Origin of the sequence: Micromonospora sp. NPDC049497 (assembly GCF_044465805.1) — a bacterium.
Lineage (GTDB): Bacteria > Actinomycetota > Actinomycetes > Mycobacteriales > Micromonosporaceae > Micromonospora.
In genome coordinates this window covers 4,765-60,710 of the sequence record NZ_JBITMC010000003.1, presented here as the reverse complement: position 1 = coordinate 60,710, position 55,946 = coordinate 4,765, and the positions used below count along the sequence as shown (strand labels likewise).

General features: G+C 69.7%; 51 protein-coding genes, 4 tRNA genes and 1 pseudogene (1 of these 56 running past the window's edge). 25 read left to right on the top strand and 31 right to left on the bottom strand.

Annotated features, from left to right (window positions below; translation table 11 throughout):
• Window positions 1–55, top strand: the end of a protein-coding gene (locus tag ACIBR0_RS05830) for a hypothetical protein (RefSeq protein WP_396712896.1). The gene continues 533 nt to the left of window position 1, outside the view; the window shows 55 of its 588 coding nt (coding positions 534–588); its start codon lies off the left edge, out of view; the stop codon is at window positions 53–55.
• A gap of 62 nt (window positions 56–117) precedes the next feature.
• Here the strand turns inward: ACIBR0_RS05830 and ACIBR0_RS05825 are convergent, their stop codons facing one another.
• The gene (locus ACIBR0_RS05825) at window positions 118–1,713 is read right to left on the bottom strand and encodes a ricin-type beta-trefoil lectin domain protein (RefSeq protein WP_396712895.1); all 1,596 of its coding nucleotides are present in this window, start codon (window positions 1,711–1,713) and stop codon (window positions 118–120) included.
• A gap of 246 nt (window positions 1,714–1,959) precedes the next feature.
• Here ACIBR0_RS05825 and ACIBR0_RS05820 point away from each other — a divergent pair, with 246 nt between their 5' ends.
• Window positions 1,960–2,667: a glycosyltransferase family 2 protein gene (locus ACIBR0_RS05820; protein ID WP_396712894.1), complete on the top strand. Its 708-nt coding sequence runs from the start codon at window positions 1,960–1,962 to the stop codon at window positions 2,665–2,667.
• Between the two features lie 23 nt (window positions 2,668–2,690).
• On the opposite strand, the gene ACIBR0_RS05815 is transcribed toward ACIBR0_RS05820, so the two are convergent.
• Together ACIBR0_RS05815 and ACIBR0_RS05810 are read right to left on the bottom strand one after the other, a co-directional pair.
• A complete protein-coding gene (locus tag ACIBR0_RS05815; protein WP_396712893.1) occupies window positions 2,691–3,584 on the bottom strand; it encodes a transketolase family protein in 894 nt (297 codons plus the stop codon).
• 2 nt (window positions 3,585–3,586) lie between these two features.
• Window positions 3,587–4,324 carry a transketolase gene (locus tag ACIBR0_RS05810; RefSeq protein WP_396712892.1) on the bottom strand — a complete coding sequence of 246 codons (738 nt, stop codon included), beginning with the start codon at window positions 4,322–4,324 and terminating at the stop codon, window positions 3,587–3,589.
• A 46-nt stretch (window positions 4,325–4,370) separates the two neighbouring features.
• Between ACIBR0_RS05810 and soxR the strand changes: the two genes are divergently transcribed.
• Window positions 4,371–4,820 (top strand): redox-sensitive transcriptional activator SoxR, encoded by a 450-nt coding sequence (soxR, locus tag ACIBR0_RS05805; RefSeq protein ID WP_396712891.1) that lies wholly within the window; start codon window positions 4,371–4,373, stop codon window positions 4,818–4,820.
• A gap of 5 nt (window positions 4,821–4,825) precedes the next feature.
• Here soxR and ACIBR0_RS05800 read toward each other — a convergent pair whose 3' ends face one another.
• A complete protein-coding gene (locus ACIBR0_RS05800; protein ID WP_396712890.1) occupies window positions 4,826–5,803 on the bottom strand; it encodes an NAD(P)H-quinone oxidoreductase in 978 nt (325 codons plus the stop codon).
• Between the two features lie 155 nt (window positions 5,804–5,958).
• On the opposite strand from ACIBR0_RS05800, the gene ACIBR0_RS05795 reads away from it, so the two are divergent.
• Together ACIBR0_RS05795 and ACIBR0_RS05790 are read left to right on the top strand one after the other, a co-directional pair.
• A tRNA-Ser gene (locus tag ACIBR0_RS05795) sits at window positions 5,959–6,045 on the top strand.
• 240 nt (window positions 6,046–6,285) lie between these two features.
• Entirely contained in the window at window positions 6,286–6,885 is a 600-nt protein-coding gene (locus ACIBR0_RS05790; protein ID WP_396712889.1) for a hypothetical protein, read from the top strand.
• Window positions 6,886–7,013: 128 nt separating this feature from the next.
• On the opposite strand, the gene ACIBR0_RS05785 is transcribed toward ACIBR0_RS05790, so the two are convergent.
• The 11 genes from ACIBR0_RS05785 to ACIBR0_RS05735 form a co-directional block, all read right to left on the bottom strand.
• Entirely contained in the window at window positions 7,014–8,438 is a 1,425-nt protein-coding gene (locus tag ACIBR0_RS05785) for a tyrosine-type recombinase/integrase (protein ID WP_396712888.1), read from the bottom strand.
• Window positions 8,435–8,635, bottom strand: a complete 201-nt coding sequence (locus tag ACIBR0_RS05780) for a helix-turn-helix transcriptional regulator (protein ID WP_396712887.1) — start codon at window positions 8,633–8,635, stop codon at window positions 8,435–8,437. Before ACIBR0_RS05780 ends, ACIBR0_RS05785 begins: the two co-directional genes overlap by 4 nt.
• Before the next feature lie 520 nt (window positions 8,636–9,155).
• The gene (locus ACIBR0_RS05775) at window positions 9,156–10,754 is read right to left on the bottom strand and encodes a YfjI family protein (RefSeq protein WP_396712886.1); all 1,599 of its coding nucleotides are present in this window, start codon (window positions 10,752–10,754) and stop codon (window positions 9,156–9,158) included.
• Entirely contained in the window at window positions 10,751–11,665 is a 915-nt protein-coding gene (locus ACIBR0_RS05770; RefSeq protein ID WP_396713250.1) for a bifunctional DNA primase/polymerase, read from the bottom strand. Before ACIBR0_RS05770 ends, ACIBR0_RS05775 begins: the two co-directional genes overlap by 4 nt.
• Window positions 11,666–11,844: 179 nt before the next feature.
• Entirely contained in the window at window positions 11,845–12,141 is a 297-nt protein-coding gene (locus ACIBR0_RS05765; protein ID WP_396712885.1) for a hypothetical protein, read from the bottom strand.
• Window positions 12,138–12,386 carry a hypothetical protein gene (locus ACIBR0_RS05760; protein ID WP_396712884.1) on the bottom strand — a complete coding sequence of 83 codons (249 nt, stop codon included), beginning with the start codon at window positions 12,384–12,386 and terminating at the stop codon, window positions 12,138–12,140. Before ACIBR0_RS05760 ends, ACIBR0_RS05765 begins: the two co-directional genes overlap by 4 nt.
• A gap of 142 nt (window positions 12,387–12,528) precedes the next feature.
• On the bottom strand, window positions 12,529–14,760 hold the full coding sequence (locus ACIBR0_RS05755) for a cell division protein FtsK (protein ID WP_396712883.1): 2,232 nt from the start codon (window positions 14,758–14,760) through the stop codon (window positions 12,529–12,531).
• Window positions 14,757–15,086, bottom strand: a complete 330-nt coding sequence (locus ACIBR0_RS05750) for a hypothetical protein (protein ID WP_396712882.1) — start codon at window positions 15,084–15,086, stop codon at window positions 14,757–14,759. Before ACIBR0_RS05750 ends, ACIBR0_RS05755 begins: the two co-directional genes overlap by 4 nt.
• Window positions 15,087–15,175: 89 nt before the next feature.
• Window positions 15,176–15,937, bottom strand: coding sequence for an ABC transporter permease (locus ACIBR0_RS05745; protein ID WP_396712881.1), 762 nt, complete (start codon window positions 15,935–15,937; stop codon window positions 15,176–15,178).
• Window positions 15,934–16,308, bottom strand: coding sequence for an RRQRL motif-containing zinc-binding protein (locus tag ACIBR0_RS05740; RefSeq protein ID WP_396712880.1), 375 nt, complete (start codon window positions 16,306–16,308; stop codon window positions 15,934–15,936). Before ACIBR0_RS05740 ends, ACIBR0_RS05745 begins: the two co-directional genes overlap by 4 nt.
• Window positions 16,308–16,556, bottom strand: a complete 249-nt coding sequence (locus ACIBR0_RS05735; protein ID WP_396712879.1) for a DUF6284 family protein — start codon at window positions 16,554–16,556, stop codon at window positions 16,308–16,310. Before ACIBR0_RS05735 ends, ACIBR0_RS05740 begins: the two co-directional genes overlap by 1 nt.
• A 763-nt stretch (window positions 16,557–17,319) precedes the next feature.
• Between ACIBR0_RS05735 and ACIBR0_RS05730 the strand changes: the two genes are divergently transcribed.
• Window positions 17,320–18,528, top strand: a complete 1,209-nt coding sequence (locus ACIBR0_RS05730; RefSeq protein ID WP_396712878.1) for a helix-turn-helix domain-containing protein — start codon at window positions 17,320–17,322, stop codon at window positions 18,526–18,528.
• A 19-nt stretch (window positions 18,529–18,547) separates the two neighbouring features.
• Window positions 18,548–19,372, top strand: a complete 825-nt coding sequence (locus tag ACIBR0_RS05725) for a hypothetical protein (RefSeq protein ID WP_396712877.1) — start codon at window positions 18,548–18,550, stop codon at window positions 19,370–19,372.
• 70 nt (window positions 19,373–19,442) lie between these two features.
• Here the strand turns inward: ACIBR0_RS05725 and ACIBR0_RS05720 are convergent, their stop codons facing one another.
• The 3 genes and pseudogenes from ACIBR0_RS05720 to ACIBR0_RS05710 form a co-directional block, all read right to left on the bottom strand.
• On the bottom strand, window positions 19,443–21,647 hold the full coding sequence (locus ACIBR0_RS05720) for a hypothetical protein (RefSeq protein ID WP_396712876.1): 2,205 nt from the start codon (window positions 21,645–21,647) through the stop codon (window positions 19,443–19,445).
• Between the two features lie 667 nt (window positions 21,648–22,314).
• Entirely contained in the window at window positions 22,315–23,271 is a 957-nt protein-coding gene (locus ACIBR0_RS05715) for a hypothetical protein (RefSeq protein ID WP_396712875.1), read from the bottom strand.
• A 265-nt stretch (window positions 23,272–23,536) separates the two neighbouring features.
• Window positions 23,537–23,695 (bottom strand): annotated as a pseudogene (locus ACIBR0_RS05710) (integrase); the annotation flags it as partial.
• A gap of 192 nt (window positions 23,696–23,887) precedes the next feature.
• Between ACIBR0_RS05710 and ACIBR0_RS05705 the strand changes: the two are divergent.
• The gene (locus tag ACIBR0_RS05705) at window positions 23,888–25,000 is read left to right on the top strand and encodes a hypothetical protein (protein ID WP_396712874.1); all 1,113 of its coding nucleotides are present in this window, start codon (window positions 23,888–23,890) and stop codon (window positions 24,998–25,000) included.
• A 443-nt stretch (window positions 25,001–25,443) separates the two neighbouring features.
• Window positions 25,444–25,521: transfer RNA gene (locus tag ACIBR0_RS05700), tRNA-Ser, on the top strand.
• A 23-nt stretch (window positions 25,522–25,544) separates the two neighbouring features.
• Here ACIBR0_RS05700 and ACIBR0_RS05695 read toward each other — a convergent pair.
• Complete coding sequence (locus ACIBR0_RS05695) at window positions 25,545–26,087, bottom strand: DUF6036 family nucleotidyltransferase (RefSeq protein ID WP_396712873.1); 543 nt, start codon at window positions 26,085–26,087, stop codon at window positions 25,545–25,547.
• Window positions 26,084–26,590, bottom strand: a complete 507-nt coding sequence (locus tag ACIBR0_RS05690; RefSeq protein ID WP_396712872.1) for a helix-turn-helix domain-containing protein — start codon at window positions 26,588–26,590, stop codon at window positions 26,084–26,086. The genes ACIBR0_RS05695 and ACIBR0_RS05690 overlap by 4 nt, the downstream gene beginning before the upstream one ends.
• A 156-nt stretch (window positions 26,591–26,746) precedes the next feature.
• Between ACIBR0_RS05690 and ACIBR0_RS05685 the strand changes: the two genes are divergently transcribed.
• Window positions 26,747–27,280, top strand: coding sequence for a YbhB/YbcL family Raf kinase inhibitor-like protein (locus tag ACIBR0_RS05685; RefSeq protein ID WP_396712871.1), 534 nt, complete (start codon window positions 26,747–26,749; stop codon window positions 27,278–27,280).
• A 92-nt stretch (window positions 27,281–27,372) separates the two neighbouring features.
• Here ACIBR0_RS05685 and ACIBR0_RS05680 read toward each other — a convergent pair whose 3' ends face one another.
• Window positions 27,373–28,083, bottom strand: a complete 711-nt coding sequence (locus ACIBR0_RS05680) for a class I SAM-dependent methyltransferase (protein ID WP_396712870.1) — start codon at window positions 28,081–28,083, stop codon at window positions 27,373–27,375.
• Between the two features lie 211 nt (window positions 28,084–28,294).
• Here ACIBR0_RS05680 and ACIBR0_RS05675 point away from each other — a divergent pair, with 211 nt between their 5' ends.
• Window positions 28,295–30,112, top strand: coding sequence for a hypothetical protein (locus ACIBR0_RS05675; protein ID WP_396712869.1), 1,818 nt, complete (start codon window positions 28,295–28,297; stop codon window positions 30,110–30,112).
• A 6-nt stretch (window positions 30,113–30,118) separates the two neighbouring features.
• On the opposite strand, the gene ACIBR0_RS05670 is transcribed toward ACIBR0_RS05675, so the two are convergent.
• Window positions 30,119–30,895, bottom strand: a complete 777-nt coding sequence (locus ACIBR0_RS05670) for a hypothetical protein (RefSeq protein ID WP_396713248.1) — start codon at window positions 30,893–30,895, stop codon at window positions 30,119–30,121.
• Window positions 30,896–31,217: 322 nt separating this feature from the next.
• Between ACIBR0_RS05670 and ACIBR0_RS05665 the strand changes: the two genes are divergently transcribed.
• Window positions 31,218–32,735 (top strand): peptide deformylase, encoded by a 1,518-nt coding sequence (locus tag ACIBR0_RS05665; protein ID WP_396712868.1) that lies wholly within the window; start codon window positions 31,218–31,220, stop codon window positions 32,733–32,735.
• A gap of 108 nt (window positions 32,736–32,843) precedes the next feature.
• On the opposite strand, the gene ACIBR0_RS05660 is transcribed toward ACIBR0_RS05665, so the two are convergent.
• On the bottom strand, window positions 32,844–33,962 hold the full coding sequence (locus ACIBR0_RS05660) for a globin domain-containing protein (protein WP_396712867.1): 1,119 nt from the start codon (window positions 33,960–33,962) through the stop codon (window positions 32,844–32,846).
• A gap of 140 nt (window positions 33,963–34,102) precedes the next feature.
• On the opposite strand from ACIBR0_RS05660, the gene ACIBR0_RS05655 reads away from it, so the two are divergent.
• A complete protein-coding gene (locus ACIBR0_RS05655; protein WP_396712866.1) occupies window positions 34,103–34,873 on the top strand; it encodes a CPBP family intramembrane glutamic endopeptidase in 771 nt (256 codons plus the stop codon).
• A gap of 22 nt (window positions 34,874–34,895) precedes the next feature.
• Here the strand turns inward: ACIBR0_RS05655 and ACIBR0_RS05650 are convergent, their stop codons facing one another.
• Window positions 34,896–36,143, bottom strand: a complete 1,248-nt coding sequence (locus ACIBR0_RS05650; RefSeq protein ID WP_396712865.1) for a hypothetical protein — start codon at window positions 36,141–36,143, stop codon at window positions 34,896–34,898.
• A 292-nt stretch (window positions 36,144–36,435) separates the two neighbouring features.
• Here ACIBR0_RS05650 and ACIBR0_RS05645 point away from each other — a divergent pair.
• The 4 genes from ACIBR0_RS05645 to ACIBR0_RS05630 all read left to right on the top strand — a co-directional run bounded on the left by ACIBR0_RS05645 (window position 36,436) and on the right by ACIBR0_RS05630 (window position 42,249).
• Window positions 36,436–36,526 (top strand) — tRNA-Ser (locus ACIBR0_RS05645).
• A 36-nt stretch (window positions 36,527–36,562) separates the two neighbouring features.
• A tRNA-Arg gene (locus ACIBR0_RS05640) sits at window positions 36,563–36,635 on the top strand.
• A gap of 524 nt (window positions 36,636–37,159) precedes the next feature.
• Window positions 37,160–38,770, top strand: a complete 1,611-nt coding sequence (locus ACIBR0_RS05635) for a LamG domain-containing protein (protein ID WP_396712864.1) — start codon at window positions 37,160–37,162, stop codon at window positions 38,768–38,770.
• 479 nt (window positions 38,771–39,249) lie between these two features.
• Window positions 39,250–42,249, top strand: a complete 3,000-nt coding sequence (locus ACIBR0_RS05630; protein WP_396712863.1) for a glycosyl hydrolase family 65 protein — start codon at window positions 39,250–39,252, stop codon at window positions 42,247–42,249.
• A gap of 11 nt (window positions 42,250–42,260) precedes the next feature.
• Here ACIBR0_RS05630 and ACIBR0_RS05625 read toward each other — a convergent pair whose 3' ends face one another.
• Together ACIBR0_RS05625 and ACIBR0_RS05620 are read right to left on the bottom strand one after the other, a co-directional pair.
• Complete coding sequence (locus ACIBR0_RS05625) at window positions 42,261–42,515, bottom strand: SHOCT domain-containing protein (protein WP_396712862.1); 255 nt, start codon at window positions 42,513–42,515, stop codon at window positions 42,261–42,263.
• A 33-nt stretch (window positions 42,516–42,548) separates the two neighbouring features.
• Complete coding sequence (locus ACIBR0_RS05620) at window positions 42,549–42,770, bottom strand: SHOCT domain-containing protein (protein ID WP_396712861.1); 222 nt, start codon at window positions 42,768–42,770, stop codon at window positions 42,549–42,551.
• A 561-nt stretch (window positions 42,771–43,331) separates the two neighbouring features.
• Between ACIBR0_RS05620 and ACIBR0_RS05615 the strand changes: the two genes are divergently transcribed.
• The gene (locus ACIBR0_RS05615) at window positions 43,332–43,877 is read left to right on the top strand and encodes a C39 family peptidase (protein WP_396712860.1); all 546 of its coding nucleotides are present in this window, start codon (window positions 43,332–43,334) and stop codon (window positions 43,875–43,877) included.
• A gap of 60 nt (window positions 43,878–43,937) precedes the next feature.
• On the opposite strand, the gene ACIBR0_RS05610 is transcribed toward ACIBR0_RS05615, so the two are convergent.
• Genes ACIBR0_RS05610 through ACIBR0_RS05600 form a run of 3 tightly spaced genes read right to left on the bottom strand, consistent with a single transcriptional unit; the run spans window position 43,938 to window position 46,701 of the window.
• Window positions 43,938–45,047 (bottom strand): sensor histidine kinase, encoded by a 1,110-nt coding sequence (locus ACIBR0_RS05610; protein WP_396712859.1) that lies wholly within the window; start codon window positions 45,045–45,047, stop codon window positions 43,938–43,940.
• A complete protein-coding gene (locus tag ACIBR0_RS05605) occupies window positions 45,044–45,736 on the bottom strand; it encodes a response regulator (RefSeq protein ID WP_396712858.1) in 693 nt (230 codons plus the stop codon). Before ACIBR0_RS05605 ends, ACIBR0_RS05610 begins: the two co-directional genes overlap by 4 nt.
• A 26-nt stretch (window positions 45,737–45,762) precedes the next feature.
• Window positions 45,763–46,701 (bottom strand): F510_1955 family glycosylhydrolase, encoded by a 939-nt coding sequence (locus tag ACIBR0_RS05600; protein WP_396712857.1) that lies wholly within the window; start codon window positions 46,699–46,701, stop codon window positions 45,763–45,765.
• Window positions 46,702–46,913: 212 nt separating this feature from the next.
• Here ACIBR0_RS05600 and ACIBR0_RS05595 point away from each other — a divergent pair, with 212 nt between their 5' ends.
• Together ACIBR0_RS05595 and ACIBR0_RS05590 are read left to right on the top strand one after the other, a co-directional pair.
• Complete coding sequence (locus tag ACIBR0_RS05595) at window positions 46,914–48,440, top strand: multicopper oxidase family protein (RefSeq protein ID WP_396712856.1); 1,527 nt, start codon at window positions 46,914–46,916, stop codon at window positions 48,438–48,440.
• A 268-nt stretch (window positions 48,441–48,708) separates the two neighbouring features.
• Window positions 48,709–49,623, top strand: coding sequence for a LysR family transcriptional regulator (locus tag ACIBR0_RS05590; protein WP_396712855.1), 915 nt, complete (start codon window positions 48,709–48,711; stop codon window positions 49,621–49,623).
• 15 nt (window positions 49,624–49,638) lie between these two features.
• On the opposite strand, the gene ACIBR0_RS05585 is transcribed toward ACIBR0_RS05590, so the two are convergent.
• Together ACIBR0_RS05585 and ACIBR0_RS05580 are read right to left on the bottom strand one after the other, a co-directional pair.
• Complete coding sequence (locus tag ACIBR0_RS05585) at window positions 49,639–49,983, bottom strand: STAS domain-containing protein (protein WP_396712854.1); 345 nt, start codon at window positions 49,981–49,983, stop codon at window positions 49,639–49,641.
• Between the two features lie 99 nt (window positions 49,984–50,082).
• Window positions 50,083–50,562 (bottom strand): STAS domain-containing protein, encoded by a 480-nt coding sequence (locus ACIBR0_RS05580; RefSeq protein ID WP_396712853.1) that lies wholly within the window; start codon window positions 50,560–50,562, stop codon window positions 50,083–50,085.
• Between the two features lie 371 nt (window positions 50,563–50,933).
• Here ACIBR0_RS05580 and ACIBR0_RS05575 point away from each other — a divergent pair, with 371 nt between their 5' ends.
• The 5 genes from ACIBR0_RS05575 (at window position 50,934) to ACIBR0_RS05555 (ending at window position 55,843) form a co-directional block, all read left to right on the top strand.
• Entirely contained in the window at window positions 50,934–51,467 is a 534-nt protein-coding gene (locus tag ACIBR0_RS05575) for an HPP family protein (RefSeq protein WP_396712852.1), read from the top strand.
• Window positions 51,460–53,895, top strand: coding sequence for a molybdopterin oxidoreductase family protein (locus tag ACIBR0_RS05570; protein ID WP_396712851.1), 2,436 nt, complete (start codon window positions 51,460–51,462; stop codon window positions 53,893–53,895). Before ACIBR0_RS05575 ends, ACIBR0_RS05570 begins: the two co-directional genes overlap by 8 nt.
• Before the next feature lie 3 nt (window positions 53,896–53,898).
• A complete protein-coding gene (locus ACIBR0_RS05565; RefSeq protein WP_396712850.1) occupies window positions 53,899–54,357 on the top strand; it encodes a hypothetical protein in 459 nt (152 codons plus the stop codon).
• A gap of 262 nt (window positions 54,358–54,619) precedes the next feature.
• Complete coding sequence (locus ACIBR0_RS05560) at window positions 54,620–55,333, top strand: GAF and ANTAR domain-containing protein (RefSeq protein ID WP_396712849.1); 714 nt, start codon at window positions 54,620–54,622, stop codon at window positions 55,331–55,333.
• Between the two features lie 102 nt (window positions 55,334–55,435).
• Window positions 55,436–55,843, top strand: coding sequence for a four-helix bundle copper-binding protein (locus tag ACIBR0_RS05555; protein WP_396712848.1), 408 nt, complete (start codon window positions 55,436–55,438; stop codon window positions 55,841–55,843).
• Window positions 55,844–55,946 lie beyond the last annotated feature (103 nt).

Sequence of the window (55,946 nt, the reverse complement as noted above, 5' to 3'; positions counted from 1 at the left end):
CGCGGGCGTGAAGGACGGCGAGAACGGCGTGGCCCGTCTGATCGTTGTGAAGTAAGGAAGGGCCCCCCGTTAACGCCTCGCGTTGTACGGGGGGCCCCTCTTAACGCAGCCGACGGCTCAGTAGACGCGGGAGCCGATCCAGTCGTCGTGGCCGTAGCCGACCGGGTTCGGGAAGGTACGGGACTCGAAGGACCACTGCTGGCGGCCGCTGGTCGAGCAGGTGGCCAGCCGCAACCGGGGAGTGCCGAACCACGGGTTGTCGAACGCGAGGCAGAGGTTCGTGTTGCCGGCGGTCCGGATCTGGGAGCCGGTGAGCACGAACTTCTGGTTCGCCCCGCCGTGGCAGTCGTAGATGTTGACCGCCGTGCCGGAGGTCAACGATCCGCCGGAGACGTCCAGGCAGCGGTCGTGGGACAGCTCGGAGTGCAGCGACCGGCGGGTCGGGTCGTACCAGAAGCCCTGGTTACGGCCCCCGTGGCAGGCGTACGACTGCTGGACCGTGCCGTTGCGCGAGTCGTACCCCCGGCCGTCCACGCAGGTGCCGGTGGCCGTGTTGCGCAGCTGCCGGAACTCGAAGAGCCCCGGGTAGAGCACACCGGAGCCGGTGCTGGCCGGGTCGACGCAGGTCGCCCGATCCTGCCCGGAGGCGTAGAACTGGGTGATGCACTGGGCGAACATGCCGTGGCCACGCGCGTTCGGGTGGAACGACTGCCGCGCCGCGTTCTCGTCCCAGATGCCGACCTCGATGTAGAGACCGCGTACGGAGGTGTTGTCGGTGCACACCTCGTGGCCGTGGAACAGCCGGCTGGCGTCGAGGTACCGGGTGCCGGTGTTGGCCGCCGCCGCCCGCAGCGCCGACTCGAACAGCGGCACCGCCTTGTTCCGGGCGAACGCCGCGTCGGCCAGGTAGAGCAGGCAGCCGCCCGCGTACCAGCCGGGAAAGTTCGGGTTGTCCTCGACATCCGGGCTGCCCGGGCTCGGGTACGACATCAGCACCAGCTCGTAGTCCGACCGCAGGTAACCGGCGGAGGTCATGGTCTGGCGGATGGAGGTGAGCGCCTCCTCCACCGCGCGCCGGCTGCCGTCGGTGCGGATCGTCCACTGGTCGGTGTAGCGCGGGTAGCACGGGCCCTGGAAGAACACCCGGCTGACGGCGCAGTCGGTGGCGACCGGGCCGAACTGGATGGTGCCGTCGCCGTTCGCGCCGACGACCACCCAGATCAGCCTGACGTGCGTGTTGCGCGCCTTGATCGCGAGCTGGTCGCCCTGGTTCAGTTCGTTGTGCTGGGTGGGCCCGCCCGCGATCAGGTTCCACGGGGTGGCGCCGGAGCAGGCGACGTTGTACTTCTCGTCGGCGGTGATGCCGGTGCGGAACACCGCCTGGTCGTACGAGCGGTCGCACCAGTTGCCGGGTTGGTGGGTGCCCGGGACGTAGTTGCCCACGCCCTCTCCGGAGATCTCGCTGTCGCCCATGGTGACCAGCGCGGTACGCCGTTGCTCCAGCGGGCGGATGTCGGGGGCGCCGTAGAGCGCGGTGGCCTCGGCGGCGCGGATCGCCTCGAGGTTCGTCGGGAGTGGTTGGACGGCCGGGCGGTCGGCGGCGGCGGCGGGCGAGGCCGGCCCGGTGAGCATCGGCAGGACGAGAGCGGTGGCGAGGACGGCGGTGACGGTCCGTCGGATCGTCCGTTCGCGCCTGGCGCGGGTACCAAGCATCGACGCACTCCTTTCGGCTCGATCGTGGGGTTTCGATCGAGTTACCGGACGGTAACGCGCGTGTCGACATATGTGAATACGTCTCGGAAAGCTTGCGCGCGGAGTGCAGAACCGGGCGATCCCGAAATTTCGTCAGTCTGGCCACCGTCTGCCGGGGTCGGTCCCGGCCGACCGACGGGTCCTGTCGCCCTGCTGGCAGGCAAGGTAGGCTATGGCGTCGTGTCGTCCGCTACCCAGGGGAATCTCGTGAAGCTCTCGATCCTCATGCCGGTCTACAACGAGGAAGAACGCATCGCGGATGCCTTGAAGCAGGCCCTCGCGGTGGACTACCCGTGCGAGATCGAGCTGCTCATCGTCGACGACGGCAGCCGCGACGGCACCGGCGAGATCCTCGGCCGGGCGGACGACGCGCGCCTCCGGGTCATCACCCACCAGCGCAACGCCGGCAAGGGCGCGGCCATCAAGACCGCGGTGGACAACGCCGAGGGCGACTACATGGTCATCCTCGACGCCGACCTGGAGTACGACCCGCAGGACATCCCGAGGCTGCTGGACCCGGTGCTCGACGGGCGGGCCGAGGTGGTCTACGGCAACCGCACCTTCGGCAGCCACAGCGCCTACAGCTTCTGGTACGTGATGGGCAACAAGGGCGTCACCATGGCGGCGAACGTCCTGTTCAACTCCTACATCGGCGACCTGGAGACCTGCTTCAAGCTGATGCCGGTGGCCCTCTACCGCTCGCTGGACATCCGCTCCCGCGGCTTCGGCATGGAGGCCGAGGTGACCGGCAAGCTGCTGCGTCGCCGCATCCGGCCGTACGAGGTGCCGATCAGCTACCGCGCCCGGGGTCGCGAGGAGGGCAAGAAGATCACCTGGAAGGACGGGGTCGAGGCGATCTGGATCCTGGGCCGCGAGCGTGCTCGCCGTCGCCCCCGCGTCGCCCCGACCCGCTGACCCACTGACCCTTCCGTCCGCGCTCAGCCCACCGGGGCGGGCCGCAGGAACGTGACGACCGACCGGCGCAGGCCGGCCGCGTCCAGCCCGTGCCAGCGGGTGTGGTCGTCGGCCGTACCGTACCGCCGGAGCTCCTCCCGGCCCACGCCCCGGGCCAGCAGGCGGTGCGGCCGGTCAGCCAGCGCCGCCGACACCACCCGGGCGGACGTCCCGGCAAGGTAGGGCTCGACCAGGATCACCGCGTCACCGGCCAGCGCACGCAGGCCGGTCACGTCGAACGGCCGCGGTCGGTTCGTGTACGCCACCGTCACCGGCAGGTCGGTCACCGCGGCCACTGCCGCGTCGAGCACCGGACCGACCGCCACCAGCAGCGGCGCGCCGGGCCCCGCGTCCCGCACCACCACGAGCGCGCCGTCCCCGCCGCGCGGCTCGTCGTTGCGCAGCGCGGAGAGCCGCAGGTACGCGGACCCGTCGCCGCCGACCGCCGTACGCAGCAGCGCCGGCACCTCGGCCGGATGGCCGGGGACGTGCACGGTCCAGCCGTGCAGGGTGTCGATCAGTGAGACGTCGGCCGGGGAGAGGTGCGTGCGCCCGGCCGACGCCCGGTCGTACGAGGCGCCGACGCTGACCAGCACCGCCCCCACGCCCTGGTGGTCCAGGTCGAGCTTGAGCTGCTCGTACGCCCGCTCGACGAGGAACGGCGCGTAGCTGTGCACGATCGGGCGCAGCCCGGTCAGCGCCAGTCCGCCGGCCACCCCGACCATCAACTGCTCGCGGATGCCCACGTTGAGTACCCGGTCCGGGTGCCGGCGGGCGGCCGGGACGAACGCCGCGGCGGAGATGTCGGCCAGCACCAGGGCGGTACGGGGATCCTCCGCGAGCAGCGCGGTGGTGGTCTCGATGAAGGTGTCGCGCACGGTCACTCCCCGCTGTCGACGGCCGCGACGACGACGTGCGGCCGGTGGTCGTCCTGCCCGGTGAGGGCGGTGTACAGGGCGTCGTGGTCGCGCCCGTCGACGGTGGCGGCGGTCCAGCCGTTCACGGTGAACCGGGCCGCCGCCCCGCCCGGCCAGCCGTGCGTGGCCGAGGAGTTGTCGACCACGATGGCGGTCAGGCTGGCCAGGCCGGTGGCACCCGCGTACGCGATCGCCTCGTGGTTGGAGCCCTCGTCCAGTTCGGCGTCGCCGAGCAGGACGTACACCCTCGGGCGCAGCAGGCCCTGGGCCCGCAGCCCGAGGGCGGTGCCCACGCCCAGTCCCAGGCCGTGGCCGAGCGAGCCGGAGCCGATCTCCACGCCGGGGACCAGCAGCCGGTCCGGGTGGTCGCCGAGCCGGCTCGCCGGGCCGCCCTGGTCGTCCAGCCAGTCTGCGGGGATGAAACCACGAGCGGCGAGCACCGCGTAGTACCCGGCGACCGCATGCCCCTTGGAGAGCAGGAACCGGTCCCGCTCCGGGTCGTCGACGGTGGCCGGGGTGATCCGCAGGATCCGGTCGTAGAGGACCTGGAGCACGTCGAGCGTCGAGTAGACGTTCGGGCCGAACTCCCGCCCACCGCGGACCCGTTCGAGCAGCGCGGCGAGTGTGGGGGGTGGCGGCGTGGGCGCGGCCGGCGGTGGGGCCGGCGTGGCGCCGCCCGTGGTGGCGGTCGTCGTCGTCATGCGGCTAGCCTGCAAGTTCAAGCGAACTTCAACTCAAGGCGACGTGATGCACGAAGCACTCACCATCGGGCAGCTCGCCCAGCGCAGCGGCGTGGCCCCCTCGGCCCTGCGCTACTACGAGCGGCTCGGGCTGATCCGCGCCGAACGCACCGGTGGCAACCAGCGCCGGTACGCCCGGATCGAGCTGCGCCGGGTCGCGTTCATCCGGATCTCCCAGCAGGTCGGCGTCTCCCTGGAGGAGATCCGGGCCGCGCTGGAGTCGCTGCCCGCTTCGCGTACGCCGACCGCCGAGGACTGGGCGCGGCTCTCCCGCGCCTGGCGCGACCGGCTGGACGAGAGGATCCGGCTGCTCGGCAAGCTCCGCGACGACCTGGACGGGTGCATCGGGTGCGGCTGCCTGTCGTTGCAGCGCTGCGCCCTCTACAACCCCGGCGACTCCCTCGCCGGCGAGGGCTCCGGTGCCCGACTGGTCCTGCCCACCTCGACCGACGGGTGAGGTGATCAGTCGAGGGTGAGCAGGACCTTGCCGACATGGTCGTTCGACTCGACCAGGCGGTGCGCCTCCGCCGCCTCGGTCATCGGCAGCCGCCGGTCCACGATCGGCGTGATCGTCCCCGCCCCGACCAGCGGCCACACCTGCTCGCGTACGCCCCGGACGATCTCCGCCTTCTGGTTGAGCGGCCGGGACCGCAGCGCGGTCGCCGCCACCGTGCCCCGCTTGGCCAGCAGCGCACCCAGGTCCAGCTCGGCCTTGCGCCCGCCCTGCATGCCGATCACGACCAGCCGGCCGCCGTCGGCCAGGGCAGCCACGTTGCGGGACAGGTAGGACGCCCCCATGATGTCCAGGATCACGTCCGCGCCCCGGCCGTCGGTGACCGCACGGACCTCCTCGACGAAGTCCTGCTCCCGGTAGTCGATCGTGTGCGCGGCACCCAGCCCGCGCAGCCGCTCGTGCTTCACCGACCGGGCGGTCACCACGACCGTCGCGCCGAGCGCCGTGCCGAGCTGCACCGCGAACGTGCCGATGCCGCTGCCGCCACCGTGCACGAGCAGCGTCTCACCGGCCGTCAGCCGGGCCAGCTGCACGACGTTCGACCAGACCGTACAGGCCACCTCCGGCAGCGCCGCGGCGTCCACCAAGGCGACGCCGGCCGGCACCGGCAGCAGCTGCGCGGCCGGCACCGCCACCCGCTCCGCGTACCCGCCGCCGGCCAGCAGCGCGCAGACCTCCTGGCCGACCTGCCACCCGGTCACGTCGGGGGCGGTCGCGCTGACCACCCCCGAGCACTCCAGTCCCGGGTACGCGGGCGCGCCCGGCGGCGGTGGGTAGAACCCCTGCCGTTGCAGCAGGTCCGCCCGGTTGACGGCGCTGGCCCGCACGTCGACGACCACCTCACCGGGGCCGGGCTCCGGATCGGGCACCTCGGCCCACACCAGTGCGTCGGGTCCGCCGGGCTCCGGGATCGTGATCGCGCGCATGCCTCCTGTCTACCCCACCGGTCGACCCTTCCGTGCCCGGCCCGGGACTCCCACTGTGGATGGTGTCCCGGTCCCGACGGGTGCCGTGCCCGCTCGGGCGGGTCGCCGACGTGGCAGACTAGGCACGGCGGCGTACCCCTCGGGGTCGTGGGCCGGGAGGGTTCGCCTAGTGGCCGATGGCGCTGGTCTTGAAAACCGGTAAGGCAGCGATGTCTTCGTGGGTTCGAATCCCACACCCTCCGCTCACCTGGACAGCAAAAACGCCCCCTGACCAGCGCGAACGCTGGTCAGGGGGCGTGCTATTGGCTAGTGAGTCGGTCTCAACTCGTCTCGTCGGGGGTAGCCGCGTCTCACTCGTCGCGGCAAATGGGCGGCAAAGTTCGCCGCCGTGCCGTAGGGGTTGATCCGGAATCGTGGCCGTCGTCGCCGGCTACGCGGGCGGCTTTACCGGCTCGGTTGCGTTGTCCACCTAACCTGGGCCGGTGAATTCGTTCTGGGTGTCCGCGCTGGTGTGGCTGACGCTGCTGGAACCGGGTGATGCGGCGACGTGGATCGGGGCCCTGGCCAATATCGCCACCGTCGTCCTGGCCACCGTCGCGTCGGCCGTCGGCTTCCGGGTCTACAAGATCGAGTCTGGTCGTGACGCCCGCGCCGAGCAGGAGCGCCGGGAGCGGACCGAGGACGAAAGGCGCAGCCAGGCTTCCCGAGTATCAGTCTGGTATGCCTTCGGCGACCGGGGCGTGCGAGCCCCAAGGGTCGGTACAGTCCAACTTCTCGACGCCGGCCCTGCGTGGGGCGGCCGCATACTCAACGCGTCGGATCTTCCGATATATGACGTGTTCATCTCCTTCTATGAGTTCGTGGCTCGGGGCGATGATCAGCCCACGTGGACCAGGTATCTCTCAGTGGTGCCGCCGGCGCAGGGTGTGATCTACGCCGACCCGCAGGAGGGCCAAAATCCGCGGCGACGGAATGCGGATCTGCAAAACCTCAGCGTGAGCCTGGACTTTCGCGATGCGGCCGGACGGCATTGGAGGCGCGACAGAAACGGCCACCTCATTGAGCTGTCCTGGTCTGAGTAGTCCTTGTGAAACGGCGAGGCCTCGCCGGATGGGATCACCTGCGGGCCTCGCGGACAAACATGCGCCTCGGGCTGAGCCTTCGGCACGCGGCCGAGGTCGCGTGCCGATAAGCGGTCACTCTCGCCCGCTCAGGTGCTCAAGCCGTCCCCGGTCGGGCGCTCTTCCGGCGTATCCTCGGCACCTGCCGGGGGTGTACCTAGTGCGCTGTCGATCCGTTTCCGGGCTGTCTCGTCCTGGCCGTCAATGCATGAGGCGTAGACCTTGAGCAGCACGTGCACGCTATGCCCTGCCCACTCGGCGACCTGGGTGGCCGGCACGCCAGCGTTCAGCCAGAGCGACACGGCGGCGTGCCGAAGGTGGTAAGGCACCCTTGCCAGCGCGGACCGTTGCTGAGCAGGTGTTAGCGCCTTTCCCCGTGCCTGTCGCCAGGCCCTCAGGTAGGTGCTTTTCGAAACCGGGCCGGGCCGAGCACTTGGCGCATTGAACATCCGCCCGTCTGGTTTCCCGTGGTGCTGCCGGTGGTGCCGCAGGATGCGGACGAGCTCCGGGCAGGCCGGAACATCGCGGGTCGCTTTTTTCGCCCGGTGCTTCAGCTCGCGGTCCTCGCGCATCTCGCCGTTGTCGCTCCATTCCTCGCCGACGTGTTGCGTCGAGCCGCTGAGGTGAAGCCACCCCCAACCCGACTCGGGAAGGTCACACTCATCGTCCCTTAGGTGCATCACCTCGGAGGGGCGAAGCGCCGCGAAGTACATGCACGCAAAGAATCCCTCTAGGGCCGGGTCGCGCTCCCTGACGGCGGTTAGCAGTGCGCGCGCTTGCTGCGGGTTCGGCACGACCTTTCGGTCAATCCTCTCTTCGTTCTTCGGTGCCCGCCAATGGACGAAGTCCATCGGGTGCGCGTCGAGGTATCGCAGCTCCACCGCGTATTTGAGCGCGCTGTATAAAACGGCACGTTTGCGGGCGACCGTGTTGGCGGCAGCCGGTCCGCCGTCGATCCGGCTGGCCAGCAAATCCAGCGCCTTTCGAATCGTGGCTGCGCTCGCCACCTCGACGAGGGGTAGTGAATTGGTCTTTAGCCACTTGATTGCGGGTGCCAGGTCGGAGGGCGGGTCGCCCTCCCTCATCGACTTGTTGAACGTCCAGGTGTAAAGCGCTCGCCGCATTTCGGCGTCAGGCGGTGCCCCTCGTGTGCTCAGGAAAGCCGGCGTCACAGTGGTAAGTGCGTCAGCGATGCTCTTTCGCTGCGTAGCGGCGGCACGCGCCCATTTCATGTCTACGAACGCCACTGCGAGGTCATACCATGTCCGGCTGTTCAGCTCTCGCGCCATCGGCTCGGGCAAGCCACTCGGCTTGTCGAATGCGACGCCCTCACGCTGCGCCACAACAAGGCGAGATCGGAAGCTCTCGGCCATCGCCCGCGTCTGGAAAGTCTTGCCGAATTCGCGGCCGGCTACCTCCCATCGCACGCGGTAGGTCTTCCGATCCTTGCCCGTCTTCCGGTCGCGTCCCTGGTATTCGCGGATTGTCCAGATTCGTACGTCGTAGGTGCTCATGCTGCCTCTTCGTGGTCGTTGAGCCAGTTGTCCAGGTCGCGGCGGCGGACGTACAGGCTGCCGTTGGGGTACTTGATGGTTCGGGGGGCGCGGCCGGTGGCCTTCCAGCGGAAGAAGGTGGAGCGGGGTACGCGGAGTTCGTCCAGGACTTCGGCGAGGGTGAGCAGGTTCCCGGTTGGGGTGCGGCGGGGGGTCATGGGCGGGTGTCCTCCCTCGGGGTGGCGTCGAGGTAGATGCGCTGTAACACCGGGGATCGGCGGTCGGGGCGCGGCCGGGAGACGGAGCGGATGTGCAGTACTCGGGCGATGGCGTCGAGCGCTGCGGCTGTTTCAGCGGGGGTGCCGTGCAGCCTGATTCGCACGGTGAGCGCCTTTCGGTCGGGTCGGGTCGCGTGTGGAGGGCGGGGTGGGCGGTGCGGCAGAACGGCGTAGAACGGCCCGCTGAGAGCGCCATAGACGCGAGATCGCGGCCGGGCGGGTGTAAGGCATAGGGCCGATCTGTCTCCGTGGCTCTCAACGGGCCGTTTCCGGGGTGTCCGTGGTCGGCGAGCGTCGGGAAGGGGCCGGGAGGCGTTGACACGTTGACACTCGACGGCCGGGCGGGCGTTTCCGCAGGTGGTGGCCGGTATCGGGGTGTCAACGGGGGGCGTTGACAGGCGTTGACACCCGTTGACACCGGGCGGGCCGGCGGCGGATTGTCAACGCCTGTCAACGGCTGTCAACGGGGGGCGTTGACACTTTCGGACGGGTCGTGAGCTGCGGAAACGCCGCTGTCGGGGGCTGGTGTCAGCGTGTCAACGCTTCCGGGGTCCTCCGCTACGGCGCGGGGGTGCAGCTCGTACCGGCCGTCCGTGCCGTGGCGGACCCACCCGAGGGCGACCAGCTCGGCGAGCACCGCCGACACCTCATCCGACTTGGGGAGCCGGCGGGAGACGCGGCGGTGCAGCTCTCGCCGGGTGAAGGTGGTCATGCCCTTGGTGGTGAGCACGCCGAGCACGTAGCGGGCGCTCTCCATCGCGCTATCGGTGCCGATGGTGGTGAGCGCGGCCCGGTAGTGCGCGGCGAAGAACTCGGCGAGGCGGACGGCGTCGGCCATGCGGTCGGCGTCGATGGGGCGTCGCCAGGCGTCGGCGGGGTGGTGGGCGACGTGCAGCAACCCGGCCAGGCGCAGCGTCGCGCCGGAGAGCTTGTTGCCCCATTCCCGCATGTCGTACAGGCTGCCGCCGGGCCGTAGCTCCGTCTCGACCTGCTCGGCGGCGGCCCGCCGGACCTTTCCGGCGTCCTCGCTGAGGACGACGACGGCGGGGTCGTCCCATTCGGCGAGGGTGGCGGCCAGGTCGTGCACCCGGTGCCGGTAGCCGGCGGTCACCTGCTCGGCGATTGGCGGCGTGTCCACCGCCCGATATCCGGCCAGCGAGCGCGGGAGCGCGAACAGGAACCGGGCGGGGAGTCCTCGGCCGGCGAGGTCGGCGTTTCCGCCGAACTTGCGCAGCACGGAGGGTTGCGCCATCACGCACACGGTCAGCGCGGGCTTGTCGACCGAGGCACCTTCGCGCGTCTGCCGTTCGTTGCTCATCGGCTGCCCCGCGTGCCCTTTGAGGTAGGGGTCGAGGTTGGGTGCGCCGGAGTAGCGGCCGGCGAGGGTGTCGAAGATGCCGCCTTCATCGCTGATGATCGCCATGCGTCCGCCGTTGGCGGCCATCAGGCCGATCAACGCTTCGGGGGTGGCGTCGTCCACGATCAGGCGGGGCAGGCCGGGAACGGTGATCGCCTCGGCGGCGATGGCGGCGGCTACCGCCTCGGCGGCGGCTTCGTCGCGCTTGCCGGGGTCGGTGGCCTTGGCCGCTTGGGCTTTGGCTTGTTCGGCGTGCCGGTCGGCGATGTCGCGCAGCGCGGCGGCCTCCGCGATGCGAGGTCGCATCGCCTCGCCGAGCGTTGATTGCGCGGCGAACAGAGGCGCGGTCATCGCCCGGTGAACCGGGCTCTTGCGCTCGCCGGGACCGGCGATGACGGCGGCGAAGATGTTCACCGGCTCTCGCCACCCGGCCACCGGCTCGACTTCCAACCGCCCGCCCGCGCACGCGGACAGCACGGCGACGGCGAGGGTGCCGGCCATGGCCAGATCGGTTTGGGTGAACCGGGCGACGCCGGTCACCATGTCGCCGAGCCAGCGTGGGAACACGTCCACCGGGAACGGCGGCGGCGCGGCGTGCGGGCCGGTCAGGGGCACTGGAACATCCCATAGCGGGCCGCCCGCGGTCGCCTCGCCGGTGGCGTCCGCGTGGTCGGTGACGAGGTGGAGACGGGCGGCGCTCATGCGGCGACCTTTCGGGGTCGGTGGGAGCCGGCGGCGAGGCCGGATCGGACGGTGCGGTACGCCTCGGCGGTGCGCAGCCCGGCGGTCACGCCGGCCTGTTCCAGCACGCTTTGGGCGTCGTCGGTGGCCAGCGCGCCACCGGCGACGAGTTGGCCGAGGGCCACGGCGGCGATGTAGAGCGCCCGGTTTCGCTCGCCCGGTGCGGCGGTGGTCACCCGGTCGACCTCGCGGGTGACGGCGGCTCGTACGTACGCCCCGGTGCGGTCGGTGGGCAGGTCGACCACGACCGGCCGTTGCGGCGGCAGCGGTGCCGGGGCCAGCAGCATGGCCAGCCATTCGGGTAGCGGGGCCGGGTCGGTGTCCAGGTCGACGGTGTACGGCCGACTGTTGACGGTGCTGCCGGCGGCGACCACGTAGCCGCCGTGGGCGCGGGTGTCGACCATCGGGCCGAGCGTGCCGGCAGTGTTGCGCAGCCCCGGACCGTCGTCGGGGTGTCGGTAGTAGAGGTGGGTGCCGCCTCGGCCGGTGGTCACGGTGTACGTCGGGGCGATGGTTGCGGTGTGCGCGGCGGCCAGCTCGGCGAGCACGGCCAGGCCGTCATGCTCACCCGTCTCGCCGTCGCCCTTGGGCCGGTCGAGGTCGACCACCACGAGCCGCGACGGACCGCACGCCAAGCCGATCCCGTAGGGCCGGGCCGACCACGCCCGGCGGATGCGGTCGGGGTCGCAGGTGGCGCGGGGCTCCCATCCGAGGTGGTGGCCGGCGGCGCGGCAGCGCGGGTCGCGGCCGGTGCAGTCGTCGGCGGTGTGGTCGGGGAAGGCGGGTCGCTTGTCGTCGGGGCGGAGCGGGAAGACGTGCCAGCCGCGTGCGGCGTGCGCGAGGGCGGCGGTGAGCAGGTCAGCGGTAGGCATGGTGCTCCCTTCCGGTGGGGTCGGGGCGTAGATCGGTGTCGACGGGGGCTCGGGCCGCCCGGCCAGCGCCGAGGGGGTGTGGGCGGGGCAGCGCAGCCCTTGCAGGTAGGGCCGCAGGTTGTGCGGGGTGTGGCAGTAGCGGCCGGCGGTGCCGATCCAGTGGCCGCACCGCCGGGCGGTCACCGGGCGGCCCGCCTCGGTCGGGGCCGGGCGGCGATGGCGGCGGCGGTGACGGCCTGGCGCAGGTCGCCGAGCAGCCCGACCAACTGGCGGCGGGCTCGCAGCTCGCCGGGGGCGAGCGCGACCCTGACGCGGACCTCGGCGTGTTCGCCGCCGGCGGCGGTGCGCACGCGAACGACGACGGCGCGGCCGTGGCCGGGTAGGTCGACCACGATCTCTGGTGAGCGGTGTTCGCCGAGGTTGCAGCGGTGGTCGCGTCCGCACCAGTCGGTGTGCCCGGCGGCGCGGCGGTTCATCGGGTTGCCTCGGCGCGGAGGCGGTGGAAGTAGTTGAAGATCCGCCGTCCGGCGCGGAGCCGGTGGCCACGGTCGCAGCGGCGGCAGGCACGCGGTCGGCGCAGGACGCGGGTGGTGGTTCGGCCGGTTCCGGCGCAGCGTCGGCAGGTGGTGACGGGCTTGACCCAGCACAGCCCGGCGTAACCGAGCGTGACTAGTGCGGCGGGCGTGGCGGCGGCGATAGCGAGGGTGAGCAGGGGGTCCACACGTGCCTCCTGAGCCAGTTTTTGGGTGCAAGGGGCCGTGAGCTGCTAGCTACTAGCGCGCAGCTCATGATTCGGATGGGGTGCTAGCGGGGGTGCTAGCGCTAGCAGGTCGGGCCGCTAGCGCTAGCACCCTCAGAGGCGGTTAGCCGGCGGACCGCTTGCGGTCACGCTCCGCGATCGCGGCCAGGAGGTCGGTGTGCTTGATGCCGCGTCGGGTGGTGGCCTTGCCGTCGATACGCCGACCCACGTCGGCGACCTTCACCGCCGGGTGGGGCTTGAGCGCGGTGGTGAGCTGCGCGGCCTCCCACCCGCCGTAGACGTCGGGTCGCAGCTCGGCCAGCAGCGTGCACAGCGTCTCGTTCCAGACGGCCTTGTCGTCACCCGGCCACACCCGCGCCAGGTCGCCGAGCACGTCCGCCACCGGGGCTACGTCGCGGGTCTGCTCGTCGGCGTTGGGCAGCGTCCCGGCGGTGGTGCGCAGGGCGACGGCGCGGGCGACGATGCGGGCGGCGGCGGTGGTGTCGACGTAGAACGACCGCACCGCCGACGCCTTCGGCCCGAACCCGCGCAGGATGCCCCACCCCGCCTCGATAACCGGTTGGAAGACCGTCGCCCGGTAGCCGTTCTTGTACGCCGACGTCCCGAGGATCATGTCGTTAGCCGTCTGATCGGCCACCGACAGGCAGAACCGGGAGTTGACGTTGCGGGTGATGCCGGTCGGCAAGCTGTCCTTGTCCGGGATCTGCGTACCGATCAGGATGATCACACCCAGCGCCCGACCGAGCTTGATGACCTTCTCCAGGATCTCCCCGGCATCTTTGCCGTACTTGCTGGTCATCAGCTCTTGCAGCTCATCGAACCACGCCACCAGCGGGTGAAGCCCCGACCCCTTGAGCGACGCCAACTCGGGCGTCACCTTGTTCTCGGGAGCCTTGCCCAACCTCGCGTAGTGCTCGATGCGCTTCGAGCGGCGGCGGCACTCCTCGTACAGCCACTCGATGAACGCGAAGCACCGGGCCAAGGTCTCGTCATCGAAGCCGTTGCCGTACTCGGCCATGACCGGCTCCAGCACGGCGAAGTCACCGACGCCCTTCAACTCGTAGCCTCGGATCTCGGTGCGGGCGTCCAGGGCGGCGGCCAGGATCAGATCCCGCAACGCGAACGTCTTCCCGCTACCCGGCTGGCCGCCGAACAGGTAGTTGCGGAACATCAGATCCACCGCCACGACGTCCAGGCGCGGGGTGGTGGCGAACGGGAACGCCTTGAACACGTCCACCCTGGCCGACTCGGACAGCAGCGGCCAGGCGGGTTGCTTCATCTGCGACGCCGGCTCATACCCGACCCACAACGCGAGGCGGCCGGTGTGACCGGGGGCGGGCTCGGGCCACACCTGATCCAACGGCAGCCGCATCGCCGAGGCGAGCTTGCCCCGGCGGGCGACGACCTCGGCGGCCTCCACCCCATACGGAAGGTCGACCACGGCCAGGTGGCCGGGACCGTCCCGGTGAATGTCCACCGGGAAGCTGATCGCCTTCGGATCCTTGGCAACGGCCGAGTTGATGGCGGCCAGTTGCAGCGAGGTCAGCGCGCGGCGGACCAGCTCGGCAGTGAGCTTGCGATAGCGGGTGCCCTCGGTCACCCGGTCCGTCAGCGGCTTGTCCGCCGGTCGGCCGAGGGTGGCCAGCAGCGGTACCACCACGGCGAGGGCTACCCACCGCCACCACGCGGGGCCGAGGGCCAGGACGATCGCCCCGGCCACGGTCGCCCCGGCCGAGGCGGCGAGCACCCACCACCGCCACACGCTTTGGCGCTGCCGGCGGGCGTCCAGCTTGAGCCACACGTCGGCCTCACCACGGGTCGCGGCGGCCTGCCGCAGGTGCCAGTTGCCCTCTTCCGCGCTGGCCCAGTGCAGCGCCCGGCCGAGTCCGCGGAACAGGCCAACCGGTGCCCACACGGCCGTCTTGGCGGCGTACTTGGGCAGCCGCACCGCGTGGTAGGCGGCGACGTAGCCGGCATCCTTGCTCTGGTGCCGCACCGCCGCGCGGAAGCCGCGCCACGAGCGTGCCCACTCGGCCAGGATCGGCCGTCGCTCCCGCTGCCGGGCCAGCACCTCCGGAGGGATGTCCTCGGCCGTGTCGACCAGACCACCGAGGCGCTCCGGGCCGTCCTCGACCGTCTCGGCGTCCTCGCTGTCGTCGTCGGGGTCGGTGCCGTCCGTCTCGGCCGGCGGGCGGGGCTTGGGTACCCGGCGGGCGCGGGCGTCGTCCAGGTCCACCACCTCGGCGTCCGGACCGGTGGCGGTCGGGTCGGTCAGGTCTGCTTCGGCGGCCTGCCAGTCGAAACGGTCGCCCGGGTCGTTGATGGGGGCGCTCATCGGGACTCCTTCCCGGTGCGGATGACAGCGACGGGGGCGCACAGGCGGCCGTAGGCGTCGATCTGCCAGGCCGTGGTGCGGATCAGGCCACGCGCGGCGAGGGCGGCGGCAACGGCGGTGAACTCCCGCTCATCGGGCCGGTCGTACTCCTGCATGCGGGTCGGCAGGTCGACCCATTCGGTGCCCTGGTTGTAGTCGATGCGCAGGGTGTAGCCGCCGCACGCGGCGGGGGCGATCGTGGCCCGCAAGGGTGTGCCGAGCCAGATCGGGCGGCGGGGCCGCAGGCGGGCCGCCGCGTTGAGCAGCGCTTGCAGGGGTGACAACATCAGAGGTCTCTCCTGAGGTGTAGTGCCGGATGGGGAGACCGGCGGCACGGCATCGGTTTGCAGGCCAGGGGCCGTGCCGCCGGGCGGCGCTAGTCGTGGGTGCGGACGAGGTGCGCGAGGGCGGCGCCCATGCCGAGCACCGCGACCGGGAGACAGGCGACGGCGGTGGTGATCCACCACGGGGCCGAGGTGACTCCGGCCGCGACGAGCAGGTGGTAGGCGACCTGGCCGAGCGCGCCTACGACCAGCGAGCCGATGGCGGACCACTTGGCGAAGCGGCGTGCCCGCTCGGGCACTCGGCCGGACAGCCACACGTACAGCGCGTACGCGCCGTAGGTCTCGACCCCGATCGGGAGGGTGATCGCGGAGTTGATGGAGAAGCTGTCCCAGATGCCCGGTAGCGGGTGCACGATGCCGAACCCGGTGAGTCCGCCGAGGCCGACCCACCCGGACCAGATCGCCACGAACGCCGGCAGCGCCAGCAGCACCACCGGCCACACCACCGCCCGCCGGGCCGGGCCGGTCGGGGTGGGCGTGTCCGGGCGACTGACCGGCGGGACCTCAGTGACCGGCTCGGGCGGCGTGATCTCCGGCGCGGGCGTCGGGTCCGGCTCGGCCGGTGGCGCGGGCTCGGGTGCGGCCGGCGCGGGGGCCGAGTCCAGCGCGGCCGGCTCGGCCTTGAGCAGGGCGAGCAGTTCCCCGGCCTTGGGTGCGCCGATGCGGAACTCCCGCATGAGCCGGTTCCGTGATGGGAACGCCTCTCCGTCGGGCAGGTCGAGCGCGCGGGCGGCGGGCAACAGGTCCTGGATGGGCTGGGGGTAGCGGGTGCCGTTGATGGTGGGGGCGGTCATGCTGCGTCCTCCTCCGGGAAGGCGCACGCGAGGCATTCGCCCAGCGAGCGCGGGATGCAGTAGGGCCGCACCGTGTGGCAGACGCGGCAGGTGCGGCGGGCGGTCAGCGCGGCGGCGATGGCGCGCCGTTTGGCGGGGGTGGCAGTGCGCTTCGGGGCGGCTAGGTCGACCCGGTACAGGTAGGCGACGCGAGTGCCGCCGACGCCGCGCCACATGACTTGAGCGGAGATCGGCTGACCGCCGGGCCGTAGGCCGGCAGCGGTCAGTTGGCGGCGGGTGGCGTAGCCGGGCGGGGCACCCCGCCACCAGAAGGTGGGGATGCCGTACCGCGCCCCGTCCGGATCGAAGTAGGCGGCGCGGATGCGCGACATCAGGCCGCGCAGCGCGGGCCGGTGGTGCGGGTGCTCACCTCGGCGGCGGCGCGGGTGACGCGGGCCTCGGCCCGGCGCAACCGCCGCCAGTCCAGCGCGGTCGGGCCGCCGTGGTCCTCGGCGTAGAGCATCGTGATCTCGGCGTCGAGCACGTCCAGCTCGGCCGCGATCAGCGGCCACTCCACCTCGATCGCGGCCACGTCGGCGGCGGTCGGTTCGGCGATGACGGTTGCGAGGTGATTCCTCACGGGAACCTCCGGAACAGCTTGAAGGATCGGGATGGTGTTGGTACAGCGCGCGCAACCCGCCTCACTCGCTCCGCTCGCCCGGGACCTACCGGGGTCGGCCACCATGCGGCTCAAGGCGAAGTTCCTGCTCAGCGAGCTACGCGCGCTCATTCCTGTCGCTGTGGAGTTCTCAATGAACGACCTGATCCGGCGTCTCATGGGCGTGCGGCAACGGGTGCCGCTGTTCCCCGAGCCATCCGGCCGGTTGGTGTTGCGAAACTCTGTTGCGCAACAAGGTAGCGATACGTGGGTCTGTTGCGCAAGGGAGTAGCGGTAATCTGGTTTGCGTGACTGACGCCCGCGAAGAACTTTCAGCAGCTACGCGGCGGTATCGCCGTACCGAAGCGGCTCACGATGCCGCACGAGATGCGGTGGTCGCGGCGGTTGTTGCCGCCTTGCGAGCCGGGCTCGGCCCGACTGAGGTTGAGCGGCTTTCGCCATTCAGTGGGGCCTACGTTCGGAAGCTTGCTCGGGAGCACGAGGTCCCGCCGGCGCCGCCGGGGCCGAAGCGCTCCGCGCGCTAGCCGGTAACACGATCACGCTGGCTACCTCCCATTCGCTCGATCGGCTTTCATGGGACTAGTCAACGCCGAAAATCGGCAACCCTCCATGTACCGAGGTAGAACTGATCTAGCACCGGCATGGCACTCGGCACTCGTCCTGCGTGGACGGTTCGCCGCTACACTCCCCGCAAGGAGTCGGTTACGGGGAGGAGGCTCGCCGCATGCAGGTCGTCGCGACGTGGACGGGCCAGACCGCAAAGGCGCTCCGGCTGGCCCTGCGCATGACGTTCGATGACTTCGCCACGCACCTGGGCATGTCGACCCGGGGCGTGACGAAATGGGAAGCACAGCCAGACGTTGAGCTAGCGATGCGCACGCAGCAGCTCCTGGACGTTGCGTTGAAGCGCGCGGACGACGACGCCAAGGCCAGGTTCAGCCAGTTCTTGCAGGAGCCTGCCGCACCCCCAGCCGCCGGGGCGGAATCGGTGCTCCCGGCGGCTGTCCTGCCAGGTGCTAGCCCTCCCCGGCGCGTGACGCCTGACCTGCTCCGCTTCCTGCGTCGCTCTCTACGGGATCACTACACCGCCGATAACCTGCTCGGTCCGCGTGCTCTACTTCCCGCCATCACTGCCCATGCCGACACCATCGAACACCTGGCCCGCGACGCCTCCGGGCAGTCGCTGGACGACCTTCTACAGGTTGGCGCTGGGTACGCCGAGTTCGCCGGCTGGCTCCATCAGGATGCGGGCGACGCGGAAGCCGCCACGGCTTGGTACCGGCGTGCTTTGGAGTGGGCGGAAGCCAGCCAGGACGACCGGATGGCAGCTTTCGTGCTGACCCGGCGAGCGGTCCAGGCGATCAGCGCGCGGAACGGCGCGCACGCGGCCCGGTTGGCGAATGCAGCTCAGCGGGATCGAGGCGTCGAGACAGTTCGAATACGCGCCATTGCCGCTCAGACCGAGGCACTTGGGCACGCCGCGCACGGGGCAGGAGGCGACGCTGATCGCGCCCTGGACGTGGCTGAGATGCTGCTCGACGGCGGCGGCGCCGCCTTGCCAGCGGAAGGCGACCCGTCTGACGGTCGGTACTGCGACCTGCGGTTGTACCTAAAGATCTCACGGGCTAAATGCCACCTTGAACTCGGCCGGGCATCGGCGGCAGTTTCCGCCTTCACAACCGTGCTCGACACTCTCCCGCCGGACTACCATCGCGATCGTGGCCAGTACCTCTCTCGACTCGCTCAGGCGTACGTGCTCGCCGGGAGCCCGGAAGAGGCGTGCGCGTGCGCGGAAGAGTCATTCGCCATCGCGGTCACGACCGGCTCGTCCCGCACCCTCAACGACCTGCGGGACCTGCTCGGCCAACTGCGGCCCTGGGCATCGTCTCCGGCCGTAATGAAGCTCCGTGGCCTACTAACCGCCGCCGCCTGATCAAGAGAGGCAGTCGCCGTTGTTCTCGCTCGCAACTGATGCCGCCCCCGGACGTCCCAACGAGGATTTTGTGATTGCCTCCGCTGACTTGGCGGTGGTCGTGGACGGGGCAGGCATCCCGTTTGGCGGCTGTCACCACGGTGTGGCGTGGTACGCCCGGCAGCTCGGCGTTCGTACTGTCGCTGCGCTGGCGGCCTCAGCGGGTATCCCTCTGACGGAGGGTCTGGCGGAGGGCATTGCATCCGTGGCTGCGCTGCACGCTGACACGTGCGACCTGACGAACCCCGGCACGCCATGCGCAGCGATCGGCATTCTGAGAATCGGATCGGCGCGGGTCGACGCCTTGACGCTGTCCGACGTGAGCATAGTGGTTGACCTCGACACCGGGCCGGAGGTTACCTGCGATCTGTCGATTGAAGAGATCAGCGGCACCGAGCCAGCCGCCGTGGCAGGGATGCGGTTCGGGACACCTGACCACACGGCCGCGCTCGCCGAGTTGGTTGCGCGACAGACCGCCACCCGGAATCGTCCGGGCGGATGGTGGGTAGCTGCGGCTGACCCGAATGCGGCTCAGTACGGCCGAGTTGCCAGCTACCCGGCCGACGCGATGCGACGGGCCGCTGCGTTCTCGGACGGAGTTACGCGACCGGTCGACCAGATGGAGATCTTCGGCTGGCCGGAGTACCTCGATCTGCTCGACAAATTGGGACCGGCGGGACTGATCGCACAGGTTCGCTCAATCGAGTCGGACGACCCGCACGGGGATCGCTACCCCAGAACCAAGCGCCACGATGACGCCTCGCTGGCGTATTTTAGGCCGTCTAGCGACTACCGGTCACTATAAGCGTGCCCAAAGCCTCATCTTCTGCGCGGCCGAAACATACAAACTCCCGCGATGCCTTGAGCTGTAAGTCCTACCGCCCTGTCTCCCATAAGCCGGGGTCGTCAGGAAGCCCAAAGCCTTCGCGTCGTACCAATGCAGCGAGATTCTCGTAGCCATTTTCCGATAACGCGAGCAAAAAGGAGTGAACTTCACTTCCATCCGTAGCGGACAGTGCGGACCTTTTGTACATCGTCATCGCTTCCTTGATGCGTCCATGACGTATCAGTGCACGACCTAGATCGTCCGAGCATATAATCCTTCCCGTCTCGGCGAATGCTTCCGTTATCGCAACAGCGACATCCAAGTAATCGCGTCTGGCTAAGTGGTCGACAAGACCGGCAAATCCCCAATTCGAGCCGAGCCGTTCGGCGGTCTTGACCCGGAGGGTAAAAGCGTCGTCGAACCTGCCTTGCTTCTCCAGCAGCTCGGTTGCCTCTAGCTGGCCCCAAATGTTCCCGAGTCGATCTGCCTCAAGGAACATCTTCAGTGCCCCGGCCAAATCGCCGGAGTGCTTGAAGCAATACCCTATGTGCAGTTCGACCTCGCCCGGCGGGCCGCCTAGTTTGCGCGCGTCCTCGTGCCGGCCGTGTTTCACGAGTAGGCGAGACCACCATCTCCTGGAGTTTTCAGCATCCCCTCGGGCTGATGCCTCTTGATATAGGGCCTCTGCTTCTTGGATTCGTCCCCGCTCTGCCTGTCTGCCCGCCGACACTTCATAGTAGGTGTGGCTACCAGCACGAGCGGCAAGCAGGAATTGCGTGTCTGCCTCGTCGGACCGGCCGAGTCGCTCTAGAAAGTGTGCATAAGCTGCATGCGCACCACGCCGTCCCTCAGAAATTGACCGCTGGAACTCTTCTTCTGCAGCATCAGCGTCCCCAGACTTGTAGAGCAGCCAGGCTAGGCTCGTCCTAGCATCATGGTGCGGGAGTTGAGTCCCCGCATCAGCTACTTTCCGCAACTCCAGTAAGGCTTCCGCTGGTGCAAGTTCTTCCATATACTCAAGGAGTATCGCCACACACTCGGGATGACCTGTGGCCGCCGAGCTTTTAAACACGTCAAGCGCTTCTGCGGTTCTCTCTTGTTCAACAAGCATCATCCCGAGCAGCTTGCCAGCAAGAGGATTCCCCCGTGCGAGCGACCGGCGAAGAGAGCCCTCTGCATATTTGAAGAACCCTCGCATTTGTGCGGCATCGCCCAGGGCCTCCAAATCCCTCGCCCCATGTACATGGTTGGCGGCTATGTCCCAGAGCGGTTCGGGAATGACGATGGATGCTCTAGCCCTCTCGCCGTGTTGGGTCAAGTAGTCGGCAAGGAGATAGCCGTCGACAGCACCGACGGACCTAGCGACCGGGATGAGCGCCGAAGTGGCACCTTTAAGCGGTGCTACAGCATAGGCGATAGCAGATTCATACCAATCCGCTGGTGCGCGGCCCATCTCTTCCTCGCTCATGTATATCTGTGCGGCAACTCGTAATAGTGAATCCGTGATAGGGCTAGAAACGCCCAATCGTCGAATGTCGACCGCTGCTGTAATCACCGATCTGTTGCGCGGACTTGCGTGTGTCCATCTATCAACCAGGTCCGGTGCCCCTGCAAGGACCTGGGTCACCCCATAATGCTGATCCTGCAGTGCAACTTCGATTCTCTGATCTCTTTGCGCCAACTCCCGCGCTGCCGCCAATTCGGTAGGAGTAAGCTCGTCTTCGACATACATCACCTGCGCCATGCTCAGGAGTTGCCTGGCCCGGTCAGACTTGTCGGCCAGGCTGTCAGTCACCTTAGAGTTGACGATGGACTGGTATCTGTCGGGCCACATCGTGCCTACAACAATGACCGGCTTGTTGAGCGACCACAACGCTAACAGGTCGCCCCTGTCAAGGCTGGACCCGTCGCCGTCGGCCAAGTAGCGCTGCAACTCGTCCAACCAAACAACTGTCGGCCGCTTTAACTTCTGACCAAGCAGCCAGAGAATTTCCTGGGTGTTTGTAGGAAGCAGCACGTCATAACCAGGCAGCGTTGTTCGCACCCCTTCGTATGCCGCTCTTGTCTTGCCTGCGGAAGAACTGCCAAGGAGAAGCAAGAACTTCTTGTCCTCAGAGGCCAACAGTAAGCTCCGCAACTTAACGTCGATTCCCCGAGGTATGTAGGCCGGCATAGTCTCTGATGCCCCTGCATCGATCTCAATCGAGGGGTGAACTCCTGCGAGTTTAGGGTCAAACGACTGCATGCCCAGCAAGGCGGGAGGATGCTCGGCTAGAGCCGATGGCGGCGCGTCCGGTCGGCGGCGCAGCCCAAGGAGCCCGAGGAGACACGCCAGTGGAGTACCAACGAGGGTTGCTATCCAACTGCCTGGCTCAAGCCAGGCCCAGTCCATCTTGATCGCGCGAAGCAGCCAAACCAACCCCGCTGCACAGACGAGCGAAGTTGCCCCGGCGAAGGCCGTCCTCGGCGACAGGCGGTGTCTCATGCAGACAATGGTCGCGCCCGTGGCAAGCCCAGCGGAGGAGGCAAGGTGCCCGGCAAGCCATCCGGGCAGGCAGCCTACCGGCAGAAGGGGACACCCTGCGGGTGCGTAATCGTGTCGCCAGGCGGGCGATGGCTTGCGTAGCAGCAGGTCAAAGCCGTGAGCTGCGTGGTCTTGAGAACCGGTAAGGCAGCGATGTCTTCGTGGGTTCGAATCCCACACCCTCCGGTCCCTGGGCCAGCCGAAATCGCCCTTGGCCAGCACGAACGCTGGCCAGGGGGAGTTGTTTTGGTTAGCGAGTAGGTCTCACTTCGTCTCGGCAGTGACCGCCCCGTCTCACTGGTTGCGGCAAATGAGCGGCAACGGCTCTCGGGGTAGACAGGCACCCGCCGATGGACAGGGAGGCACCGCAGCGCGTGTCCGCGGCAACCGCTCGTCCTCACGAGACGTCGCGTGGTGCCACTTGCTGAGGCAACTCAGCGGCGACCTGCCCAGGGTCCTCGGCGCGGTGCCTCAAGATGGACACGGGCACCAGTCTTCTAGCCCTACTGTAAACTGTAACAAGCATGAGAATCGTGAACAGTGTGCCCATAACCGCGAATCCCCACTCGAAGATCGAGTCGGAATCGGAGGACCCGGTAGGGCCGACTTCTCTGGCGAACTCCTCTTGGCCCTTGCGGGTCGTCAGATCGTACTTCGATGAGTCTACGACCTTCTGGGGAGAGCGGAAGAAGTTGATGATGGGGTCGAGAAAAAATCCGAACGCTGCCATGGGTGGTATAAGTAGGGGCGGAAACAAAGAAGGTCCGCCTTCCCGTCGGGCGATACGCTTCCGAAAAGACTTCGTCTTTGTATGACTTAGCGTCGATTCGGTAAGGTCGCTCGACCCTTTGTTTTTGATCGTGCAGCCACGGATGGTGCCTGTCAGGGTCGGCTTACCGCGCTCATGCACGACTTGGATAACCGCCCCGTCGCCTGCGTCGAGGAAGTCGAAATTGATGTACGCAACGGACTGGTCGTCCGAGCTTCGGATCACAGTAAGGCGATTTTGTTTGCGGCTGTACCAGACGATGCTTACATCAACGACTGTATCGAGGTCTTCGAGCTGAACTCGAAGGGGGTCTTCGGATAGCGTATCTGACCCCTTTATCGTGTCGCCTCTGTGGTTCCAGAAGGCAATGTAGGTGCGGCTCACCTGGCGCAGGGTATGGTTCGCGAACGTGATCGACAATCCTCTGTCGATCAGCTCAGCCTTCGGCTCCACTAGGACGTCGTGGTCTTCCACGTAGCGGATTTCAGGTCTTAGTCTCGTCCTGCGCGCCACCACGAAGGTGATCGGTATAGCAATAAGCGACAAAAAGAAACCGGCAACGCCGAAAAAATCGCTTTCGAACATACCGCGACCTTACGTTAGTGGGTATTGACCGTCGGCATGGTAGCTCATCAGTCCGTGCCATACGTCAGCCGCGTCGGCGAGCCCTCAGCCCGGATTGCATTCTGTGTGCAAACGCGCAAACGCCCCACACTCGGAACATCCGAGCGTGGGGCGGTTGGCGCGGCCCTTGAAGGGAGAGCGATTCGGGGTCCCCCGAGTCGCGCGACGGCTACACGAGGGGCCGACCGGCTACGCGCTCACCATCGTGGTGCAGCCTTTCGATGGGTTACTCAGGTTGGCCCAATGCGTCCTCGATCCGACTACGCGCCGCCTGGTCTTGGCCGTCGATACATGAGGCGTAGACCCTGAGCAGCACATGCACACTGTGGCCGGCCCACTCCGCAACCTGCGTTGCCGGTACGCCTGCGTTCAGCCAGAGCGGCACCCATGTGGCAAGCGGCCCGCCTGCCGCTAATCCGATGCCACCATATCGGGCGAAGCTGTCATTTGCGCTCGTTGGCGAGTAAAGGATAAAGGTTTCATTCTACGCGGAAACCATCCTTTCCGGATTGCCAGAAGCGTCGTCGCGTGGCGAGCCACCCAATGAAACACGCCCAAAGTCTCCTAGACTGCCGGCATGCAGGGACTGGCGGTTGGGATTGGTTCATTTCACTTCGAGTTGCACTCGGCGGAAGCGCCGCCGATCGTACAGGTTTGGCCGGAGAGAGTTCGGCGGGCGCTCGAAGCTATACCAAGTGTGCGTGATGTTGAGATCGAAGTGCCGCGTACCTATGATCCGGCGAGTCCAAAGGATGTCCCCGGCATTCGTTATAGTCCGCATCCCACGTCTGGGCAAATTCGCTTCCGGCTCAACATTCCATCGCGAATTCAAAAAGAGGTATTCCGCCATTGGCGAGGCACTCAGTGGGAAAACTATACCGTGCTAATGTTCTACACCCCTGGGGACCCAGTGGCGTTCGTTTTTGTCGACGATGCTGGAGCTGAAACGAGCGCAGCGTTTGCTGTCGCATTGGTGCGGAACTTTATCGAGCGGGAAATGAAGAGGTTGGGCGAAGCCTCGGAGGGTGTCCATTTCGTCTGCCGAGGCCCTAGCCCGTTCCATGTCGATCTTAGCTTCCAGCCTGAACACGGAACTTGGGATGGAGATAAGGCGTTCGAGCGGGTAGGAATGGTCGTTGAGAAGCGCCAGTCGCCAGGATACCCAGAGATGACCGTGCGTTTTGACGCTACTCGGTTCGGCGGCGCCAACAAGGCTGCCGTTACCTTCGCGTCTCTGACCCTTGAGCAGATTGGGCTCTTCTATCGACTAGTGGCGCAAGGGGGGCGACGCGCGGACCAAGCGAGGGAGGTTCGGCAGCAAGTAGACAGATTGATTTCGGTTCACCAGAGAGCAGGGGTTAAGGCATGGTTTCTTAGAGTCTTTAGGTCAGGGGCTTGGGCACGCGAATTGGGACTTCAGGTGCTCATTCTGACGTACACGTTCTCAGAGGAGCGGCGGGGTGCCAAAGAGGCGGTGGCGCGCCTCTGTGACGACGCCGATCTTCCTGCCTTCCGTTCATGGCTGGAGGAGGAACTTGCCGTTGATCATAACGATGACCTTGAGAACTGCCGCGAAATTGCGGAGATGCTGGAACCGCGCCGACTTAGGGAGACAAACGCAGTGCTGGTGATCTCCGTTGCTATTGTCTCAGCTGTTCTGGGTGCTCTACTCAAGGGGCTGGCAGGCTGACTTCTTGCTACGGAGGGTGCTCGCGTCGCGCCGAACCGGCGTTGCAGCGCTGATTCGTGGCGTAGGCCAGACCTCAGCTTATGGCGCATCCAGACGTCGTGGTGAGTCGCCCGCGAGCGTTCGTACGCTTGTACGATCTAGTGCGTGCTAGAGCAGGTGTCGCGGTGGTGGAACGGCTCGTGGGGGCGGCTGACGCGCCGCGACATTTGGCTATCCCGTGAGGTGCGGTGGCATGTAGTGGCACGGACTGGCGACGCCGAGACAGGCAGGGTGCTGCGGTGGGAGTTCGTGACCGAGGGCGAAGCGCGGGCGATGGTTGAGCGGCTCGTACGTGCGGACGGTGGCCAGTGGCGCGAGCGGGCGGCGAGCGACTCCGAGACGCGCCCACATGACGGGCGGCGGTAAATGGCTGGCAAGGAGCCCCTGCCGTTCCACGTTCAGCCAGCTCACCGGGCGTGCGGTGGTCGGTCTTGAAAACCGGTAAGGCAGCGATGTCTTCGTGGGTTCGAATCCCACACCCTCCGCCCAACAGCTCCGAGGGCCGTCAGGTCGCCGGCAGGTATGTCGCGATCCAGTCCCTGAGTCGTCCCTGCACCCGAGGATGGACCTCGACCATCTCGATCCGCTCGGCGACCACAGCGGGATCGATGAGCCCGGCCCGGATCAGCGCGTCGGCGAAGGCATGGTCTTTCTCCCTACCGGCTACGAGCTTGGACACCACGCAGTCGTGCGGTTCGAGCGTGTAACCGCGCCCTGGTCGGGTGCTCTGAGATTCCACCAGAACCAACCGATCCCGCCATCCATCGGGCAGTGTTGCGGTCGACATGCTCACGCCTTGGGCGTAGTAGCCGTTCATCTCGTGGAACGGCGAGAACTCGCCTATCGCGCCGTCGACCTGGTCAGCCTTGTGGTCGTCCGGGTCATCGAAGAACGCCACGTCGACCTCCATCGAGGCGGTGGCTTCCAGTGGAAGTCTGCTTTCAGGGATCGCGCCCAGCAGGGACTGACTGCCGATGACGAGCACGTCCGGGTCTCCGGCGATCTGGCACGCGGACCGCAGGACATGCTCCAGTTGCTCACGCCTCACGCCACTCGTCTCCAGCCGCTGCGTGTGAAGGACTCAAGCACCTTCTTACGCTGAGGCTGTGACAGGACCCCCGCGAAGGGTGAGTTCTGTCGTAGCTCCACAGCTTCCGGATCTTCCGAGGTCAGCGCCTTGAGGACGTTGCCGATCCCCCCGTTGATCTTGTCTTGCCAGCGTCGCAGCCAGACCTCCGTCATGGTTCCTCGGTGCTGCCGGAGGAGTCGATCGAGATTCTCCCTGGCCTTGCCCAGTACCTCTTCCGGGTCCGTGACCAGATTGCCCGCCACCGCCTGGTGCAGCCACAGCGACTTGAGTTGGTCACGGGTCAGCTCTGGCCTGGGGGTCAGCAGCGCCTTGACGTGGGCCCGCTCTATTCTCCGGTGCCTACCGACCTTCACGAACGGCAGTTCCCCGCGCTCGCACAGGTTGACCACCTGTTGGCGGGACGACCCCAACAGCTTGGCGACCTGACCGGTGGTCAGAAGGTCTCCACTCGTTGTCGCCATGGATCTAGCATGCGCCGTAAACGCTAAAAACACAACTCGCTCTGCATAGTCCCGCTGGTTCGCAGGACGACCGGCTCGTGTTTCGGTTCGGTCGTGGGGTCGGGCGGGGTAAGAAGGGGCGCAGGACAATCGCGCACACCGGAAGGACCCGTCCCGATGACCCTGGAACGACCGATCGCCCCGGACCCGTACGAGCTGCTGCCGACCGTCTCGGCCTTCACCCTGGCCAGCGACGACGTGCGGAACGGCGAGCCGATGGACGAGGCGTACGCCCACACCAGCGCCGGTGGCGACAACGTCTCGCCGGAGCTGCACTGGTCGGACTTCCCGGCGGACACCAAGGGCTTCGTGGTGACCTGCTTCGACCCGGACGCCCCGACCGGTAGCGGCTTCTGGCACTGGGTGCTGGTGAACCTGCCGGTGACCGTGACGCGGCTGCCGCGGGGGGCCTCCGGCGAGGACCTGGCCGGGGCCTTCACGGTTCGCAATGACTACGGCAGCGACGGGTACGGCGGTGCAGCCCCGCCGCCCGGGGACCGCCCGCACCGCTACGTCTTCGCGGTGCACGCCCTGGACGTGGAGCGCCTCGACGTGACCCCCGACGCGACTCCCGCGTACGTCGGCTTCAACCTGGCCTTCCACACCCTGGCCCGGGCGGTCATCCGCCCGACCTACCAGATCAAGGAGTAGCCCCACCGCCTCCGTCGATCATGAGGTTGGCGGGTGGATCCGAGATCAGGTCACCCCGTCAACCTCATGATCGACGAGGTAGGGCCAACCGGTTAGGCGGGGACGCGGGCCACCGCGAAGACGGACTGGCCGAACGGGGGGCGGGCCACCTGTTCCGCCGCCTTCGTGGCGGGCAGCACGAGGGTGTCGTAGACCTTCACCATCGGGCCCTCCTTCGGCATCAGCCGGAAGACCTTGGTCGCCATGAAGTAGCCGATCAGGCCGAGCGCGTTGGCGTAGTGGATCTTCTCCACCGTCAGGCCGGCCTCGGTCATGGCGGCGGCCAGGGTCTTCTTCGTGTAGCGGCGGACGTGCCCGGTGGCGACGTCGGCCGGGCTCATCGCGAACTGGAACGCCGGCACGATGATGATCACCGCACCGCCCGGCCGGACCAGGTCGCGCATGCTGCTCAGCGCGCCCACGTGGTCCTCGATGTGCTCCAGCACGTTGTACGACACGGCCGCGCTGTAGGTGCCGCGCTCCGAGTGCGGCAGCAGCATCTGGCGTACCTCGATCGAGGGCTTCTCGGACAGTCGCTCCTTCAGCGACACCAGCCGGTCCGGGTCCGCCTCCGTGGCGGTGAAGCGCGGCAGATGCTCGGCCCACTCCAGGGCGTAGTCGCCGAGGCCGCTGCCGATCTCGATCGGGTCGTCCCCGAGGTACGGCAGGGCGAGCTCGACGAACCAGCGACGGTGGTTCACCGCGGTAGCGAGGCCCTCCAGGACCTCGGACTGCACGCGCTGATCCCCAGTGATTTCTGCCATGCGTCGATTCCTCACGGTGTGACTCGACCCGCGCCTGGACCGACAGAGTCAACCATCCGCGTGTTACACGGAAAAATCGGGGCACCGTGGGTGGCCGAATTGCGGTCGGGTCTGGGGCACGTGATCGTCGGTCGGCGAACCCGGCACATAGTACTCAGTACCCCGAAACATGTCACGGCGACACCAGAGGCTGACTACTCTACGAACCGTTATGACTACTCCCGAACCGGACCGCCCCGCCGGCTCCCCGGGGGCGGTCGCGGAGAGTGGGCCTGAGCGGGGGAAACGTTCCCGACGGGAGTGGTGGCCGGACGCGCTCGCCGTGCTGAGCTTCGTCCTTCCCGCCTTCTGGATCACCGCGCGCCTGTGGCTGGACCCGGCCCGGGGTGTCCGGGACAACCGCACCGACCAGTCGCAGTTCGAGTGGATGATGGCCCACGGTGCGCGGGTGATGACCGAATTCGTCCACCCGTTCACGTCGGATCGAATGAACGTGCCGGACGGCGTCAATTTGATGGCCAACACGTCCGTATTATCCGTGTCTCTGCCAATGACGCCGGTCACGCTGCTGCTCGGGCCCCGGGCGTCGTTCCTGCTCTTCCTCACTCTCGGAATGATCGCCACGGCCACCGCGTGGTACTTCGTCCTCTCCCGGGTGATCATCGGGAGCCGGGGCCCGGCCTGGCTCGGAGCCGCCTTCTGCGCGTACGCCCCGGCCATGGTCTCGCACGCCAACGCCCATCCGAACATCGTCTCCCAGTACGTGGTGCCCTTGATCATCTGGCGCACCCTGCGGCTGGCCGAGCCCGGACGATGGCTGCGCAACGGTGTGCTGCTCGCGCTGGTGATCGTCTGGCAGGCGTTCCTGAACCTGGAGATCCTGTTCATGACCGCGATCGGCCTCGGCATCGTGATCGGGGTGCTCGCCCTCGGCCGACCGGAGCTGCGCGCCCGGGCCCGGACCTTCCTCGCCGGGCTGGGAGTGGCCGCCGGGGTGGCGCTGGTGCTGCTCGCGTACCCGCTCTACGTCCAGTTCGCCGGCCCCGGCGCGTACCAGGGGCTGTCCCCGCTGATCCGGGGCTACTCGACCGACCTGGCGTCGTTCGTGGCGTACTCCCGGGAGTCGCTCGCCGGCGACGAGCGCAGCGCGAAGGGCCTCGCGAAGAACCCCACCGAGGAGAACGCCTTCTTCGGGTGGCCGCTGGTGGTGCTCGTGGTCGCGCTGGTCTGGTGGTTGCGGCGGGACGTGGTGGTACGCGGCCTGGCCGCCGCCGGGCTGCTGTTCGGGGTGCTCTCGCTCGGCCGCGAGATCCAGGTCAACGGCCGGGGCACCGGCGTCGCCGCACCGTGGGCCCTGCTGGAGAACCTGCCGGTCCTGCACTCCGTGGTGCCGACCCGGTGGGCGCTGGCGATCACCCCCGTCGTCGGCCTGCTCCTCGCGTACGCGGCGGAGCGGGTCCGGCGACTCGCCGTCCGGCACCCGCGCGCCCGCCCGCAGATCCGCTTCGCCACGGTGACCGTGCTGGCCATGGCGCTGGTGCCCCTGCTTCCCACGCCGCTGCCCGCCGTGCGCCTCGACCCCACACCCGCGTTCGTCACCTCGGGCGCCTGGCGCCCCTACGTGGCCGGCGGGCGCAGCATCGTGACCCTCCCCCTGCCGGACACGAACTACGCCGACCCGCTGCGCTGGTCGGCCGAGACCGGGTTGGAGATGCCGATCGCCCGTGGCTACTTCCTCGGCCCGGACACCCGGCCCGGCCGGCACCGGGTCGCGCTCTTCACCGCCCCGCCGCGTCCGACCAGCGACTTCTTCACCGAGATCCGCCGTACGGGCGCGGTGCCGCCGATCACCCCGCAGTCCCGGGTCGACGCGGTCGCCGATCTCCGGTACTGGCGGGCCGGCGCGGTGGTGCTCGGCGTGCACCCGTACGCCGACGCGCTGCGCCGGGGCATGACGGAGCTGACCGGGATCCGCCCCCGGTACACCGGGGGCGTCTGGCTCTGGGACGTCCGCGCGCTCACCGACTGAGGGTGGCTAGCGGACGCAGCAGCCCTGGCAGATCTTGGGGCTGGGGAGGGTGAACGCGAGGCAGCAGGTCCGTCGCTGCACCGTCGGTTCACCGGTCGGGCCCGGCACCAGCTCGACCAGGTCGGCCAGGTCGAGGGCACCGAGCAGCGTGTCGATGGTGTCGACCGAGGAGCCGGGCAGGCCGTCGGCGGCCCGCAGGATGCCGTGCGCGATGCCGGAGGCCACCGAGCCGAGCAGCGTACGCGCGCCGATCCGTACCTCGGCCTGGATCGCGGCGATCATCGGGGCCAGGTGGGCGTCGAGCAGGGAGGCCCGGAGTACGGCCAGCAGCTCAGCCTCGTCGGCGACGACCCGGACCTCGGGCAGGCCGGAGAGCGCGAGCGGGTCGTTCGGCAGCACCGCGACGGTGGTCGAGCGGCGCAGGCCCATGGTGAGCAGCTGACGGTGGTCCTCGAAGTGGACCAGGACGTCGGCCGGGTCGAGCAGCGGCACCCGCCGCGCGGAGGCCCAGCCGAGCACGACCGGCAGTGCCGTCCAGTAGCTGTACGACTTCCAGGCCAGCGCCGCGCAGGCGTGCGGGGTGCCGCGCCAGCGGACGGCGGCCGCGCGGAGGAAGTCGGGCAGTCGGGTGCCGTCGACCAGCGTGGTGGCCGGGGACCAGCCGAACTCGTCGGTCACCACCAGGCCCGGCGCGAGGCCGGGCAGGACGTCGGTGCCGAACATGTGCCGTAGGGCGGCAGTCACGGGAGCCAGCGGTGCGGCGGCGACCTCGCGCCCCGGCATGACCGCTGTCACCTGACTCATCCCCCGTCCGAAGCGCCCGTTACTGAGCTAAGGCTAGCCTAACCACAGCCTCCGCTCCAAGGGAAGCCTCACCTTGGTCGGATCGAGAGGTCCGGGTCACCTGGACCCCGGAAGCGCCATCCGCCCGGTGCGTCGGCGTACTACCCGCGAGGGGGACCCGGAAACGGCGGACGGCCGCGTATGGCCGGTGCAGTATCGATGGATTTCGTTGTCTTGTCAAGATTCGTGTCGACAACGTGCCAGATCCGTACACGAGCGGCGACGGAACGTGAAACTGATACTCCCGGCCACGAGGAAGCCGATGACGACCTCACCGCTCGATCGGGCCGCCGACTCCTTCGCGGCCGAACTCGCCCGTTACCGGACCGGACGAGGACTGTCCAAGAAACAACTGGCCAGCCTGATGGGCTTCGACCCGTCGTACGTCAGCCACGTCGAGGGGCGCCGGCACCGCCCCACCGAGGACTTCGCCCGCCGCGCCGAGGCCGTCCTGGAGGCCAGCGGCGCGATCTGGCAGCGCTTCCGGGAGTACGACGAGCTGCGGCACACCCGGACCGAGAAGGCCCACCGCGACCTGCCCGCCCCCGGACAGTGGATGCCACCGGGCACCGGCCTCATCGTGGAACGGGAACACGCCGACCTCACCCACACCGACGACTCCTACCGCTGCGTGATCCGCCGGGAGCTGTACAACGCCGGCACCGAACCCGTCACCCGCTACCTGGTGCGTGTCGCCGTCGACCGCTACCCCAACGACCCGGGCCGCTCCAACCGGCACCATCGGGAGCACCCGCTCACCTTCGCCGAGCTGCAACTGCAGGCGTACCGCATGGACGGCGACGAGCGGGACCCCATGCACTGGCGGGCCAAGCACGACCGCGACGCGTTCAAGGAGATCTGGCTGCTCTTCGAGAACGCCGACCGCCGCTTCGCGCTCTACCCCGGCGACCGCGCCACCATCGAGTACGCGTACACCGTCGGGCAGGACAAGTGGGGCCCCTGGTTCCAGCGGGCGGTCCGCGTACCGACGCGGCACCTCGCCGTACGCCTGGACCTGCCGGCGTCGCTCGACCCGCAGGTCTGGGGCGCGGAGACCTCGCTCTCGGCGGAGGAGGGCCCCCTGCGGACGCCGGTCGCCCGGCGGACCGAGGGCGACCGGGTGATCTTCGACTGGGCGACCGACGACCCGCCGCTGAACGCGCGGTACCGGATGCAGTGGCGGTTCCGGGGCCGTCCGGAGAGCGAGCCGGAGGAGACCGGCCGGGTCCGGCCCAGCGACCGCATGCGTGGCCTCGGCGTCCTCCAGCGCGGCGACGACCTGCTGCGCCAGCCCTCCCGGCCGTTCGACCTGCCGCAGGAGGAGCAGGTCGCCCGGGACGTCGTGGACCGGCTCACCGCCGCCCTGCTGCGCCTCGACGAGCTGCACCCGTTCAGCAAGGGGGTGGGCATCGCCGCCCCGCAACTCGGCACCGGCAGGACCGCCGCCCTGGTCCGGCCCCCCGACCGGTGCGCCGAGCCGGTCGTCCTGCTCAACCCCCGGATCGTCGACGCCGCCTCCGACGTCGACGAGCAGTACGAGGGCTGCCTCTCGTTCTTCGACCACCGGGGCCTGGTGCCCCGGCCACTGCGCATCGACGTCGAGCACGCCCGGTACGACGGCGGGCGGATCATCACGTCGTTCGAGTACGGCATGGCCCGGCTCGTCGCGCACGAGATCGACCACCTGGAGGGGCGGCTCTACGTCGACCGGATGGCCCCCGGCGTGCCCCTGGTGCCGGTCGAGGAGTACCGCGACACCGGCCACCCCTGGCGCTACTGACGCTCCCGGCTCCGTGCGGGCGGTGCCGGTCCGCCCGTTCGGGGGGACCGGGGTTGCGTGCCCCAGGGGGCAGGGGCACGCAACCCCGGACCGGGGGGAGGAAGGTCTCTACAGTTCGCCGAAGGTGTCGTACCGCGTCCGACCGGGCGGGACGTCGTCCTCGGCGAGCACCCGGAGGGTGGCCCGGACCATCCGGGCCGAGCCGGAGACGTAGCAGTCGTGCGTGGTCCACGGCCCGTACCGCGCCACCACGTCGGAGATGTCGCCCAGCTCGCCGTCGAAGTCCGGGTCGTCGCTGCACGCCGGTGTGACCGACAGCCACGGGTACGCGGCGACCAGCGTCCGAAGCCCGTCCAGGCCGTACAGGTCCGCCTCGGTGCGGGCGCCGTAGAACACGTGCACCCACCGGGTCCGGTTGTAGCCCGCCAACTCCTCGACCATGGCCTTCACCGGTGCCAGCCCCACGCCGCCGGCCACCAGCAGGATGTCCCGCTCGGAGGCGCGGTCGAGGGTCATCGACCCCATCGGCGCCGCCAGCCGCAACAGCTCGCCCGGCCTCACCCGGCGCACCAGCGCACCCGAGACCCACCCCGCGCCGGCCGGCGTACGGATGTGGAACTCCAGCACGTTGTCCTCGTTCGGGGCGTTCGCCACCGAGTAGGTCCGCCACACCCGCGGGTGGTGCCGGGGGACCTCGACGCTGACGTACTGGCCCGCCTTCCACGCCAGCGGATGCTGGAGGGCGCGTACGGTCAGCACCGCCGTGTCCGGGCCGTGCCGCTCGTGGGTCAGCACCTCCGCGTGCCAGAACGGCGGGTTGTCGTCGGCCGCCGCCCCGGCCAGCATCTTCTCCGAGATGGCCGCGTACGCGTCCCGCCACGCCTGGTCGTACTCCAGGTTCCAGCCGTCACCGGCGGTGCTGCGCAGCGCGTCCAGCAGCGCGACGCCCATGGTCGCGTAGTGCGCGGCGTCCACGTGGTACTTGCGGTGGTCCCGGCCGAGCGCGCGGAGGAACTCGTCGAAGCTCTCCGGGTCTTCCACCGTGTGGACGGCGGTGATGATCGCTTCCAGCAGGCGGTCGCCCTGCCCGGTCATCTGCACCGGGAAGAGCTTGCGCAGGTCGGGGTCGAGCAGGAACAGCCGGGCGTAGAAGTGACCGGTCAGCTGTTCCCGGTCCTCCTCGACCAGGGTCCAGCTCTCCTTCAGCAACCGCGCGACGTCGTCCACGGACGCTCCTTCTCCTGAGGGCGGATCGGGCATCCATAGAATGTCCACGGAGCGTGTCGACCGGTCGCACAGAATGTGCGATCGGCTCACGAGGGTCATCGGCGGTGCCGCCGGCCACCCCCGTCGGGCACAGTGGTGCGGTGACCGTTCAGCTGGACCGCCCGGTGGCCCGCCGCACCCTGGGCACCGAGACGCTGCTGGTGCTCGGCCTCTCCCTGGGGCAGTCGGCCGTCTACGCGCTGGTCTCGATCGTCGCCAAGCTCACCGCCGAGGGGCCGCTGTCCGCGCAGACCGCCGCGCTGAACACCTCCCGGTCCGTCCGGCCGTACCTGGATCTCACGTACCAACTGCTCGGCATCGTCTTCGTGCTGCTGCCGGTGCTGCTCGCCGTACACCTGCTGGCGCGGGACCCCGGCGACCCGGCGCGGACCCTCGGCCTGGATGCCCGGCGGCCCGGCCAGGACCTGGCCCGGGGCGCCGGCCTCGCCGCGCTGATCGGCCTGCCCGGCCTCGCGCTGTTCTGGGTGGCCGCCCAGCTCGGGGTCAACGCCAGCCTGGTGCCGGCGGCGCTACCCGACCTGTGGTGGACCGTCCCGGTGCTGATCCTCGCCGCCGTGCAGAACTCGGTGCTGGAGGAGGTGATCGTGGTCGGATACCTGGTCACCCGGCTGCGGCAGCTCCAGTGGCGGCTCGGCGCGATCATCGCCGCGAGCGCGCTGCTGCGCGGGTCCTACCACCTCTACCAGGGCTTCGGCGCCTTCGTCGGCAACGTCGTGATGGGCGTCGTGTTCACCTTCTTCTACCTGCGCACGAAGCGGGTGATGCCCCTGGTCGTCGCGCACACGCTGCTCGACGTCGCGGCCTTCGTCGGGTACGCCCTGCTGCCCCGCGAGTGGTTCGACTGGCTCTGACCGCCGTTCCGGCCGGGGCGGGTCAGCGGGCGCGGGCCGGTCGGTAGGCCGCGACGGCGCGCGCCGCCAGGCGCTCCGCCGCCGCCGCGTCGCCGGTCGCCGCCGCCACCAACGCCGCACCCGGCAGCAGTCGGGACGCCACCCGCAGCGCCAGCCAGCCACCGGCCTGCGCGGCGAGGGGCGTCGCCAGCCGCCAGGCCGCCTCCGCCACCCGGGCCCACGGCTCCGCACCCGGCGCGTCCAGGTCGCGAGCGGCGGCCAGGGCCGCCCGCGCGCTGAGCGCGTCCGGGTGGACCTGGGTCAGCACCAGCAGCTCCACCGCCCGGTCCGGATGACCGGGGTCCCGGCCGTACGCCGCCGCCACGTGCAGCACCAGGTTGGCCTGGGTCCACAGCACCGCCGCCAGTTCGGCCACCGGCGCCAGCAGGCCGGCCACGGCCGCGACCGCGCCGCCCGCCCCGGCCTGCCGGACGAACCGCCGGGTGGCGAGGCGGGCCAGGCCGTCGTCGCCCGCATCCGGGTACGCCGACCGCAGCCGAGCCGCCCACTCCCGCGCCTGCGGCCCGACCGCCTCGACGGCGGCCAGGGCCAGCAGCTCCGGGGCGAACCCCGGGTGGTCGAGCACCTTCCGGCCGACCCGCCCCAGCTCCGACCCGGGCGTTCGCCCCGACGCCGGCTCGACGTCCGGTCCGGGCGTGAGGTCCGGCGCCTCCGTCGCACGGGCGATCCCGGCGGCGGTCCTTTCCGTCGGTGGCTCCGCGGGCGTGGCGGGTCCGCTGGCCGGCGTCGCCTTCCTCGGTGCGGCGGTCTTCGCGCGTGCGGCCGCCTTCCGTGGTCGCGTGCCCCTGCCGGAGGCGGGAGCCGGCCCGGTGGGGCTGGTGTCCTCCCCGGAGGTCGTCCCGTCCTCGGTGGTGTTGGGGGCGGATGCGACCGGGCTCGTCTTCTTCGCCGGGGCCGCCTGCCGCGTGGGCGTCGCCCTTTTCGCGGGCGCCGCCTTCTTCGGGGGTGCCGCCCTCTTCGCTCCCGCCCGCGTGGTCGTCGCAGCCTCGGTGGCCTCCTCCGGTAGCGCCGCCTCGGGCGGTTCGGCGGGGGTCGCGGCTGGGGTGTGCGGCAGATCACCGGCGACATCGGCGGTTCCACGAGCGGCGGCCGGTGCCTCCGGTTCGGCGGCGGGAGCGGGAGACTCCGCGGGGACCGGACGCGCCTTCTGGCGCGGGAGCACCTCGTCCACCTCCGGTGGCTGGAAGAGGACGACCGGTGCGGGCTTCACTCGCCGGGTCGGTCGTGTCCCGGTGTCCGGTTCGCCGGGCGGCTCGGGCGGTGCCGGTGGTGGGGTGAAGGTCGCCTTGGGGGAGCGTCGCCGCCCTCCCGCAGCAGGCTCTCGGCGGGTGGGCTCGCTGGGCGGCTGCTCCTGCATATCGACGGAGCCTAGCGGCGATCACGTTCCAGCACAGCGGTCGCCACGAGGCGCCCGCACTCCGGTCCAGCGGAGGCGGGAAGTCGTTTTGCTCCCGGTGGGTGGGGACCTGTATCCTCGGGCGCGGTGGTCTGCGGGCCACCGAGGAGACTTCGCCTAGTCTGGTCTATGGCGCCGCACTGCTAATGCGGTTGGGGTCTTAAAGCCCCTCCCGGGTTCGAATCCCGGAGTCTCCGCGCGAAAGCCGGGTGTGTAGACTGGCTGAGCACCGAGCGCCCGTAGCTCAATGGATAGAGCATCTGACTACGGATCAGAAGGTTAGGGGTTCGAGTCCCTTCGGGCGCACATAGCAGGGATAAGCCCTCGACCAGCCGAAACGGCGGGGTTGGGGGCTTTTTCGTGTCCGCCAGAATCAGCCTTGAGCGGCGGTGGGAGCCAAGCTGGGAGCCACCGAGTTCCTCACTGCCCGAACAGCGCACGGGACATGGCCGCCGCAGCAGAACGGCGGTCGCCTTCCATCAGGTGCCCGTAGACATCCCCTCGCCGGACACCACAAGGGCTACCGGCCTCCCCGGACGGGGCCAAGGTCGTTCGGCTGGTGAGGCGCTCCACCTTGTCCCCGTCCGGGGAGGCCGGAAGGTCTACGACTGCCCGACGAGGAGATCCGCCTAGCCCGCTTTCGATGCCCACCCGGGAGGGTCACGGCTAGATCCCCGCTGTTGGTGAGGCCGGTGTACGGCCATCAATGCAGGTGGACCGAATAGCGGGTAGCGGTCCGCCGGCCGTCCTGTGACACTGTCCCGGCGACTCGGCTAGATGATCGTCATTCCTAGCCGGTCCCCTCCAACGATCTTCACGGGGAAGGTTCGATGACTACCCACAGCTCCTCCTTCTGCCCTGCCCAGGGCCCTGCCCGCAAGGCCGCGCTGCGCCTGGCCGTGGCCTTCACCGCCGCGCTGCTACCCCTTGCCGCAGCCACCACGGCGGACGCAAAGCCCCGCGCCACCACCCTCGACCGGCCGTCCCCGGCGACGGCGATGTGGGGGTTGGAGGCATATCCGGGGATAACCCAGGCGCAGGGACTCGCCGACGGGCAGCCGGCGCTCGGCGGCGACACCCCGCTGACCGGCTCGGGCATCTCCTGGCAGGACGACGCCCGGTTTGTCGGTGGCCAGACGGTGGCCTTCGACGGCACCTCGTCGTCCCTGTCGGCGTCACCCTCGGCCCTGAACACCGCCGGGACCTTCTCTCTCGCTGCCTGGGTGCGGCTCACCGACACGTCCGTCAGCCGGGTCTTCGCCAGCAAGGCCAGCGCCGGCCAGGCCACCCTCTCGGTCGGCTACGACAAGACCAGCAACCGGTGGCAGGTCCAGATGCCGTCGAAGACCGGCAAGGGCGGCAAGGTGTCCATCGCTCGGTCGACCTCGGCGCCCCAGATCGGGCTCTGGACGCACCTGGCGGTCGTGCACGATGCCACCGCACGGACGCTCACCCTGTGGGTGGACGGAGTGGCGGAGGCGACGGTGGGCAACGTGACCGCAGTCGACGACCCGTCCGGCGAGGTCCGGCTGGGCCGCGGCGACACTACCTGGTGGCATGGCAACCTGGCCAACGTCCGGGCGTACGACCGGGTGCTGGTCGGCAAGGACTTCACCGGCTGGCTCGCCTCCGATCCCGATTCCGGAGGGTTCAACGAGCCGGGTCTGCTGCAGCCATGGCAGGTCGGGGGATGGAACTTCGAGGCGGCGATCCCGTGCTACGAGGAGGACCTCGACCCGACCCTCTGCTCTGCACCTGACTTCACCGCCTTCGGACGCCAGCTCGCCCTCACCCAGGGCGCTTTCATCGCGTCCGACGACCAGGGCAGCAGCGTCCTGGCGCTCGACGGCACCCACTGGATCGACGATCCGTCTGACCCGCACTACGGCGAGGCGACCCGGGAGTACGCCCGCACCCAGGCCAACCTGGGCGAGCCGCAGAACCCGGTGTGGCAGGACGGGCCCGTGCTCCGCACCGATCAGTCGTTCACGGTCTCGACCTGGGTGCGTCTGGACCCGGCTCAGGGGGCGCAGACGGTCCTGTCGCAGGACGATGTGGACCGTAGCGCCTTCCGCGTTGCCTACGAGCCGAACAACGGTGGCCAGTGGGTGTTCGCAGTGGCTGCCGGGGCTGACGACGCCGCCACTACCTACGCGACCGTATCGGCGACTGCCGTCGACCAGTGGCATCACCTCGTGGCGGTGCTCGACGCCACGCACCGGCAGGCGCGGCTCTACGTGGACGGGACGGCGGCTGGGGTGGTCGGACTGAACGCCGCCTGGCAGCCCCGACAGGCGCCGGGTGCCCTCCTGGTCGGCCGGTCGACCACACCCGCAGGACCGGACGGATGGCTGTACGGACAGGTCGATGACCTCGGCGTGTACCAGGGCGTGCTGAGCGAGGCGGACGTGCAGCGCCTCTTCACCGAGCAGGCCCTCTGAACCGACGCCTGACGACCCACGCCGGGCCTGGCGCGGAGCGCTCCCTCTGGGCCGCGTTCCGTGCCAGGCCAGCGGCGACCAGGGTCCTCCAGGGGACAGGTTGGGAGCCAGACGTGGGAGCCACCGGGGCGAACTGAGCCGGACGAGACCGAACCGATCGAGTTGCGGACGTCGCAAGGACCAGGGCGAGTCGAACGTTGCCGAACGGTGGCGGCCTGCTCTTGGGAATCTACGGATCAGAAGGTTAGGGGTTCGAGTCCCTTCGGGCGACAAGACCATAAAAGGCTTGACCCGCGGCAACGCGGGTCAAGCCTTTTATGTTGTCCGGCCGGTGTGGACGGGGGTGTCACGTGGGTGCGATGTGGGTGCCGCCCCGGGTGACGAGTTCTTCTCGCGCTTGGTGGCCTTGACCTGCGCATCGGTGCCCGGTTTCGGGGTACGCGCACCGGATGTTCGGTTGCGCCCCTCGAGCGTTGTACGTGAGCAGCGGCGGCGAGCCCTGGCAGGTCCCGCCGGCGATGGTTCGTCTGCCGCTCGAACGGCTCGACGCGGTGCTGTTTGACCTTGACGTGGTGCTGCGGGACGGGGCTGCGGACGCGGTGGCCTTCCCGGACACGGTCGAGTTGGTCGAGTGCCTTCGTGAGCTCGGGTTGTCCACGGCCTTGGTGGTTCCGCACCGACGCTGCCGGGAGGCACTGAGGGCTGGCGGGCTTGAGGGACTGTTCACCGCTGTCGTCGACGCTGACGACAAGGAACAGACGGGGGCCGCCTGCCCAGAGCCGGCCACACTTCTGCTCGCAGCCGGGACACTGACGGTGCATCCCGCGCGGGCCGCGGTCGTCAACGCCACGACGGCGGGTGTGCTGGCCGCCTGTAAAGCGGGGTTCGGACTTGTCGTCGGCCTCGACCGCGACGGCGGGGTCGCGGCCGAGCTGCGCCGGCACGGCGCGGACTGGGTACTCACGGGCCTGGATGCCGTTGGCGTCGACGAGGACGCGGCGCGGCACCGGTGGTGGCAGACCCGTCAGACGACCGAGGCGAGCGTGGGAAACGCCGGTTGGCTGCTGGACTACGCCGGTGTGGATCCGGACGGCGAGGGGATCCGGGAAACGCTGTCCACGATCGGTAACGGCTACCTGGCCACCCGTGGAGCCGCCCCGGAGACCGATGCCGGGCCGGTCCACTATCCGGGCACCTACGCCGCCGGCGTGTTCAACCGGCTGCGCACCCGCGTCCACGGCCACTTCCACGAGGACGAGAGCCTGGTCAACCTGCCCAACTGGCTGGTGCTGCGATGGGGCGCCGACCAGGACCGGTCGGTGGACCCCGACGGGCCGGGGATCAGCGAGTACCGGCAGACCCTGGACCTTCGCGCCGGCGTTCTCCACCGCCGCTACCGGTACGTCGACGGCGACGGCCGGGCGACGACCGTCGTGTCGACGATCCTGGTGTCGATGGCCGCGCCGCACCTCGCCGCCGTGCACGCGACCTTCGTCCCGGAGAACTGGTCAGGCACGCTGCACGTGTGTTCGGCCATCGACGGACACGTCGCCAACCGTCAGGTCGCCGAGTACGCGCCCCTGGCCGGCCAGCACCTGCACCCCGAGGGGCAGGGACACGACGACCCGGTCGGGCTGTGGTTGCGTGTCCGGACGAACCAGTCCAGGATCGACGTCGCGTTGGCCGTGCGTACCCGGGTGCTGGTGCCCGACGCGCAGGTCGCCGCGCAACGCCAGGTCGACATGACCACCGGGCGACCCGCGGAGACCTACGCGGTTCCCGTCCGAGAGGGCCAGCCGGTGCGGGTGGAAAAGACGGTGGCCTGCTACACCTCACGGGATCGGGCGATAACCGAACCGGCCACGGCCGCCCGGCAGGCGGTGGCAGGGGCGGGCTCGTTCGACTGTCTCCTCACCGCCCATGTGCACGCCTGGCGGCGGCTGTGGGAACGCAGCCACGTCGAACTGCGTACCAACGGTGGCACGCCGGCGTTTGCGCTGAACCTGCACACCTATCACCTGCTCACCGCCACCTCGCCGAACCTGGCCGATCTGGACGCGGGCGTCGGGGCGCGGGGCCTGCACGGGGAGGGCTACCGGGGTCACGTCTTCTGGGACGAGGTGTTCGTGCATCGCGTGCTCGTGCTGCACCTGCCCGAGGTCAGCCGCGCCCTGCTGCTCTACCGGTGGCGACGGCTGGACGCTGCCCGGCTCGCCGCGGCGGCAGTGGGACGCACGGGTGCGATGTTCCCGTGGCAGTCGGGCAGCGACGGCCGGGACGAGACCCCGACGGAGCTGTTCAACACGCGCAACAACCGGTGGATGCCGGACCATTCGGCGCTTCAGCGGCACATCGGCCTGGCGATCGCCTACTCCGTGTGGCAGTACTACCAGGCCACCGGTGATCTGGACTTCCTGCGTTCGTACGGTGCGGAACTGATGGTGGAGATCGCCCGCTTCTTCGCCGACCTGGCCCAGGAGAATCCCGCCACCGGACGGTACGAGATCACCGGGGTGATGGGCCCGGACGAGTTCCACGACGGCTACCCCGACACCGACACGCCGGGGCTCGCCAACAACGCCTACACCAACGTGATGACCGTGTGGCTGCTGCACCGTGTCCTGGAGGTGGTCGACCTGCTCGGCTGTCACGACGGCGGCAATCTGGCCGAGGCGCTCCGCGTCGGGGTGGAGGAACTGGCCCGCTGGCGGGACGTCACCACCCGCATGTACGTGCCGTTCCACGGCCAGCAGATCATCAGCCAGTTCGAGGGGTACGCCGACCTACGCGAGTTCGACCTTCCCGGCTACACCGCCCGTTACGGCAACATCGGTCGCCTCGATCTCATCCTCGCCGTCGAGGGCGACTCACCCAACCGTTACCAGATCGGCAAGCAGGCCGACGTGCTCATGCTGCTCCACCTGCTATCCGCCGAAGAGTTGCGCGAGCTGCTCGCCGGTCTCGGCTACCGGTGGCCGCGGCAGGCACTGCGCCGCACGGTGGAGTACTACGTCGAGCGAATCAGCCACGGATCCACCCTCTGCCGCGTCGTGTACGCCTGGGTGCAGGCGCGCACCGACCGCGCCGCCTCCTGGCGGTTCTTCACCGAGGCGCTGTCCGCCGACATCAGCGACACCCAGGGCGGCACCACGCGCGAGGGCATCCACCTGGGCGCCATGGCCGGCACCCTGGACCTGGCGGAACGCGGCTACCTCGGCCTGGAGACCCGCCAGGACGCCCTGTGGCTCAACCCGCGGCTGCCGCAGGAGATGGTCAGCCTTCACACGCTGCTCACCTACCGCGGCCACCAACTGCATCTCACCGTCACCCAGCACGACCTCACGCTGGCCGCGTCACCCTGCAACGTCCTACCGGTCACCGTACGCGTCGCGGGTCACCCCCTGACGACCGTCAGCAGTGGGCAGACGATCACGGTCCCCTTGAAGCCGGCACCGCACAGCCGAAATCCGCGGTCCTGATGGTGCTCAGCTCATCTCGCTGCACCACCCCGGATGACGGCCAGTCGGCTCTCGTACTCGCTCTTGTCGATCTCACCCCGAGCGAACCGCTCGGCGAGGATCCGCTCCGGGCTCGCGACGCTTCCCTCGGCGCCGCCGTGCCGACCTGAAACGGCGTAGCGGACGAGAAAAACGATGCCGGCGATCAGCAGCCCCCAGAAGAGGAGCATGCCGACAATCATCGTGGCGTATCCCCAGCCGCCCATGTGACCGTCGTTCCAGGGCATGTCGTCCTCGATTTCTCTGCCGACGGTCTGCGCCTACTCCAGCGACTGCCGGCGTTGGCGGTACTCCTCGTCGTTGATGTCGCCGCGCGCGTAGCGTTCATCGAGGATCCGGCGGGCGGAGGCCGGTTCACCGGTGTGTCCTCCCGGCCAGCGCGAGAACGCTCGTACGGCGAGCACGACGAGTGCCACCAGGCCGGCCAGGATCAGGATGGGCCAGATGATCATCCAGCCCGCCATCGTGCCGTCCCACATCATCGGACGCCTCCATGACCTCGCGGCTTGTCCGTCACACTCGCGACGTTACGAGAATTTCGCGCCTGCCGCCCGACCGTCACGAAAAGGCGCGGGGGAGGGGCAGGCGGACTGGGCGAAAGCCGCCCCGGTGGCGTCTTCGGGGAACATCGTCCGATAAGTCAGAACAGCCCGGCCGGAATGTCCCGTTGACCGGGGAGGTTGAAACGGGGACCTGACGGGGCTCCCGTGCTCGCCCCATGGACAGGCGGCCGGCGGAATGCGGGTCCTCCCGACGTCGTTACATCTCCAGTACCTCGGTGAGTGCGACTCCCGCGGTTTTCTGGCAGGGGTTCTCCCCGGTTGAAATCGCATCAGTGGTGCGCCCTCTTGTATGTCGCGTGCCGCTCACCCCCGGATGAGAGGCAAATTCCCATGACTACGTTCACTCGTTGGCTTCCTGAGAATCTGACCACCGGGATTGTTCGCAAGAGTGCTCTCGGTGTCGCCGGTCTGGCGTTCGCCGGTGGTCTCGTCGCCGGCCCGGCCGTCGCGGCCGAAGCGGCGCCGCAGGCGAGCGCGCCGGTGAGCGCTGCGCAGGCCGACAAGGTTAGGGACGGCGCGGACAAGCGCGTGGGCGACTACGCGTTCGAGGCTCAGCCGAACTTCTACTACTGCGGGCCGGCGTCGACGCGGATCGCGCTGAGCGCGCAGGGTGAGGTCCCGAGCCAGGACGAGCTGGCGGAGAAGCTGGGCACCACCGAGGCCGGCACTCCGTCGGCCTTCGACATCACCCGTGTGCTGAACGAGGAACTCGGGGCCGAGGTCTACCAGACCGGTGAACTGCCGACCGAGTCGGTCACGCCGGATCAGGTGGAGCGGATGAAGGCCGACCTGAAGGCCGCCGTCGACGACGAGCGGGTCGCGGTGGTCAACGTCATCGGCGCCGGCACCGACCTCGACGGTGTCGAGCGGTCGTTCCCGGGTCACTACCTGACCGTGGTCGCCTACGAGGGTGCCGGCGAGAAGGTGAAGATCGCCGACCCGTGGCAGCCGGTGGGTGACGGCACCTACTGGATGGACGTCGAGGAGCTGGCGAACTGGGCCGCCTCGCGCGGTTACTCCGCCTGACCCGACCGGGCACCACCGAAGCGGCCCCGGGCGCAGTTCGCCAGGGGCCGCTTCGTCTGGTCATACCTGCGCCTGTCCTGCCGGTGGCAGCACCACCCTGAACATCGCGCCACCGCCCGGGGCGTTCTCCGCCCGTACCCGTCCGCCGTGGGCGCTGACCACGGCTCGCACGATGGCGAGCCCGATCCCGGACCCGCCGTTGTCCCGGTCCCGGGCGGTGTCGACCCGGTAGAAGCGTTCGAAGACGTGCGGCAGGTGCTCCGCCGGGATACCGGGACCGGTGTCGACCACCGCCAGCTCCACGTTTCTGGCACCGCCCGTAACGCGTACCGTGACGGTTCCGCCCTCGGGCGTGTGCCGTAGCGCGTTGTCCAGCAGGTTGCCGAGCACCTGCCCCATCCGCTGCGGGTCGACGTCGACGTGTGACGACGGGCGGACGTCGCTTCGCAGCATCACACCCTTGCCGGCGTAGCGGGGCCGCGCCGCGGCCACGGCATCCCGGACCAGGTCCGCCGGCGGCGTCCGTACCCGGTGCAGGTCGAGCTGATGCATCTGGGCGCGGGAGACCGCGGCGATGTCGTCGGCGAGGCGGTGCAGCCGCGCGGTCTGCGTCCGCAGCACCGACTGGAGGTCCTCGTCATCGACGGCGACGCTGTCCTCAGCGGCCTCCAGGTAGGCCTCGATGGTGGCGAGCGGGGTACGCAGTTCGTGGCCGAGGTCGGCGAGCAGCCGTCGCCGGGTCGCCTCGACGGTCTCCAGGCGTCCGGCCAGGGTGTTGAAGGAGTCGGTGAGGGTCCTGAGCTCGTTCCCGAGGCCGGGGTCGGCCATGCGGACGTCGTAGTGCCCGTCGGCGAGGCTGGCCGACGCGAGCGCGAAGTGAGTGACCGGGCTGGCGATTCGCCGTGTCGCGTACGCGCTGGCCGCCAGCGCCGCGACCAGCGCGGCGAGCAGGCCGACACCGAGCGCGAGCGCGTTCGCCGAGGCGTACGCCTGCTCGACGTGCCAGCGCGCCTCGGCGCTGACCTCCCCGCCGACCCGCCCGAGGTGTTCGTGGAAGATCCGGGGACCCACCGCGACGGCGACCAGCGCCAGGGTCAGCCCGCCCACGGCGAGCACGAGCACCTGCGCGGCGAAGAGCCGCACCGCGAGGTTGACGCGCCGGAGGTTCACGACTGCGGTCCCATCCGGTAGCCGATGCCCCGCACCGTGCGGATGAACCGGGGGCGGGCGGGGTCGTCGTCGAGCTTGCGGCGCAGATGCCCGATGTGCACGTCGACCAGGTGCTCGTCGCCCACCCACCCGTCCCCCCACACCGCGGTGATCAGCTGGGCGCGGCTCAGCGCGACGTTCGGCCGGGCGGAAAGAACCGCCAGTAGATCGAACTCGGTGCGGGTGAGCGGCACGGCCGCCCCGTCCAGGCGAGCCTCCCGGGCGGGTACGTCGACTTCCAGCGGACCGAACCGGCGCGGCAGGGTCTCCGGCCGGGCGCGCCGCTCCCGCGGGCGACGCTGCATCGCTGCGACGCGGGCGACGAGTTCCCGGGGGCTGAACGGCTTCGTGAGGTAGTCGTCCGCCCCGACTCCGAGTCCGGTCAGCTTGTCGACCTCCTCGGTGCGGGCGGTCAACATGATGACGTAGCAGTCGCTGAACGTCCGCAGCCGCCGGCACACCTCCACGCCGTCGAGGCCGGGCAGCATCAGGTCCAGTACGACGACGTCGGGCTCGTCCTCCCGAGCGGCCTCCAGCGCCGCCGGGCCGTCGAAGACGCAGCGCACCTGGTAGCCGTCGCGCTCGAGGTAGCTCGCGACGACCTTGGCGAGGCTCCGTTCGTCGTCGACGACCAGCACCCGTCCACTCATGTCCTGATTCCTACCGGACGCGCTCCTCACTCCGGCGCATACCGGTCGGTCCAGGTGGCACCGCCGTCGGTGCTGGCGACGACCCGGTCACCGGCGAGCGCCGCGAAGAGGGTGCCCTCCTGCACGGCGATGCTGTACGGCTGACCCGGTACCGCCGCGCGCCGCTGCCACTGCTGCCCGCCGTCGGTCGACGACCAGACCGCTCCGTCCCCGGCGACCGCCCACACGCCGGTGCGGTCCCAGGTCAGCAGGCCGACGGCGGGGGCGCCGGGCACCGGCTGCCAGCTGCGGCCGCCGTCGGTGGAGCGCTGCAGGCCGTCGCGTCCGACGGCGAGGATGGTCTCGCCGTCGGTCGGGCTGACCGCGAACCCGCCGATCGCCGTCCGGGAACGTCGCTCCCAGGTCCGCTGGTCGGCGCTGACCATGAACGCGCCGTCGGTCGAGTTGTAGCCGTAGACCGAGCCGTGGGCGACCTGGAGTCCGTGGAAGTCCGCCGCACCGGAGAGCGACTTCTCCCGCCAGGTCGCCCCACCGTCGGTGGACTCGATCAGGCCCACGTTGGCCGGGCCGTGCTCGGAATGGCCGGAGGCCAGGAAATGCCCGGGGCCGACCACGGTAAAGCCCATCAGGTCCAGGTCGTCCTTCGAGACGCGTACGGCGGTGTGCGGGTCGTCGACGCGGAACAGTCCGACGTGCGTGGCGACGTGCAGGGCGCCGCTGTCCGGGTCGACCGCGATCCCGTGGACGTGCCCGAATCCCTCGTGCCCGGCGCCAGCCGTGGTGTGGTCGTCCGGAGATCCCTGACCGCGCAGGGCGAACACCACCACGGCGGCGATGAGGGCCAGCGCGGCCAGGGCCGCGATGACGATCTTCCGCGTCGGTGCGGCCGGCGCACCGCGGCCCTGCGTCTTGCGCCCGGACCCGGACCTGCTGCGCGGTCGCGTCGGCTGCGACGTCCTGCTCATCGGCTACGTCCACTTCCTCGTCGTCGATCGACCTGCCCGGTGGGGAGTCCCCGGTGCGGGTTCAGGGTTGCCTCTCGTCCCTACCAACCATGGCTCGAAGCCGCCGGAACGCCCCCTTCTGGGGCCATGAAGATTCTCTGAAGAAGGGGCCCGGCCCCTACTCGCCGGGCCGGCGGTTGATCACGCTGGAGACGGACACCGAAGGAGTCTCCATGTCACCGCTGCTCACCCGCCGCCACCTGATCGCCGGGATCGCCGGGGCTGCCGGTCTCGCCGGCACCGCCGGGGTCGTCGCCGTCGCCGCCGACCGCAACACCCCGGAACTGGTCGACCCCCACGCCGAGGCCGTCCGCCGCGCCGAACTGGCCCGGCGCCGCCCCGGCGCCGCGACCGTCCGCGCCACCCTCACCCCCCGCCCGGTCACTCTGGATCTCGGTGGTGTGACGGTCGACACCTGGGGGTACGCCGAGGCCGCCCCCGGCCCGCTGATCAGGGCGAAGGCCGGTGACCTGCTCCGCGTCGACGTGGTCAACGACCTGCCTGCGCACACCAGCGTGCACTGGCACGGCATCGCGCTGCGCAACGACATGGACGGCGTTCCCGGGGTCACCCAGGACCCGATCGCCGCGGGCGGGCGTTTCACGTACGAGTTCACCGTGCCCGACCCGGGAACCTACTTCTACCACCCGCACTCCGGGGTACAACTCGACCGGGCGCTCCACGGCGTCCTGATCGTGGACGACCCGAACGACGCGGGCCGCTACGACCAGGAGTGGATCGTCGTCCTGGACGACTGGGTCGACGGCACCGGGCGCACCCCGGACGACGTCCTGGCCTCCCTCGGCGGGGATATGGGCGGCATGCACGGCGGGCACGGCATGCCCGGCATGAACCACGGAAGTGGGATGCCGATGGGCGACGGCGGAATGGAGACCATGATGTCGCCGCTGCTCGGCGGCGCGGGCGACGTCGACTACCCGCACTACCTGATCAACGGTCGGGTGCCGGCCGCCCCCGTCACGCTCACCGCCCGGCCCCGCCAGCGGGTACGCATCCGGCTGGTCAACGCCGCCTCCGACACCGCTTTCCGGGTGGCGTTGGGCGGGCACCGGCTCACCGTGACCCACACCGACGGGTTCCCGGTCGTCCCGGACGTCACCGACGCACTGGTCGTCGGCATGGGGGAGCGGGTCGACGTCGAGGTCGTCGTCGCCGACGGGGTGTTCCCTCTGGTCGCGGTCGCCGAGGGCAAGACGGGGCAGGCGCTCGCGGTGGTCCGGACCGGAGGCGGCGGGCCACCGTCATCCCAGGTACGCCCGGCCGAACTCGACCGCCGCGTCATCCTCACCAACCAGCTGCGGGCCGCCAGCAGCGTACGGCTGCCGCAGCGCGCACCGGACCGGACCCACGAGCTGGTCCTCGGCGGCGGCATGATGCCCTACCGCTGGACCATCAACGGCAAGACCTTCATCGACGCCGAGCCGCTCCTGGTGCGGGAGGGCGAGCGGGTACGGCTGCGGATGGTCAACAAGACGATGATGTTCCACCCCATGCACGTGCACGGGCACACCTTCGCCCTCCGCGACGGCGGCCCCCGTAAGGACACCGTCATCGTCACCCCGCACCAGAGCGTCACCGTCGAGCTCGACGCCGACAACCCCGGACAGTGGATGACCCACTGCCACAACATCTACCACGCCGAGACCGGCATGATGATCAACCTCGCGTACCAGTCGTGAGCTTCCCGGACACGTGACCGGCTGGCCACCGTCGTCGGCCCGTCTACCGTTCTTGCGCTGTGGCGTCCGGGAGGTCCGTCCGCCGGGCGTCGGTGAGGTGGCGTGAGCCGGCGGGGATAGCACCGAGATCCGAACGACACGTGACGGCACGTCCGCTTCCTCATCGTCAGCGGCGGGGTTCGCAGGCATACGAGGTCAACCAGCCAGCCCGCGAGTAGCCACGACCGGTCTAGGATCGTTGATCCAGAGTCAACGAACGGGACGGGTCATGCTGGAGCGGTACGAGATCGAGACCTTCCTGACCCTCGCCGATGAGCTGCACTTCGGCCGCACCGCGGAGAAGCTCGGCGTCACCACCGGCCGGATAAGTCACGTGATCAAGAAGCTGGAACGCCGCATCGGCGCTGCCCTGTTCGAGCGCACCAGCCGCGTCGTGCGCCTCACCCCGATCGGCCGCCGGCTCGCCGACGATCTCGCACCCGTCGTGGCCGGCATGGCCGAGGCCGTACGCCGGGCCGTCGACGCCGGCCGCGGCGTCACCGGGCACCTGCGGGTTGCGTTCCTCGGTGAGTGGACCGCGCCCACGCTGCTCAAAGCCGTCAGCCTGTTCTCCCGCCGGCACCCCGACTGCGAGGTCAGCGTGCACGAGGTGCAGCTGTACAACTCGCGGTCCAGCCTGGCCGACGGCTCGGTCGACATCCTGCTCGCCTCGTACCCGTTCGACGGGATGGCCAACGGCCCGGCACTGCTCTGGGAAAGCCGGGTGCTGGCCGTCTCGACCGCGCATCCGCTGGCCGACGCCGTCTCGGTCTCCCTGGAGGCGCTCGGCGACCATCCCGTCGTCCAGTACCCGGCGGTGACCTCGGCGGCGTTCAAACGCGACCGCACCCCGGAGCGGACACCGTCCGGTCGGCCGGTGCCCAAGGGCCCGACCGGCAACACGTTCTCCGAGATGCTCACCCTCGTCGCCATGAACAAGGGTGTGCTCCCCGTGGGCGAGCACAGCCGCCGCTACTACCCGCGGCCCGACCTCAGCTACGTCCCCATCCACGACGCGCCACCGATCGAACGGGGGTTGGTCTGGCTGCAGACCAACACCACCAACCGAGTACGCGAGTTCGTCCGCGCCGCCACCGAGGCGAACGCGGACCACGGCCCGTCGATCAAGGCCGCCGCGGGCTGAGTCACCCGGACCGCTTCAGGAGCATGACTGATTCATGGCGGACGCGCTTCCGTACAGGACGTCGTCGGCGCCGGTGATGTGCAGGACCCGCGCGGTCACCCCGTGGGCGCCGCAGACGTGGAGGTGGTGTCCGGCGCGGGCCGCCGCGTGAGCCGCCTGAAGCAGGACGCTCACCCCGGCAGCACAGCAGAAGGTGACGCCGCTCAGGTCGCAGCAGACCTCATGATGACGCTGGACGGCGGCGGTAAGTGACGCCCTCAACACGGGAGCCGTCTCGAGGTCGATCTCACCGGTGGGGCGGAGGACATGGACGTCATCGCCAGGTGGCCGGCGGTTGTCCGTCGCTGATGGGTGGTGCATCACGTGCCAGCCTCTCGTTCCGGAGGTGAGGGCACGTGGCTTGACCCACGTACGAGCGTAGACCCCGATCAGTGGAACAACCAACCGTTGTCGCGACGGTCATGCCATCTGCGTCGGTCTCCGCCCTGCCTGCCACGGGTAACCGTCAGCCGTCGGCACGCGTGGGCGCGGCGAGAGACGGCCGAGCGGGTCCACCCCGTGATGACCCAGGGCCGAGGCGGCGGTGCTGCCGTCCCAGCTCATCGTCGTGCCGGTTGCCGTCAGCAGGTGGGTGACGCAGGGAGCGGGATCGTGCAGGGTCAGCGGGACTCTGGCGCGGGTGGCGGCGTCGTGGGTTCGGAGCAGGGCACTGACGCCGTGGGCGCTGAAGAAGGTCACCCGGGACAGGTCCAGGACGAGGTGTGCGGGACGTCGGGCGATCGCGTGTTCGGCGAGCTCGTTGACGAGATGGGCGTTGCTCATGTCGACCTCGCCACGCACGGTGATCAGGGTCGCCGGTCCTTCGCTGTCCAGGGCCAGTGTCATGATCGGCTTGGCGGATCGCGCGGGGTGCGGGGTGGCCTGGTTGACGGTGGACATGCGCGCCTCCCGATGGTGGATCGGTCGATCGGGGTCCGGCCGGGGCAGCGAGGTGCGGCCGGCGGATCTGGGCGCGTGTCTTGACCCACCGACCACCGTACCCACGAGGCGGTTCCTGACACGCCGAGCGACTCCCTCGCCCGGCCCTGAGACGGCGAGACTCGACTGATCACGGTCAGCCGAGGAACCCGAACCGGTTCTGTCCGTCCGGTTCGGCGTGCCGGCTCCGGGTACCGCCCCATCCTGGGAGGGGCGAGCCACCGAGGGCTTCGACGACCCGCTGTGACGGTTCACAGGTGTGACGGTCGGGATCCGGGAGAACTACCACTGAGCGACCCGATGGGGGTGGAGAGCGAGGCAAGGGGGCGGGCATGGGGCAGGTTCGGCAGTCGGCGCACGCCTTCGCCGGCAGCGCGCTGGCGGTGGTGGTCGCCGGGGTGGTCGCGCTCGTCACGCACCAGCCGTGGCTGTTTCCCAGCCTGGGGCCCGCGGTGATGCTGCACGTGGAGAAGCCCCACTCGCCGGAGTCGTCGCCCCGGAACACGCTCATCGGGCACGGCGTGGCCCTGCTGGCCGGCTACGGGTTCCTGGTGGCCTGCGGGCTGGCCGACGACCCCTCGGTGTTGCAGGAGGGGGTGGACGTGCCGCGGATCGTCGTGGCGGCCGGGTCACTGGCGGTGACCGCGCTGGTGCTGGCGCTGCTGCGGGCGTCGCATCCGCCGGCGGGCGCGACCACGCTGATCGTGAGCCTGGGCCTGCTGACCACACCGACCCAGTTGCTCGTCGCGGCCGGGGCGGTCGTGCTGGTCACGGTCGTCGACTGGCTGTACGGGCGGGTGTCGGGCCGGCCGATGCCGTTGTGGGCGGCACCTGAGCAGTCGTCGGAGGGAGCGCGTCGTGGTTGACCGGATCGCCGACCCGTGGGGTGAGCGGACCCCGTACGGGCCGGGGCAGCCGTGGCCGGTGCGGGTGGACCGTTACCTGGGCGACGGACGTACCGATGCCGACGTGGACCGGTGGGTGCAGTCGGCGTCGGTGCTGCACTCCAACGGCGACGCGCTGGACATCGCGGTCGCCGACGGGCGGATCGTCGGGGTACGCGGCCGGGCGGTGGACCGGATCAACCGCGGTCGTGTCGACCCGAAGGATCTGTACGGCTGGCAGGCCAACCACAGCCGGGACCGGCTGACCCGACCGCTGGTCCGGGACGGTGACCGCCTGGTCGAGACGGACTGGGACACCGCGATGGGCCGTGTCGTGGCCCGGTCGAAGGAACTCCTCGACGGGCCGGGCGGGTGGGGGCACTTCGGCTTCTACACCTCCGGCCAGCTGTTCCTGGAGGATTACTACACGCTCGGCGTGATCGGCAAGGCCGGGTTGGGCACACCGCACATGGACGGCAACACCCGCCTCTGCACCGCCACCGCGGCGGCGGCGATGAAGGCGAGCTTCGGCACCGACGGCCAGCCCGGCTCGTACACCGACGTGGACCACTGCGACGCGATCGCGCTGTGGGGCCACAACGTCGCGGAGACGCAGACGGTGCTGTGGATGCGGATGCTGGACCGGCGGCGCGGCCCGAACCCACCGGCCATGCTCGCCGTGGACCCGCGGGCCACCCCGGTCGCCCGGGAGGCCGACCTGCACCTCGCCGTCCGCAACGGCACCAACATGGCCCTGATGAACGGCCTGCTCCGCGAGATCATCCGGCGCGGCTGGTACGACCGCGACTACGTCGACGCGCACACCCTGGGCTTCGAGGAGCTGTGCCGGATCGTCGACGGCTACCCGCCGCGCCGGGTCGCCGACATCTGTGACGTGCCGGCGGCTGACGTGGAGCGCGCCGCCGAACTGCTCGGCACCTCGCAGCGGCTGCTGTCGACCGTGCTGCAGGGCTTCTACCAGTCCAACCAGGCCACCGCCGCCGCCTGCGGCGTCAACAACCTGCACCTGGTCCGGGGCATGATCGGCCGCCCCGGTGCCGGGATCTACCAGATGAACGGCCAGCCCACCGCGCAGAACACCCGGGAGACCGGCGCCGACGGCGACCTGCCCGGCCTGCGCAACTGGGAGAACACCGCCCACATCGAAGACCTGGCCCGGCTGTGGAACGTCGACGTGGACACCATCCCGCACTGGGCGCCGCCGACGCACGCCATGCAGATCTTCCGGTACGCCGAGCAGGGCTCGATCAAGCTGCTCTGGATCACCGCCACCAACCCGGCGGTGTCCCTGCCGGAGCTGTCCCGGATCCGGCGGATCCTGGCGAAGCCGGAGCTGTTCGTGGTGGTGCAGGACCTGTTCCTGACCGAGACCGCCGAGTTGGCCGACGTGGTGCTGCCCGCCGCGACCTGGGGGGAGAAGACGGGCACGTTCACCAGCGTCGACCGTACGGTGCACATCTCCGACAAGGCCGTCGACCCACCCGGCGAGGCGAAGCCCGACCTCGACATCTTCCTCGACTACGCCCGCCGGATGGACTTCCGTGACCGGGACGGCGACCCGCTGATCCCGTGGACCGGGCCGGAGGAGGTGTTCGAGGACTGGAAGGAGTGCTCGCGGGGCAGGCCGTGCGACTACACCGGCATCACGTACGACAGGCTGCGCGGCGGCTCCGGCATCCAGTGGCCCTGCACCGACGAGCACCCCGACGGCACCGAGCGCCTCTACACCGACGGGCACTTCAACACCGACCCGGACTACTGCGAGACGTACGGCCACGACCTGGCCACCGGGGCGGAGTTCACCGAGCCGGAGTACCGCGCCAAGGAGCCGCGCGGGCGGGCGTTCCTGCACACCGTCGACTACCAGCCCTCACCCGAGGTACCCGACGACGACCACCCGATGCTGCTCACCACCGGCCGTACCGTCTACCAGTTCCACACCCGCACCAAGACCGGCCGCGCGCCCCAGCTGAACCGGGCGGCGCCGGACGTGTGGGTGGAACTCAACGCGGACGACGCGGCCCGGCTCGGCATCGCCGAGGGCGACCTGGTCGGCGTCTCGTCCCCGCGCGGCGGAATCCAGGCCCGCGCGCGGATCAGCGGCATCCGTCCGGGCGTCGTCTTCGTGCCGTTCCACTACGGCTACTTCGACCAGGATCCGGCCGACCGCACTCCCCGGGCGGCGAACGAGTTGACCATCACCGCGTGGGACCCGGTCTCCAAGCAGCCCCTCTTCAAGGTCGCCGCCGTCGCGGTGGCGAAACTCGCCGACAGCGGCGGCGTACCCGCTCCGGCGCCGACGGTCGGCGGCAGTGCGCCGCCCCCGGACGCCGGCGTGCCGCCCACCGTCGGCGGACCGGCCGCCCGGGCCACCAGCGAAAAGGAGTGAGCCGTGCACCTCGCCCACTACCTCGGTCTCCTCCACCGCGCGCAGGTCAACCTCGCTGACGCGTTCCGGCAGGTCGCCGACGCCCACGCGGAGGAACCCGACATCCATCACCTCTGCCAGCAGCAGGCGCGGCGCTGCGACGCGCACGCCGAACAGCTGCACCCGTTCGCCGCCCGCTACTCCGAGGACGCCCCCGTCGAACCCGACCGGCTGCACTCGCAACTGTTCACCGGCACCCGCACCGGCGGCATCGGCCTCCTGCGTGACCTGCAGGACCTGTACCTGATGGCCGCCGAGTGCGACATCGCCTGGACCGTCGTCGGCCAGGCCGCCTACGGCGCCCGCGACGAGGACCTGCTCGCGGTCGTGCGGCGCTGCGAGGGGGAGACGGCGATCCAGCTCAAGTGGCTGCGTACGCGGATGAAGGCCGCCGCACCCCAGGCGCTCGTCGTCGCCGAGTGAGGGGAAGAAACACCGCCCAGCGCAGCAGCACCGGGCCCGCGTCGATCCGGTGACGTGGAGGCGCCCGTCGGCGGGAGGGTATCGTGGCGTGCCTGTAGCCCACATCCGCCGTATCGGGTGTGGCGAATCGGCGTCGGGCAGCGGCGTTGGTCCCGGCTCCGCCACGGTGGGTCCGTGCAGCGGCCCGCGACGCGCGGGCTGCCATCCGCACGCTCACCCCTTTCCGGTTCTGCGGGCGTGCCGGTCATGAGGACCTGGTGCCATGACCCGACCGCCCACGGACCCCGCTGACGCGTTCGCCGAACTCGGCCGCATCAAGCTCGGTGAGGCCGACCTCGACGATGTCCTGCAGCGCGTCGCCGAACTGACCAGACGCGTCCTGCCCGTACCGGTGGAGGTGTCGGTCACGCTGGTCCGCGACGGCATCGGACACACCGCGGCGTTCACCGACGACGTGGCCCGCGACATGGACGAGCGGCAGTACGCGCAGGGACGCGGACCTTGCCTGGACGCCGCCGCCAGCGGCGACGTCATGTCCGTGCCCGATCTCACCGCCGAGGACCGGTGGCCGGACTGGGCCGAACGCGGGGCGAAGGTGGGGGTGGCCAGCTCGGTCTCGATCGGTCTGCCCATCCAGGAGGCGGTGGTCGGAGCGCTCAACGTCTACGCCCGCACCCCGCACGCCTTCGACGAGGACACGGTCGCGGTCCTGCAGACCTTCGCCGCGTACGCCGCCGTGGCCCTGGCCAACGCGCATCTCTACGACAGCACCGCCGCCCTGGCCCGGCAGATGCAGGAGGCGATGGCCAGCCGGGCGGTGATCGAGCAGGCCAAGGGCATCATCATGGCCCAGCGCCGCTGCACCCCCGCCGAGGCGTTCGCGGTCCTGGCCAAGGTGTCGCAGGACTCCAACCGCAAGGTCCGCGACGTGGCCCAGGCCCTGGTCGACCGGGCAGCCAGGACAACCAGGCACTGACCGCGGCCGGTGGGCTGGAGGCAGGCTTCTTCCGGTGTCACCCGGTGTGTGTTGGGACTCTTCGGGTAGGGCAGAGGGAACACGGAGAGGAAGGACTTCCTGATGCCGAGCACCACGATGCCGATGCTGGAGACGTACCCGAAGTCGATCAACCTGGACCGCGCGAAGCTCGCGGCGGCGATCGACGCCCTCAACGACTGCGCCCAGGCCTGCACCGCGTGTGCGGACGCCTGCCTGAGCGAGGACATGGTCGCCGAGCTGACCAAGTGCGTCCGGACGAACCTGGACTGCGCCGACATCTGCGCGACCACGGCCCGGGTGCTGTCCCGCCACACCGGCTACGACGCGAACATCAGCCGTACCCTGCTGGAGGCGTGCGCCACGGCCTGCAAGTCGTGCGGGGACGAGTGTGCCGGGCACGCCGACAAGCACGAGCACTGCCGGATCTGCGCCGACGCCTGCCGCGCCTGCGAGCGGGCCTGCCGGGACCTGCTGGCGACGATCAGCTGAACCGGGAGCGGGGGGGGGGGGGGGGCCCCCCCCGGGGGGGGGGCCCCCCCCCCCCCCCCCGCCCGCGGGGGGGGGGGGGGGGGGGGGGGGGGCGCGCCCCCCA

Excerpts from the sequence above, each read along its gene's own strand:
- ACIBR0_RS05670 (WP_396713248.1), bottom strand. The coding sequence starts at position 30,895 with ATGCCGGGGCGCGAGGTCGCCGCCGCACCGCTGGCTCCCGTGACTGCC.
- ACIBR0_RS05580 (WP_396712853.1), bottom strand. The coding sequence starts at position 50,562 with ATGTCCACCGTCAACCAGGCCACCCCGCACCCCGCGCGATCCGCCAAG.
- ACIBR0_RS05675 (WP_396712869.1), top strand. The coding sequence starts at position 28,295 with ATGACTACTCCCGAACCGGACCGCCCCGCCGGCTCCCCGGGGGCGGTC.
- ACIBR0_RS05800 (WP_396712890.1), bottom strand. The coding sequence starts at position 5,803 with ATGCGCGCGATCACGATCCCGGAGCCCGGCGGACCCGACGCACTGGTG.
- ACIBR0_RS05730 (WP_396712878.1), top strand. The coding sequence starts at position 17,320 with ATGCAGGTCGTCGCGACGTGGACGGGCCAGACCGCAAAGGCGCTCCGG.
- soxR (WP_396712891.1), top strand. The coding sequence starts at position 4,371 with ATGCACGAAGCACTCACCATCGGGCAGCTCGCCCAGCGCAGCGGCGTG.
- ACIBR0_RS05770 (WP_396713250.1), bottom strand. The coding sequence starts at position 11,665 with ATGCCTACCGCTGACCTGCTCACCGCCGCCCTCGCGCACGCCGCACGC.
- ACIBR0_RS05690 (WP_396712872.1), bottom strand. The coding sequence starts at position 26,590 with ATGGCGACAACGAGTGGAGACCTTCTGACCACCGGTCAGGTCGCCAAG.
- ACIBR0_RS05825 (WP_396712895.1), bottom strand. The coding sequence starts at position 1,713 with ATGCTTGGTACCCGCGCCAGGCGCGAACGGACGATCCGACGGACCGTC.
- ACIBR0_RS05665 (WP_396712868.1), top strand. The coding sequence starts at position 31,218 with ATGACGACCTCACCGCTCGATCGGGCCGCCGACTCCTTCGCGGCCGAA.
- ACIBR0_RS05575 (WP_396712852.1), top strand. The coding sequence starts at position 50,934 with ATGGGGCAGGTTCGGCAGTCGGCGCACGCCTTCGCCGGCAGCGCGCTG.
- ACIBR0_RS05605 (WP_396712858.1), bottom strand. The coding sequence starts at position 45,736 with ATGAGTGGACGGGTGCTGGTCGTCGACGACGAACGGAGCCTCGCCAAG.
- ACIBR0_RS05750 (WP_396712882.1), bottom strand. The coding sequence starts at position 15,086 with ATGTTGTCACCCCTGCAAGCGCTGCTCAACGCGGCGGCCCGCCTGCGG.
- ACIBR0_RS05620 (WP_396712861.1), bottom strand. The coding sequence starts at position 42,770 with ATGATGTGGGACGGCACGATGGCGGGCTGGATGATCATCTGGCCCATC.
- ACIBR0_RS05740 (WP_396712880.1), bottom strand. The coding sequence starts at position 16,308 with ATGTCGCGCATCCGCGCCGCCTACTTCGATCCGGACGGGGCGCGGTAC.
- ACIBR0_RS05585 (WP_396712854.1), bottom strand. The coding sequence starts at position 49,983 with ATGCACCACCCATCAGCGACGGACAACCGCCGGCCACCTGGCGATGAC.
- ACIBR0_RS05715 (WP_396712875.1), bottom strand. The coding sequence starts at position 23,271 with ATGTTCGAAAGCGATTTTTTCGGCGTTGCCGGTTTCTTTTTGTCGCTT.
- ACIBR0_RS05765 (WP_396712885.1), bottom strand. The coding sequence starts at position 12,141 with ATGAACCGCCGCGCCGCCGGGCACACCGACTGGTGCGGACGCGACCAC.
- ACIBR0_RS05595 (WP_396712856.1), top strand. The coding sequence starts at position 46,914 with ATGTCACCGCTGCTCACCCGCCGCCACCTGATCGCCGGGATCGCCGGG.
- ACIBR0_RS05755 (WP_396712883.1), bottom strand. The coding sequence starts at position 14,760 with ATGAGCGCCCCCATCAACGACCCGGGCGACCGTTTCGACTGGCAGGCC.
- ACIBR0_RS05625 (WP_396712862.1), bottom strand. The coding sequence starts at position 42,515 with ATGCCCTGGAACGACGGTCACATGGGCGGCTGGGGATACGCCACGATG.
- ACIBR0_RS05785 (WP_396712888.1), bottom strand. The coding sequence starts at position 8,438 with ATGAGCACCTACGACGTACGAATCTGGACAATCCGCGAATACCAGGGA.
- ACIBR0_RS05705 (WP_396712874.1), top strand. The coding sequence starts at position 23,888 with ATGCAGGGACTGGCGGTTGGGATTGGTTCATTTCACTTCGAGTTGCAC.
- ACIBR0_RS05685 (WP_396712871.1), top strand. The coding sequence starts at position 26,747 with ATGACCCTGGAACGACCGATCGCCCCGGACCCGTACGAGCTGCTGCCG.
- ACIBR0_RS05555 (WP_396712848.1), top strand. The coding sequence starts at position 55,436 with ATGCCGAGCACCACGATGCCGATGCTGGAGACGTACCCGAAGTCGATC.
- ACIBR0_RS05590 (WP_396712855.1), top strand. The coding sequence starts at position 48,709 with ATGCTGGAGCGGTACGAGATCGAGACCTTCCTGACCCTCGCCGATGAG.
- ACIBR0_RS05600 (WP_396712857.1), bottom strand. The coding sequence starts at position 46,701 with ATGAGCAGGACGTCGCAGCCGACGCGACCGCGCAGCAGGTCCGGGTCC.
- ACIBR0_RS05775 (WP_396712886.1), bottom strand. The coding sequence starts at position 10,754 with ATGAGCGCCGCCCGTCTCCACCTCGTCACCGACCACGCGGACGCCACC.
- ACIBR0_RS05810 (WP_396712892.1), bottom strand. The coding sequence starts at position 4,324 with ATGACGACGACGACCGCCACCACGGGCGGCGCCACGCCGGCCCCACCG.
- ACIBR0_RS05780 (WP_396712887.1), bottom strand. The coding sequence starts at position 8,635 with ATGACCCCCCGCCGCACCCCAACCGGGAACCTGCTCACCCTCGCCGAA.
- ACIBR0_RS05635 (WP_396712864.1), top strand. The coding sequence starts at position 37,160 with ATGACTACCCACAGCTCCTCCTTCTGCCCTGCCCAGGGCCCTGCCCGC.
- ACIBR0_RS05680 (WP_396712870.1), bottom strand. The coding sequence starts at position 28,083 with ATGGCAGAAATCACTGGGGATCAGCGCGTGCAGTCCGAGGTCCTGGAG.
- ACIBR0_RS05560 (WP_396712849.1), top strand. The coding sequence starts at position 54,620 with ATGACCCGACCGCCCACGGACCCCGCTGACGCGTTCGCCGAACTCGGC.
- ACIBR0_RS05745 (WP_396712881.1), bottom strand. The coding sequence starts at position 15,937 with ATGACCGCCCCCACCATCAACGGCACCCGCTACCCCCAGCCCATCCAG.